The sequence below is a fragment of the Pseudomonas sp. KCJK9058 genome, from assembly GCF_046230975.1.
GTDB classification, from domain to species: Bacteria; Pseudomonadota; Gammaproteobacteria; order Pseudomonadales; family Pseudomonadaceae; genus Aquipseudomonas; species Aquipseudomonas alloputida.
The window spans coordinates 1-53098 of sequence record NZ_JBJJLR010000040.1; the positions used below are offsets into that span (position 1 = coordinate 1).

Annotated in this window: 59 protein-coding genes and 3 tRNA genes (1 of these 62 cut by a window edge); 38 read left to right on the forward strand and 24 right to left on the reverse strand. The window is 61.0% G+C overall.

Annotation, left to right across the window (positions count from 1 at the left end; translation table 11 throughout):
• The first annotated feature begins 481 nt into the window (after nucleotides 1-481).
• Nucleotides 482-670 (forward strand): hypothetical protein, encoded by a 189-nt coding sequence (locus tag ACK59Z_RS19365; protein ID WP_003250541.1) that lies wholly within the window; start codon nucleotides 482-484, stop codon nucleotides 668-670.
• 4 nt (nucleotides 671-674) lie between these two features.
• Here the strand turns inward: ACK59Z_RS19365 and ACK59Z_RS19370 are convergent, their stop codons facing one another.
• The 3 genes from ACK59Z_RS19370 to nhaR all read right to left on the reverse strand — a co-directional run bounded on the left by ACK59Z_RS19370 (nucleotide 675) and on the right by nhaR (nucleotide 3613).
• Entirely contained in the window at nucleotides 675-1322 is a 648-nt protein-coding gene (locus ACK59Z_RS19370; RefSeq protein WP_003250542.1) for a YceH family protein, read from the reverse strand.
• 88 nt (nucleotides 1323-1410) lie between these two features.
• Nucleotides 1411-2622 (reverse strand): serine/threonine transporter SstT, encoded by a 1212-nt coding sequence (gene sstT, locus ACK59Z_RS19375; RefSeq protein WP_003250545.1) that lies wholly within the window; start codon nucleotides 2620-2622, stop codon nucleotides 1411-1413.
• A 97-nt stretch (nucleotides 2623-2719) separates the two neighbouring features.
• On the reverse strand, nucleotides 2720-3613 hold the full coding sequence (gene nhaR, locus ACK59Z_RS19380) for a transcriptional activator NhaR (protein ID WP_003250547.1): 894 nt from the start codon (nucleotides 3611-3613) through the stop codon (nucleotides 2720-2722).
• Between the two features lie 132 nt (nucleotides 3614-3745).
• Here nhaR and ACK59Z_RS19385 point away from each other — a divergent pair, with 132 nt between their 5' ends.
• Nucleotides 3746-3985, forward strand: a complete 240-nt coding sequence (locus ACK59Z_RS19385; protein ID WP_409293571.1) for a hypothetical protein — start codon at nucleotides 3746-3748, stop codon at nucleotides 3983-3985.
• Nucleotides 3986-4013: 28 nt separating this feature from the next.
• A complete protein-coding gene (locus tag ACK59Z_RS19390; protein WP_003250551.1) occupies nucleotides 4014-4766 on the forward strand; it encodes a TerC family protein in 753 nt (250 codons plus the stop codon).
• 126 nt (nucleotides 4767-4892) lie between these two features.
• On the opposite strand, the gene ACK59Z_RS19395 is transcribed toward ACK59Z_RS19390, so the two are convergent.
• Nucleotides 4893-5066, reverse strand: coding sequence for a hypothetical protein (locus tag ACK59Z_RS19395; RefSeq protein WP_003250553.1), 174 nt, complete (start codon nucleotides 5064-5066; stop codon nucleotides 4893-4895).
• A 166-nt stretch (nucleotides 5067-5232) separates the two neighbouring features.
• Here ACK59Z_RS19395 and ACK59Z_RS19400 point away from each other — a divergent pair, with 166 nt between their 5' ends.
• A complete protein-coding gene (locus ACK59Z_RS19400; protein WP_003250555.1) occupies nucleotides 5233-5967 on the forward strand; it encodes a peptidase C39 family protein in 735 nt (244 codons plus the stop codon).
• Nucleotides 5968-6078: 111 nt separating this feature from the next.
• Here ACK59Z_RS19400 and ACK59Z_RS19405 read toward each other — a convergent pair whose 3' ends face one another.
• On the reverse strand, nucleotides 6079-7362 hold the full coding sequence (locus ACK59Z_RS19405) for an FAD-binding oxidoreductase (protein ID WP_003250557.1): 1284 nt from the start codon (nucleotides 7360-7362) through the stop codon (nucleotides 6079-6081).
• Between the two features lie 203 nt (nucleotides 7363-7565).
• Between ACK59Z_RS19405 and ACK59Z_RS19410 the strand changes: the two genes are divergently transcribed.
• The 4 genes from ACK59Z_RS19410 (at nucleotide 7566) to ACK59Z_RS19425 (ending at nucleotide 9362) form a co-directional block, all read left to right on the forward strand.
• A tRNA-Val gene (locus tag ACK59Z_RS19410) sits at nucleotides 7566-7642 on the forward strand.
• A 172-nt stretch (nucleotides 7643-7814) separates the two neighbouring features.
• A tRNA-Val gene (locus tag ACK59Z_RS19415) sits at nucleotides 7815-7891 on the forward strand.
• A gap of 131 nt (nucleotides 7892-8022) precedes the next feature.
• Nucleotides 8023-8592 (forward strand): SPOR domain-containing protein, encoded by a 570-nt coding sequence (locus tag ACK59Z_RS19420; RefSeq protein ID WP_003250559.1) that lies wholly within the window; start codon nucleotides 8023-8025, stop codon nucleotides 8590-8592.
• A 344-nt stretch (nucleotides 8593-8936) separates the two neighbouring features.
• Entirely contained in the window at nucleotides 8937-9362 is a 426-nt protein-coding gene (locus ACK59Z_RS19425) for a GTP pyrophosphokinase (protein WP_409293572.1), read from the forward strand.
• 3 nt (nucleotides 9363-9365) lie between these two features.
• Here the strand turns inward: ACK59Z_RS19425 and ACK59Z_RS19430 are convergent, their stop codons facing one another.
• The 4 genes from ACK59Z_RS19430 to cynS form a co-directional block, all read right to left on the reverse strand.
• A complete protein-coding gene (locus ACK59Z_RS19430) occupies nucleotides 9366-10058 on the reverse strand; it encodes an endonuclease (RefSeq protein WP_409293573.1) in 693 nt (230 codons plus the stop codon).
• A gap of 6 nt (nucleotides 10059-10064) precedes the next feature.
• A complete protein-coding gene (locus tag ACK59Z_RS19435; RefSeq protein WP_004574330.1) occupies nucleotides 10065-10307 on the reverse strand; it encodes a DUF1654 domain-containing protein in 243 nt (80 codons plus the stop codon).
• A 220-nt stretch (nucleotides 10308-10527) separates the two neighbouring features.
• Complete coding sequence (locus ACK59Z_RS19440) at nucleotides 10528-11352, reverse strand: formate/nitrite transporter family protein (RefSeq protein WP_108191401.1); 825 nt, start codon at nucleotides 11350-11352, stop codon at nucleotides 10528-10530.
• A gap of 64 nt (nucleotides 11353-11416) precedes the next feature.
• A complete protein-coding gene (cynS, locus tag ACK59Z_RS19445; protein ID WP_003250631.1) occupies nucleotides 11417-11857 on the reverse strand; it encodes a cyanase in 441 nt (146 codons plus the stop codon).
• Nucleotides 11858-12057: 200 nt separating this feature from the next.
• On the opposite strand from cynS, the gene ACK59Z_RS19450 reads away from it, so the two are divergent.
• Nucleotides 12058-13932: a sigma 54-interacting transcriptional regulator gene (locus ACK59Z_RS19450; protein WP_409293574.1), complete on the forward strand. Its 1875-nt coding sequence runs from the start codon at nucleotides 12058-12060 to the stop codon at nucleotides 13930-13932.
• A 124-nt stretch (nucleotides 13933-14056) separates the two neighbouring features.
• Here ACK59Z_RS19450 and ACK59Z_RS19455 read toward each other — a convergent pair whose 3' ends face one another.
• Entirely contained in the window at nucleotides 14057-15145 is a 1089-nt protein-coding gene (locus ACK59Z_RS19455; RefSeq protein WP_003250634.1) for an asparaginase, read from the reverse strand.
• A gap of 367 nt (nucleotides 15146-15512) precedes the next feature.
• Between ACK59Z_RS19455 and ACK59Z_RS19460 the strand changes: the two genes are divergently transcribed.
• From ACK59Z_RS19460 to ACK59Z_RS19490, 7 genes are all read left to right on the forward strand, one after another.
• The gene (locus ACK59Z_RS19460; RefSeq protein ID WP_108191403.1) at nucleotides 15513-16472 is read left to right on the forward strand and encodes a sugar ABC transporter substrate-binding protein; all 960 of its coding nucleotides are present in this window, start codon (nucleotides 15513-15515) and stop codon (nucleotides 16470-16472) included.
• Nucleotides 16473-16492: 20 nt separating this feature from the next.
• On the forward strand, nucleotides 16493-18046 hold the full coding sequence (locus ACK59Z_RS19465; RefSeq protein WP_108191466.1) for a sugar ABC transporter ATP-binding protein: 1554 nt from the start codon (nucleotides 16493-16495) through the stop codon (nucleotides 18044-18046).
• The gene (locus ACK59Z_RS19470; protein ID WP_003250639.1) at nucleotides 18043-19038 is read left to right on the forward strand and encodes an ABC transporter permease; all 996 of its coding nucleotides are present in this window, start codon (nucleotides 18043-18045) and stop codon (nucleotides 19036-19038) included. Before ACK59Z_RS19465 ends, ACK59Z_RS19470 begins: the two co-directional genes overlap by 4 nt.
• A gap of 4 nt (nucleotides 19039-19042) precedes the next feature.
• On the forward strand, nucleotides 19043-20065 hold the full coding sequence (locus ACK59Z_RS19475; RefSeq protein WP_409293575.1) for a LacI family DNA-binding transcriptional regulator: 1023 nt from the start codon (nucleotides 19043-19045) through the stop codon (nucleotides 20063-20065).
• 15 nt (nucleotides 20066-20080) lie between these two features.
• Nucleotides 20081-20989, forward strand: a complete 909-nt coding sequence (gene rbsK, locus ACK59Z_RS19480) for a ribokinase (RefSeq protein WP_409293576.1) — start codon at nucleotides 20081-20083, stop codon at nucleotides 20987-20989.
• A complete protein-coding gene (gene rbsD / locus ACK59Z_RS19485) occupies nucleotides 20986-21384 on the forward strand; it encodes a D-ribose pyranase (protein WP_003250646.1) in 399 nt (132 codons plus the stop codon). Before rbsK ends, rbsD begins: the two co-directional genes overlap by 4 nt.
• Before the next feature lie 64 nt (nucleotides 21385-21448).
• Complete coding sequence (locus ACK59Z_RS19490; protein WP_409293577.1) at nucleotides 21449-22450, forward strand: nucleoside hydrolase; 1002 nt, start codon at nucleotides 21449-21451, stop codon at nucleotides 22448-22450.
• On the opposite strand, the gene ACK59Z_RS19495 is transcribed toward ACK59Z_RS19490, so the two are convergent.
• Nucleotides 22422-22634, reverse strand: a complete 213-nt coding sequence (locus tag ACK59Z_RS19495; protein WP_003250649.1) for a hypothetical protein — start codon at nucleotides 22632-22634, stop codon at nucleotides 22422-22424. The two genes, ACK59Z_RS19490 and ACK59Z_RS19495, sit on opposite strands and share 29 nt — an antisense overlap.
• A gap of 274 nt (nucleotides 22635-22908) precedes the next feature.
• On the opposite strand from ACK59Z_RS19495, the gene ACK59Z_RS19500 reads away from it, so the two are divergent.
• Nucleotides 22909-23220 carry an I78 family peptidase inhibitor gene (locus ACK59Z_RS19500; RefSeq protein WP_003250651.1) on the forward strand — a complete coding sequence of 104 codons (312 nt, stop codon included), beginning with the start codon at nucleotides 22909-22911 and terminating at the stop codon, nucleotides 23218-23220.
• 201 nt (nucleotides 23221-23421) lie between these two features.
• Here ACK59Z_RS19500 and ACK59Z_RS19505 read toward each other — a convergent pair whose 3' ends face one another.
• Both ACK59Z_RS19505 and ACK59Z_RS19510 read right to left on the reverse strand, forming a co-directional pair.
• Nucleotides 23422-23634: a cold-shock protein gene (locus ACK59Z_RS19505; RefSeq protein ID WP_003250656.1), complete on the reverse strand. Its 213-nt coding sequence runs from the start codon at nucleotides 23632-23634 to the stop codon at nucleotides 23422-23424.
• Between the two features lie 162 nt (nucleotides 23635-23796).
• On the reverse strand, nucleotides 23797-24102 hold the full coding sequence (locus ACK59Z_RS19510) for a hypothetical protein (protein WP_003250658.1): 306 nt from the start codon (nucleotides 24100-24102) through the stop codon (nucleotides 23797-23799).
• 338 nt (nucleotides 24103-24440) lie between these two features.
• Here ACK59Z_RS19510 and thrS point away from each other — a divergent pair, with 338 nt between their 5' ends.
• From thrS to ACK59Z_RS19555, 9 genes are all read left to right on the forward strand, one after another.
• Nucleotides 24441-26363 (forward strand): threonine--tRNA ligase, encoded by a 1923-nt coding sequence (gene thrS, locus ACK59Z_RS19515; protein WP_019751949.1) that lies wholly within the window; start codon nucleotides 24441-24443, stop codon nucleotides 26361-26363.
• Nucleotides 26363-26914: a translation initiation factor IF-3 gene (gene infC / locus ACK59Z_RS19520; protein WP_012052879.1), complete on the forward strand. Its 552-nt coding sequence runs from the start codon at nucleotides 26363-26365 to the stop codon at nucleotides 26912-26914. Before thrS ends, infC begins: the two co-directional genes overlap by 1 nt.
• A gap of 60 nt (nucleotides 26915-26974) precedes the next feature.
• The gene (gene rpmI / locus ACK59Z_RS19525) at nucleotides 26975-27169 is read left to right on the forward strand and encodes a 50S ribosomal protein L35 (RefSeq protein ID WP_003250667.1); all 195 of its coding nucleotides are present in this window, start codon (nucleotides 26975-26977) and stop codon (nucleotides 27167-27169) included.
• 27 nt (nucleotides 27170-27196) lie between these two features.
• Entirely contained in the window at nucleotides 27197-27553 is a 357-nt protein-coding gene (rplT, locus tag ACK59Z_RS19530; RefSeq protein WP_003250671.1) for a 50S ribosomal protein L20, read from the forward strand.
• A gap of 109 nt (nucleotides 27554-27662) precedes the next feature.
• Nucleotides 27663-28679, forward strand: coding sequence for a phenylalanine--tRNA ligase subunit alpha (gene pheS, locus ACK59Z_RS19535; RefSeq protein ID WP_003250674.1), 1017 nt, complete (start codon nucleotides 27663-27665; stop codon nucleotides 28677-28679).
• 31 nt (nucleotides 28680-28710) lie between these two features.
• A complete protein-coding gene (pheT, locus tag ACK59Z_RS19540; RefSeq protein ID WP_004574323.1) occupies nucleotides 28711-31092 on the forward strand; it encodes a phenylalanine--tRNA ligase subunit beta in 2382 nt (793 codons plus the stop codon).
• A 4-nt stretch (nucleotides 31093-31096) separates the two neighbouring features.
• Entirely contained in the window at nucleotides 31097-31399 is a 303-nt protein-coding gene (ihfA, locus tag ACK59Z_RS19545; RefSeq protein ID WP_003250679.1) for an integration host factor subunit alpha, read from the forward strand.
• Complete coding sequence (locus ACK59Z_RS19550) at nucleotides 31380-31736, forward strand: MerR family transcriptional regulator (protein ID WP_003250681.1); 357 nt, start codon at nucleotides 31380-31382, stop codon at nucleotides 31734-31736. The genes ihfA and ACK59Z_RS19550 overlap by 20 nt, the downstream gene beginning before the upstream one ends.
• A gap of 114 nt (nucleotides 31737-31850) precedes the next feature.
• Nucleotides 31851-31927, forward strand: a tRNA-Pro gene (locus ACK59Z_RS19555).
• 382 nt (nucleotides 31928-32309) lie between these two features.
• Here ACK59Z_RS19555 and ACK59Z_RS19560 read toward each other — a convergent pair.
• Nucleotides 32310-33347: a diguanylate cyclase gene (locus tag ACK59Z_RS19560; RefSeq protein WP_409293578.1), complete on the reverse strand. Its 1038-nt coding sequence runs from the start codon at nucleotides 33345-33347 to the stop codon at nucleotides 32310-32312.
• A 367-nt stretch (nucleotides 33348-33714) separates the two neighbouring features.
• On the opposite strand from ACK59Z_RS19560, the gene ACK59Z_RS19565 reads away from it, so the two are divergent.
• Together ACK59Z_RS19565 and ACK59Z_RS19570 are read left to right on the forward strand one after the other, a co-directional pair.
• A complete protein-coding gene (locus tag ACK59Z_RS19565) occupies nucleotides 33715-34200 on the forward strand; it encodes a DUF2165 domain-containing protein (protein WP_108191457.1) in 486 nt (161 codons plus the stop codon).
• Between the two features lie 45 nt (nucleotides 34201-34245).
• On the forward strand, nucleotides 34246-34962 hold the full coding sequence (locus tag ACK59Z_RS19570) for an SDR family oxidoreductase (protein ID WP_047603971.1): 717 nt from the start codon (nucleotides 34246-34248) through the stop codon (nucleotides 34960-34962).
• Between the two features lie 171 nt (nucleotides 34963-35133).
• On the opposite strand, the gene ACK59Z_RS19575 is transcribed toward ACK59Z_RS19570, so the two are convergent.
• From ACK59Z_RS19575 to ACK59Z_RS19585, 3 genes are all read right to left on the reverse strand, one after another.
• A complete protein-coding gene (locus ACK59Z_RS19575; RefSeq protein WP_014753560.1) occupies nucleotides 35134-35397 on the reverse strand; it encodes a DUF3077 domain-containing protein in 264 nt (87 codons plus the stop codon).
• Between the two features lie 151 nt (nucleotides 35398-35548).
• Nucleotides 35549-35791, reverse strand: a complete 243-nt coding sequence (locus ACK59Z_RS19580) for a hypothetical protein (protein ID WP_409293579.1) — start codon at nucleotides 35789-35791, stop codon at nucleotides 35549-35551.
• 485 nt (nucleotides 35792-36276) lie between these two features.
• The gene (locus tag ACK59Z_RS19585) at nucleotides 36277-36495 is read right to left on the reverse strand and encodes a hypothetical protein (RefSeq protein ID WP_014591528.1); all 219 of its coding nucleotides are present in this window, start codon (nucleotides 36493-36495) and stop codon (nucleotides 36277-36279) included.
• A 176-nt stretch (nucleotides 36496-36671) separates the two neighbouring features.
• Here ACK59Z_RS19585 and ACK59Z_RS19590 point away from each other — a divergent pair, with 176 nt between their 5' ends.
• The 5 genes from ACK59Z_RS19590 to glsB all read left to right on the forward strand — a co-directional run bounded on the left by ACK59Z_RS19590 (nucleotide 36672) and on the right by glsB (nucleotide 40291).
• A complete protein-coding gene (locus tag ACK59Z_RS19590) occupies nucleotides 36672-37388 on the forward strand; it encodes a hypothetical protein (protein ID WP_409293585.1) in 717 nt (238 codons plus the stop codon).
• 148 nt (nucleotides 37389-37536) lie between these two features.
• Nucleotides 37537-37950, forward strand: a complete 414-nt coding sequence (locus ACK59Z_RS19595) for a thiol-disulfide oxidoreductase DCC family protein (RefSeq protein WP_409293586.1) — start codon at nucleotides 37537-37539, stop codon at nucleotides 37948-37950.
• Complete coding sequence (gene folE / locus ACK59Z_RS19600; protein WP_409293580.1) at nucleotides 37935-38495, forward strand: GTP cyclohydrolase I FolE; 561 nt, start codon at nucleotides 37935-37937, stop codon at nucleotides 38493-38495. Before ACK59Z_RS19595 ends, folE begins: the two co-directional genes overlap by 16 nt.
• Nucleotides 38496-38530: 35 nt before the next feature.
• Nucleotides 38531-38989 (forward strand): DUF3429 domain-containing protein, encoded by a 459-nt coding sequence (locus tag ACK59Z_RS19605; protein WP_019751940.1) that lies wholly within the window; start codon nucleotides 38531-38533, stop codon nucleotides 38987-38989.
• A 393-nt stretch (nucleotides 38990-39382) separates the two neighbouring features.
• On the forward strand, nucleotides 39383-40291 hold the full coding sequence (gene glsB / locus ACK59Z_RS19610; protein ID WP_004575383.1) for a glutaminase B: 909 nt from the start codon (nucleotides 39383-39385) through the stop codon (nucleotides 40289-40291).
• A 39-nt stretch (nucleotides 40292-40330) separates the two neighbouring features.
• On the opposite strand, the gene ACK59Z_RS19615 is transcribed toward glsB, so the two are convergent.
• Nucleotides 40331-42742 carry a TonB-dependent siderophore receptor gene (locus tag ACK59Z_RS19615; protein WP_108191459.1) on the reverse strand — a complete coding sequence of 804 codons (2412 nt, stop codon included), beginning with the start codon at nucleotides 42740-42742 and terminating at the stop codon, nucleotides 40331-40333.
• Nucleotides 42743-42994: 252 nt separating this feature from the next.
• On the opposite strand from ACK59Z_RS19615, the gene ACK59Z_RS19620 reads away from it, so the two are divergent.
• Nucleotides 42995-43651 (forward strand): HD domain-containing protein, encoded by a 657-nt coding sequence (locus tag ACK59Z_RS19620; protein WP_409293581.1) that lies wholly within the window; start codon nucleotides 42995-42997, stop codon nucleotides 43649-43651.
• Between the two features lie 28 nt (nucleotides 43652-43679).
• Here the strand turns inward: ACK59Z_RS19620 and ACK59Z_RS19625 are convergent, their stop codons facing one another.
• The gene (locus ACK59Z_RS19625; RefSeq protein WP_409293582.1) at nucleotides 43680-44843 is read right to left on the reverse strand and encodes an AAA family ATPase; all 1164 of its coding nucleotides are present in this window, start codon (nucleotides 44841-44843) and stop codon (nucleotides 43680-43682) included.
• 146 nt (nucleotides 44844-44989) lie between these two features.
• On the opposite strand from ACK59Z_RS19625, the gene ACK59Z_RS19630 reads away from it, so the two are divergent.
• The gene (locus ACK59Z_RS19630) at nucleotides 44990-45475 is read left to right on the forward strand and encodes an anti-virulence regulator CigR family protein (RefSeq protein WP_004575387.1); all 486 of its coding nucleotides are present in this window, start codon (nucleotides 44990-44992) and stop codon (nucleotides 45473-45475) included.
• An 81-nt stretch (nucleotides 45476-45556) separates the two neighbouring features.
• Here the strand turns inward: ACK59Z_RS19630 and ACK59Z_RS19635 are convergent, their stop codons facing one another.
• Both ACK59Z_RS19635 and ACK59Z_RS19640 read right to left on the reverse strand, forming a co-directional pair.
• A complete protein-coding gene (locus ACK59Z_RS19635; RefSeq protein ID WP_003250736.1) occupies nucleotides 45557-46321 on the reverse strand; it encodes a hypothetical protein in 765 nt (254 codons plus the stop codon).
• A 64-nt stretch (nucleotides 46322-46385) separates the two neighbouring features.
• A complete protein-coding gene (locus tag ACK59Z_RS19640; protein WP_004575388.1) occupies nucleotides 46386-47663 on the reverse strand; it encodes a bifunctional O-acetylhomoserine aminocarboxypropyltransferase/cysteine synthase in 1278 nt (425 codons plus the stop codon).
• A gap of 223 nt (nucleotides 47664-47886) precedes the next feature.
• Here ACK59Z_RS19640 and ACK59Z_RS19645 point away from each other — a divergent pair, with 223 nt between their 5' ends.
• Nucleotides 47887-48045, forward strand: coding sequence for a hypothetical protein (locus ACK59Z_RS19645; protein WP_004575389.1), 159 nt, complete (start codon nucleotides 47887-47889; stop codon nucleotides 48043-48045).
• A gap of 114 nt (nucleotides 48046-48159) precedes the next feature.
• On the opposite strand, the gene ACK59Z_RS19650 is transcribed toward ACK59Z_RS19645, so the two are convergent.
• Complete coding sequence (locus ACK59Z_RS19650) at nucleotides 48160-49155, reverse strand: 5'-nucleotidase (RefSeq protein WP_060537554.1); 996 nt, start codon at nucleotides 49153-49155, stop codon at nucleotides 48160-48162.
• Between the two features lie 142 nt (nucleotides 49156-49297).
• On the opposite strand from ACK59Z_RS19650, the gene ACK59Z_RS19655 reads away from it, so the two are divergent.
• On the forward strand, nucleotides 49298-49783 hold the full coding sequence (locus ACK59Z_RS19655; RefSeq protein WP_004575391.1) for a hypothetical protein: 486 nt from the start codon (nucleotides 49298-49300) through the stop codon (nucleotides 49781-49783).
• A gap of 24 nt (nucleotides 49784-49807) precedes the next feature.
• Here ACK59Z_RS19655 and ACK59Z_RS19660 read toward each other — a convergent pair whose 3' ends face one another.
• Complete coding sequence (locus ACK59Z_RS19660) at nucleotides 49808-50785, reverse strand: D-2-hydroxyacid dehydrogenase family protein (RefSeq protein ID WP_108191463.1); 978 nt, start codon at nucleotides 50783-50785, stop codon at nucleotides 49808-49810.
• 159 nt (nucleotides 50786-50944) lie between these two features.
• Complete coding sequence (locus ACK59Z_RS19665; RefSeq protein ID WP_409293583.1) at nucleotides 50945-51844, reverse strand: LysR substrate-binding domain-containing protein; 900 nt, start codon at nucleotides 51842-51844, stop codon at nucleotides 50945-50947.
• Between the two features lie 94 nt (nucleotides 51845-51938).
• On the opposite strand from ACK59Z_RS19665, the gene ACK59Z_RS19670 reads away from it, so the two are divergent.
• Nucleotides 51939-53098 carry the 5' portion of an MFS transporter gene (locus tag ACK59Z_RS19670; RefSeq protein WP_102885248.1) on the forward strand. 16 nt of this gene lie beyond the right edge of the window, so the window shows 1160 of its 1176 coding nt (coding positions 1-1160); the start codon lies at nucleotides 51939-51941; its stop codon lies off the right edge, out of view.

Genomic DNA, 53098 nt, shown 5'->3' on the forward strand with positions numbered 1-53098 from the left:
ATGTCGGTGGTCGGGTCTGCTGGCCAATCTCCACCCGCCTTTCACCGATGCTGTCGCTACCGTATTCGCGGGTAAACCCGCTCCTACATCGGATCGGTGGTGGACACATGTCGGTGGCCGGGCCTGCTGGCCAATCTCCACCCGCCTTTCACCGTTGCTGCCGCTACCGTATTCGCGGGTAAACCCGCTCCTACACAGATCGGAGGTAGACACACATCGAGGGCTGGACACAGGCCGTCGTAGGAGCGGGTTTACCCGCGAAGAGGCCGGGCCTGCTGGCCAATCTCCACCTGCCGTTCACCGTCGCCGCCGCCACCGTATTCGCGGGTAAACCCGCTCCTACGCAGATTGGTGGCGGATACACATCGAGGGTTGGACACAGGCCGCTGTAGGAGCGGGTTCACCCGCGAAAGGGCCGGTGCAAGCAAAGCAGGACCTGAAGGTGTCTATGCTTACTGCAGACCCCTCAGGAATCAAACCGATGACCCTGATCAGCCGCGAACCCTGGTGGCTAGTCCCCCCAAAGCCCGGGCAGCAAGAGCAGGACCTGCACTGGGGCTACCTGGAAATCTACGCCGACGGTCGCGCTGTGTTCGTCGACCAGCGCCCCACTGACCGGGAGCTGGCCGAGCGCAAGAGCTGCCGCAATTTCCCCGACCCCGAGCCGTGACGGCTCAGCCTTCCAGCTCGGCCAGGCGTGCTTCCAGCGCCGCAATGCGGGCTTCGAGGGCCTCGATGCGTTCTTCGGACACACTGCCGCCACTGGTGCGCGCGCCGCCTTCCTGCTGCCGTGCAGCGAGAATCGCCTCGATTTCCGCCGGATCGCCCAAGGCATGGGTGTAGCGGTCTTCACGCTGGCCGGTCTGGCGTGGCAGGTGCAAGGCCAGGCCCCGCGAGATCAGGCGCTCCAGCTGATGCTGGATCTGCTCGGTGTCGTCGAAGTCGTGCAGGCGGTTGCTACGGGTCAGCAGTTCGTTGAGGGTTTGCGGGCCCCGCAGGAACATCAGGCCCATCAGCACCAACTGCGCTGGCACCAGCTCCAGTGCCTTGTCTACCCGATGTTCCCAGCGGTCGGCACGGCTGCCCATCTGCAGGCGGGTCATGCCCTGACCTTCGAGGACGCGCAGGGCCTGGCCGACCTGGCCTTGGGTGAGGTTCATCACCGGCTCGCGGCTGGTCTTCTGGTTGCAGGCCAGAACCAGGGCATTGAGGGTCAGCGGGTAGCTTTCCGGGCTGGTGGCCTGCTTTTCGATCAGCGAGCCGAGAACGCGGACCTCGATGCTGTTGAAGCGGCCTTCACCTGCGGTTTCGTGTTCTGACATGGCCCTGTCTCGTGGCTGGGGAAAGGCCACTAGGGTAGGTAATGCGATCGCGTAAGGCAATTGGGGCCGCAAAGCGGCCCCGGCCCGCTTAGCCGTTACGCTGCTCTTCGGCCTGACACGCCGCCGCGGTGAACAGCACATCGGTTGAAGAATTCAGCGCCGTTTCGGCAGAATCCTGCAACACGCCGATGATGAAGCCCACCGCCACTACCTGCATGGCAATTTCGCTAGGGATGCCAAACAGGCTGCACGCCAGCGGAATCAGCAGCAGCGAACCCCCAGCCACGCCCGAGGCGCCGCAGGCGCACACTGCCGCCACCACGCTGAGCAGCACGGCAGTCGGCAGGTCCACCTGGATACCCAGGGTATGCACGGCGGCCAGGGTCAGCACGGTAATGGTGATCGCCGCACCGGCCATGTTGATGGTCGCGCCCAGCGGGATCGACACCGAGTAGGTGTCTTCATGCAAGCCAAGGCGTTCCGACAACGCCAGGTTCACCGGGATGTTGGCGGCCGAGCTGCGGGTGAAGAACGCGGTAATACCGCTTTCACGCAGGCACAGCAGCGTCAGCGGGTAGGGGTTGCGGCGAATCTTCCAGAACACGATCAGCGGGTTCATCACCAACGCCACGAACAGCATGCAGCCGATCAGTACCGCCAACAGGTGCAGGTAGCCGAGCAGCGCGTCCAGGCCCGACTGGGCCAGGGTGGAACTGACCAGGCCAAAGATGCCCAGCGGGGCGAAGCGGATGACCACGCGCACGATCAGGGTTACACCCGTGGACAGGTCTTCGACCACGGTACGGGTGGTTTCGCCGGCGTGGCGCAGGGCCACGCCCAAACCGATGGCCCACGTCAGCACGCCGATGAAGTTGGCATTGAGCAGGGCATTGACCGGGTTGTCTACCGCACTCAGCAGCAGGTTCTGCAGCACCTCGGTGATGCCGCCTGGCGCGCTCAGCGTGGCTTCGCTGGTGCTTAGTACCAGGTACGACGGGAACAGCATGCTGGCAACCACGGCCACCACTGCTGCGGCAAAGGTGCCCAGCAGGTACAGCCAGAGGATCGGGCGAATGTGGGTTTCCTGGCCGTGACGATGGTTGGCGACCGAAGCCATGACCAGGATGAACACCAGCACGGGCGCAACCGCCTTCAGGGCGCTGACAAACACCTTGCCAAGAAAGGCCAGGTCGCGGGCGATGGCAGGTGCCAGCAGGGCGAGGGCGATGCCGGCGAGCAGGCCGATGACGATCTGAGTCACCAGGCTGGTGCGGTTGAGGAAGCGGAGGAGAGGGGTCATGTGCAGCGGTATCTCGGAATCTGGAAAGGGCGGACTTTACCATAGAGCACCTGGTGGGCACGGCGCGCCTTGTTGCTAGTCAATCAGGCTTGGATGGCTACCAGTGAAACAACTCCCGCCGCGCCCCCTCGGTAATCGCCACGATCCCTGGGTGCTTGACCTTGCGCTCCACCGAAATGGCATAGAACGACTCGTGCACGGCCTCGGTCTGCCCGATCAGTTGCACGCCATACTGACGGCACACCTCCTCGGCGATTACGCTGGGCGCAACGAAAATGCCGCTGCCCGACTGCCCGAACGCTTGCATCAAGGCACTGTCATCGAACTCCCCCACGATCCGTGGCTGCACCTGCTGCTCGCCCAGCCATCGCAGCAAGCGGCTGCGCACCACGGTCTCCTGGCCGGGAACCAGCAGCGGAGCATCCTGCAGGCAAGCTGGAAAAGGCCCTTCAAGCCGTTGTGCCAGCGCCGGGGTGGCGAAGAAGCTCAGCCCGCACTCGCCCAGCTTTTGGCTGTAGCACTTGATGTCCAGGTGGTTAGGCATGGGGCTGTCGGAAATCACCAGGTCCAGGCGCTGAATAGCCAGGTCTGCCAGTAACCGCTCAAGTTTGTCTTCGCGGCAGTTGATGCGCAGCACCTCTTCCAGGTCCATGGTCGGTGCCAGCAGGCGGTAGACAATGGATTTGGGCACTACGTCAGCCACCCCCACACGAAACAGGATCTGCTCCTGAGGGCCGGCACGCAGCATGGCTTCGAGCTCGCTGCCGATCTGAAACATCTGCTCTGCATACACCAGGGCCTGGCGGCCGGTTTCTGTCAGTTCCAGCTGCCGGCCGGCGCGCTGGAACAGTTCCAGGCCGTAGGTTTGCTCGAACAGGGTGATCTGCCCGCTAATGGTTTGTGGTGTGAGGTTCAGCTGTTGGCTGGCGCGGGTGATGCTGCCCGTCTTGGCCACGGCCCAGAAGTAATGCAGCTGGCGATAGTTAAGCACCGTCGGTCGTCCCGATTCGTAAAAACCGAAGTATATGCCATGAAAATACGAATTTTCCTGAACTATTGCCGTCTCTAGAATGCACGGCTATCAGGCGCCATGCGCCGCCGGGTTATTTCAAGCGAGGACACCATGCTGCAACTCAAATCCATTGGCACCCCATTGGTGCTGGCTTTGGCCCTGTTCACCCTGGCAGGCTGCGACCAGGCCGAGAAATCCGCCCAGCAGATGCTCGACCAGGCCGCGCAGTCGGCCAAGCAGGCCATCGACGACACCAACAAGGCTGCCCAGCAGGCGCTGAGCGAAGCCATCGGCGGCGAAGGGCAGAAGCTCAAGGATGCCGAGAAGAAAGAAGAAACCCAGGAAATCTGACCCCAACCGCTGCTGCAGGATTTGAACAATGGAATATTTGCTGGAACTCGCCGCTAGCCCTACCGCCTGGGTTGCCCTGGCTACGCTGGTGGCCATGGAAGTTGTACTGGGCATCGACAACCTGATCTTCATCTCGATCCTGACCAACAAACTGCCGGTGGAGTACCGCTCCAAGGCGCGGCGTATCGGTATCAGCATGGCCTTGGTCATGCGGCTGGCCTTGCTCAGCACCGTGGCCTGGATCGTCCAGTTGACCGACCCGGTGTTCGAAGTGTTCGGCAACGCCTTCTCGTGGAAGGATGTGATTCTGATTGCCGGTGGTTTGTTCTTGCTGTGGAAGGCGACCAAGGAAATTCACGAAAACGTCGACCCGCATGGCGCCAAGGAGGAAGCCAAAGTCTCCTCCACGGTGACCCTGGGCTTTGCTGCGGCGATCTTCCAGATCCTGCTGCTGGACATCGTCTTCTCGGTCGACAGCATCATCACCGCCGTGGGCATGACCGAGCACCTGCCCATCATGATTATCGCCGTTATCACGGCTGTGATCGTGATGATGGTGGCCGCCGACCCGCTGGCCAACTTCATCAACGACAACCCGACCGTGGTCATGCTGGCGCTGGGCTTCCTCATCATGATCGGCATGACGCTGATCGCCGAAGGCTTTGGCGCCCATGTACCCAAGGGCTATGTGTATGCGGCCATGGCGTTCTCGACGGCTATCGAGGTCCTCAACATCCTGGCCCGCCGAGCGCGTCTGAAGCGTGAGGCGGCTGAAGGTTGATGTAAAAAGGGGCGCCTCGCGCCCCTCTTGCGGACAAGCCCGCTGCATAGGTATTCGCGTGGCACTGGCAACGCGAATACCTGTGCAGCGGGCTTGTCAGTCAGTGGGCTTCGGGAAATCCTGAGGTTAGCTCACCCCGGCATGCCGCCGCGGCCGTCTTACTGGCTGTGGCTTGGCGGGTGCCTGCGGTGGCAGGTGGTGTGCATGACGCCGCACGATACGCAGTACACCCCACAGCATGGCGGCTGCGACGCTCAGCCACATGCCTACCAGCATGAGAATTGCCATGGTCAGGCTCATCTGTGCCTCCATCTTTGCGGCAAGCGCTTGATTGGGCCGCGTTTACCTTCCAGACACTGCTTTAGTCTAGCCCTTCGTCTGTGACGTTCCATCGAACAATGGTCTATCTCTAGGGCCGATTCGCTCCAAGGCGCTGTCGGACTATACCCGCGCCGCTGTCGGACCTATGATCGGTGGCCAGAGCCGGGCGCTGCCTGCCTGGCGTTGGAACAAGCGAGTGTCCATGGAGCAACATTCCTTCAAGGCTGCCCCCCGGCGGCTACTGGCTGCCTGCCTGCTGGCTGCCACCCTGGCCGGCTGCGCCAGCGCACCGCCCGGCAACCTCAAGGGCCTGCCGCAGCGAGTCGAGATCAGCAGCGTGCCGTTCTACCGTGGCAACGCCAACCACAGCGGGGCCATGGCGCTGGCGGCAGTGCTGTCGCAGCAGGGGGCGCCTATTACGCCGGGCTTGCTGGACAAGCCGCTCAACCTGCCTCAGGGCGCCGAAACGCTGGATACCGCTATTCCCCGTGTGGCGCGGGACTACGGTAGGGTGGTGTACCCGCTGGACAAGCAACTGGACGCGCTGCTGACCCAGGTGGCAGCGGGCAACCCGGTGCTGCTGCGTTACGAGGACGGTTCGGCCTGGTGGAGCGAGCCGCGCTATGCGGTGTTGATGGGCTATGACCGTTACAAGCAGCGGGTGCTGCTGCGCTCGGGCATGCACCGGCGGCAGGTGATGGCATTCGATGAATTTGCATCGGCATGGGAGAAGCAGGGGAGTTGGGCGGTGCTGGTGCAGCCACCTCGGCAACTGCCGGCCCAGGTTGATCGCCAGCGGTGGTTGCATGCTGCGGATGAATTGGCCAAGGCCGGGCAAGAGATTGCGGCGAAGCAGGCGGTCAATAGCCTGAACGAATAGCATTGCCTGTGCCGGCTTCTTCGCCGGCAAGCCCGCGCCCACAGGATTTGTGCTTATTGCACAGTCCGTGTGGGCGCAGGTTTGCCGGCGAAGAGGCCAGGCCTGCCTGAATCAGAAGCCCAGGCGATCGCGCAGGCTGTAGTACCAGGCACCGATGGCGCTGAAGGGTACGCGCAGCATCTGGCCACCCGGGAACGGGTAGTGCGGCAGGCCGGCAAAGGCGTCGAAACGCTCTGCCTGGCCGCGCAGGGCCTCGGCCAGCACCTTGCCCGCCAGGTGGGTATAGGTCACGCCGTGGCCCGAGCAACCCTGCGAGTAGTAGATGTTGTCGCCAATCCGGCCAACCTGTGGCAGGCGCGACAAGGTCAGCAGGAAGTTACCGGTCCAGGCGTAGTCGATCTTCACGTTCTTCAGCTGCGGGAAGGCCTTGAGCATTTTCGGGCGGATGATCGCCTCGATGTTGGCCGGGTCACGCGCGCCGTACACCACGCCGCCACCGAAAATCAGGCGCTTGTCGCTGGTCAGGCGGTAGTAGTCGAGCAGGTAGTTGCAGTCCTCGACGCAGTAGTCCTGCGGCAGCAGGGTGCGTGCCAGTTCTTCGCCCAGTGGCTCGGTGGTGATCACCTGCGTGCCGCATGGCATGGACTTGGCGGCCAGCTCGGGTACCAGGTTGCCCAGGTAGGCGTTGCCGGCAACGATGATGAACTTGGCGCGGACCTTGCCCTGCGGGGTATGCACGACCGGGTTGGCACCACGTTCGATGCGCACGGCCGGGGTTTGCTCATAGATGATGCCACCCAGCGACTCGACCGCGGCAGCTTCACCCAGGGCCAGGTTCAGCGGGTGGATGTGGCCGCCGCTCATGTCGAGCATGCCGCCGATGTAGCTGTCGCAGGCAACCACTTCGCGGATGCGCTTCTGGTCCATCAGCTCCAGCTGATTATGGCCAAAGCGTTCCCACAGGCGCTTTTGCGATTCCAGGTGACCCATCTGCTTGCTGGTAAGGGCAGCGAATACGCCACCATCTTTCAGGTCGCACTGAATGTTGTACTTGGCCACGCGTTCACGAATGATGCGCCCGCCCTCGAAGGCCATGTGGCCCAGCAGTTGCGCCTGCTTGGGGCCGACGGTGCGTTCGATGACATCAATGTCGCGGCTGTAGCTGTTGACGATCTGGCCGCCGTTGCGGCCCGATGCGCCGAAGCCGACCTTGGCCGCTTCGACGATGCTCACCTTGAAGCCGTTCTCCAGAAGGAACAGGGCGCTGGACAGGCCGGTGTAGCCAGCACCGATGATGCACACATCGGTTTCCACCTCACCCTGCAGCGCCGGACGTGGCGGCACCGGGTTGGCCGAGGCGGCGTAGTAGGACTGGGGGTAGGGGGTGTTAGCCATGCTGCAGGAACCTCGTGTTTTATATTTTTAACGAATGTACCGATGCTATCAATAATAATAAACACCCGCTAGTCGTCTGGTGAAAATCCTTTACGGGGCCCCCCTCAGCCAGCCTCTCTATAAAGAGTTTAAGATTCAGTAGGTTAGCGCGAAAAAAAGTGTTGACAGGGTTTTTGTAATGCGTAGAATGCGCACCACACGACAGGCACATAGCTCAGTTGGTTAGAGCACCACCTTGACATGGTGGGGGTCGTTGGTTCGAGTCCAATTGTGCCTACCAAATCGAAAAAGGGGTGATCCGAAAGGGTCACCCCTTTTTTCATTGTCCATTGCCGCGCGAGCGGGAATACCGCGGCATGGACGCAAAGCGCTTTCATTCGAAAGTTTTTGATTTTTCTCAAAAAAAAGCTTTACAGGTGCGCATCGCACCACTAATATGCGCACCACACGACAGGCACATAGCTCAGTTGGTTAGAGCACCACCTTGACATGGTGGGGGTCGTTGGTTCGAGTCCAATTGTGCCTACCAAATCGAAAAAGGGCGATCAGAAATGATCGCCCTTTTTGCATTTGCGCCCGAAGCAGCGTGTAACGTTTGGTCGCGGTCCGGGGCATACCCGGCGTGCTAGAATCCGCCCCTTCGAATCTGGAGGTACACGCGTGCGCAAACTGGCTGTGGTAATGGCAGTGCTCGCCCTGGCGGGCTGTGAGAACGAGGTCGAGGGCGTGCACAAGCAGGTGGCCGAACACCTGCATAACCCCAAGACCGCCAAGTTCGGCAACGTGCGGATCGACACCCAGGGCACCATCTGCGGTCAGGTCCGCGGCAAGGACGATGCCGGGCAGTACGAAGCCTACCGCAGCTACGTGGCGATCAAGCGCGATGGCCAGTACGACATCATCGTTGACGATACCGGCAACAACCTGCGCATCCGTGAACTCTGCGGCGGAGCCGACCTGCAGCGCCGTGCCGAGGCGCTGGCAGACCAGCCGGCGCCCCAGGGGTGGGATGTGGAAGTGGTACAGGGCGCCAACATGGGCGCACTCAGCGATATGACGGCGCGCCTGATCGAAAAGGGCATCCCCTCTTCGGTGGAGTACCGTGACGGCAAGCCGGTGGTGCTGATGGGGCCGTTCCCCACCCGCGAAGAAGCGCAAGCGCGCAGGGATGAAGTGATGGCCAAGCTTGGTACCGATTCGGTGGTTATCCAGCACGGCGCAGCACGCTAGTGTGGTGTTTTGCAAATACGGCCAATAACTCGCGAGCGATTTTTGCGCTCAGGCAAGGCGTCGCGACGAGTCGTAGCCCAGCTACGGCGAGGAGCGACAACGCCGCATGAGCGCAAAAAGCGCCGCGAGTTATGGTCGTTATTTGTGAAACACCACACTAGAGGCTGTACGCAAAGTCTTGAGGCGCAGGTCAGGCTGTTTTCAACGCAGCATGAACAAGTATCAAGGCTTATCGTGCAGAGCCTAAGCCGGTACAGTGGCGCCGCGGCCAAGGCTTGTGTCAGGCGCTGTTCACACAAGTTTGGCTATGCTTGGGTTGGGAGATGCCAAACGGGGAGGGCCTCATGTCTACACTGGAGCGGGCCATTGCCGTGGCCGCCGGGGCGCATGAAGGGCAATACGATAAGGGTGGGGCGGCTTATATCCTCCACCCGTTACGCGTGATGATGCGGGTTTCCACACCTGAGCAGCGGATTGTGGCGGTGCTTCACGATGTGATCGAAGACACCCCGCTGACCCTGTCCGACCTGGCGCGTGAGGGCTTCGCGCTGAAAATCCTGGCTGCGTTGCTGGCGCTTAGCCGCCGCGAAGGCGAGCCTTACCAGGATTTCGTGGTGCGCCTGGGCGAAGACCCGTTGGCGCGCACCGTCAAGCTGGCCGATCTGGCCGACAACAGCGACCTCTCGCGCATCCCTTGCCCGGGCCCCGCCGACCTGGCGCGGCTGGCCCGTTATCGCCAAGCCAGTGCCTATTTACAGGCGCTGGCCTGAGGATCAACCGCACGCCTTGAGGTTGACCGGCCCCACGAACGCGTTTCCTCGCCCCATCACGCAGGCGACCTGTTGGTTGCGTTGCTGCTCCCAGGCTTGCGGCGGGTAGGTCTTGTTCCAGGCTTCGAACAGCTGGCGGTCCTGTTTGGACAGGCGCAGGTTGTACTGCTTGCTCATGTAGAAGTAGGTGCGGGCGATCATGCCGCGGATCGACGGGCGCGGCATCACCTTCTTGGCATTGAAGTCGACCTGGGTCAGGCAGCGGCCATACTGGCCGCGTTGTTCTGGTAGCCAGCCGAAGCTGAAGTTGCTGCGGTCGCCGTTGACCTCGCCGATGCTTGGCACCAGGTTGTGCAGGTCGGCTTCGGCGCGTTGGTACACTTCGTCATGCTGCGAGCACTGCTTGCGCCCGCCGCTCTGCCAGCACTGGCGCTGATGGCCGATCTGCCAGGCGGGTACGATGTGCTCCCACTCGATGCGCGACGCGCGCTGGGCGTTCTTGCGTGGGGTATAGCCGCAAGATGCCAGGTCGACCTTGTTGCCTTTGTATTTACAGCCGCAATAGAACTCGGTCGATTGCGGCGCATAGAGCTTCCAGGCGACCTTCTTGGCCTCCTGGAAGGTGCGCGGGGCGTCGGCTTGAACAAGCGGAGTGGTCAGTAACAGGCAAGCTGCTGCGAAAAGCGAAACTCTCATGCGCAGTCAATCTTCCTTCGGTACGGTCCAGAAAATCTGCACACCGCCATCGTCGCGATGGGCGAGGGTGACGTTGTCGTTTTCTGCGATCTCCTGAAGCAGGGTCTCCCAGTCATCCGGGCTTTCCTGTTCCAGGCGGAAGATCAGCGCCGCACGGCTGCGCTGGGCGGTGGGGCTGTTGATGATCTTCTGGATGCGTACACCCAGCTGTTCATAGCTGCTCGGGGTGGCGGAGGCGGTGCTGGACACAGGAGTTTCCTTGTTTTGCTGTATGTGCATACAGTATTTCACTGTAAGTAAATTCGCAACAGCTTGTCAGGGGAAATCCAGTGTTGGTCTGTAAGCCATGACACCGTTCTGAAATATAAACGATGTTCGGGTTAGAGGCAGTGCAAAGCAAAACCTCTTTTTTGTCCTGGGTATGAAGTGAGGCAGGCGGCGACTGAGGCTGCCTGCCTTCTTTGTCGCTTCAGCAGGTTGTTGCGCTGGTGGCTTTCTTCGCGGCCGTACGGATGTGGGTGCCGTACAGCGTCAGGCCAGTGAAGGCCAGGCCACCCACCAGGTTGCCCAGTACGGTGGGGATTTCGTTCCACACCAGGTAGTCCATGAGCGAGAAGTCGCCGCCCATGATCATTGCGGAAGGGAACAGGAACATGTTCACGACCGAGTGCTCGAAGCCCATGAAGAAAAACAGCATGATCGGCATCCACATGGCGATCACCTTGCCGCTCACAGAGGTGGAGATCATCGCGCCGACCACGCCCATCGACACCATCCAGTTACACAGCACGCCACGCAGGAAGATCGTCAACCAGCCTGCCAGCCCGTATTGCTCGTAACCCAGGGTGCGGGCCTCACCGATGCTGGCAATTTTCTCTCCCACGGCACCGGGGGAAGCATGGAAACCATAGGTAAAGACGAAGGCCATCATGCAGGCGACCGTAAGGGCGCCGGCGAAGTTGCCGACGAACACCAGGCCCCAGTTGCGCAGAATTCCCCTAACGGTGACCCCGGGACGTTTGTCCAGTAATGCCAGCGGGGTGAGCATGAAGACCCCAGTGAGCAGGTCGAAGCCCATAAGGTAGAGCATTGAAAAACCAACCGGAAACAGTACTGCGCCTAGCAGGGCTGAGCCTGTCTGCACTGCGATGGTTATTGCGAATACGGCCGCCAAGGCCAGAATTGCCCCGGCCATGTAGCTGCGGATCAGCGTGTCGCGAGTGGACATGTGGACCTTTGATGCGCCGGCATCGAGCATCTTGGTGACAAAATCGGTGGGTAGCAGATAAGACATGGCGGCTCCCTCAACTGCGGGTAATGGGCGGCACCTCCGGAGGGATGCCGAGGGTTGGATGGGTTTACCAGGAACGGTACGGCAAGAACTTGCCATTGAGGGTCAACAGAACCCGGTCGCCTTTGGGGTCTTCGATTCGCTCGACATGCATGGAAAAGTCGATGGCACTCATGATGCCGTCGCCAAATTTTTCCTGGATCACGTCTTTCAGGGTTGGGCCATAGACGCCCACGACTTCGTACAGTCGATAGATCAGCGGGTCTTGAGGGATGGACTTGTCCCAGCCCTTGACTGGGAAAGCGGTTAAGGTGGCGGCGACTTGATCATCCAGCTCCAATACCTCGCAAAGATGCGTTGCCACTTCCAGCGGCGCGCTGTTCATGCCGTAGCAGACCGATGCAAGCCATACCGGGGCCTTGCCCACTGCGTTGGCAAGATCATCCCAGCTCAGGCCCTTGCGTGCTTTCGCGGCCATGATCAGGTGATGCATTTCAAGTTTGTCCATTATTTCTGCTCCCGCAGTTTGGTTTAAGGTGAACACACCCATAGCGAGAGATGTGCCAATCTCCATTATTTTTTAACTATCTGATTTTATTAGTTTATTTTTTATTGATAGCGAATTGGATTGACGAAATTTCGTGAATTACGAACTCTCGTAATATTGTTTACGAAATTTCGTGAAAATCGGCTGAAGGATATGCATCTGTGACAGACGCCGTCGCCCTCGGAGTCGCTGCCGACTCCACCGTTGCCATGCTGTTAATCCACCCGGTAGATGATCGGGTACTGCAAGCCAACACCGCCGCGCTTGATTTACTGGGCTGCGCTGCAAATGAGCTGCCCGGTCATGCCTTTAGCCATTTTCTGCGAGGGGGAATCGCACTGTGGGTGAGCTTTACGGATGAGGTGCTGACTCAAGGCGAAGCGTGGTCGGACGACCTGCTGCTGGTGGATCTGCAACTGCGGCAAATAGCGGTGGAGGTTTCGGCTAGCGCGGTTGAGGGCGGGAAAATTGTACTGGCGGTGCAGCGCCGCGACCTTCTGGAGCAGCGCCGTAACCGGGCTGAGGCGCGCCGCCAACACCGTTTGGGCCACGTGGGGTGGGAGCGGATCAGCCAGGTGTTCGAGCGCATCCAGCAGCAAAACCGGCTGATTCTTGGTGCAGTTGGCGAGGGCATCTATGGGCTCGATACCCGGGGCCAGACCACGTTCATCAACCCCGCCGCCGAGCGTATTCTGGGGTGGAGTGCCGTCGACATGATTGGCCAGGATGCCCACCATTTGTTCCACCACAGCCATAGCGACGGACGTGCGTTCGAGGTCAATCAGTGCCCCATCCATGCTTCGTTCAGCGATGGACAAATTCATCGCGTGGACCACGAGGTGTTCTGGCACAAGAGCGGCGAACCAATCGCCGTCGAGTACACCAGCACTCCAATCTTCGAGATGGGAAGGCTGGTGGGGGCGGTGGTGTTGTTCCGGGACATCCGCGAACGACAGCGCACTGAAGCGCGCCTGCGCGATGCGCTAAGTGAAGTAGAGCAGTTGAAGACTCGGCTGGAGATGGAAAACCAATACCTGCAGGAGGAAATCAACGCCCACGGCAATCACCACGAGATCGTCGGCGAAAGCCCAGCGGTCAAGCATCTGTTACAGCAGATCGACCTGGTCGCAGCTACCGACGCCAACGTGTTGGTCACCGGCGAGTCAGGCACGGGTAAAGAGCTTGTGGCTCGCGCGATTCATGCCAGCAGCCCCCGGCGCGACCGCCCTCTGATTCGGGTCAATTGCGCCGCGGTACCCCGTGAGTTGTTCGAGAGCGAGTTCTTCGGCCACCTCAAAGGGGCCTTCACCGGAGCGGTCAGCAACCGAGTGGGTCGCTTTGAGTTGGCAGACGGCGGAACCTTGTTTCTCGATGAGGTGGGAGAGATTCCGCTGGAGTTACAAAGCAAGTTGCTCCGTGTTCTACAGGACCGCCAGTTTGAGCCTGTAGGCGACAATCGCACCAGGGCCGTTGATGTGCGAGTTATCGCCGCAACGAACCGTGACCTGCGCGATATGGTCGCCCGAGGGGCGTTCCGGGAAGATTTATACTTCCGCTTGAATGTGTTCCCTATACGCTCGGTGCCCCTGCGGGAGCGACTTGAGGACATTCCGTTGCTCGCCAGCCATTTTCTTGAAAGGGCTAGCCTGGCGTTTAACAAACCGGGCATTCGCATGTCGCTGACCCAAGTCGCGGTGCTTCAGCAGTACGCCTGGCCAGGCAACATTCGCGAGCTTCAAAATGTGATTGAGCGACAGACCATCGTCTCCCGAGACGGTCGCGTGAGCTTTCATGAGGTTCTGGCGCCAAACGGCCCGTCCAGTGGCCCAGTATCTTCAATTGCACAATGCCAGCCTGAGCCGACTGCCGACAAAGACTGGGAGCGGCAGATGAAGCTGAATGCGATCTCTGTGCTCAAACGAACAGCAGGGAAAGTCTCCGGCGAGGGTGGTGCTGCGCAATTGCTGGGGTTGAAGCCCACAACCTTGGCGTCTCGACTCAAGAAGTGGGGCGTTGATCCGAGAGATTACAAATAGAGCCGCTTGCGCAAGCCAGAGAAGAAACCCACTGATGCGAGCCCCAGTTGAATGGCGGCCGGGCGGGATTGATCTGGAAGGGAAGAATGGCCGGTGATGTGGGGCACCGGCCATGGGTGGTTGATCAGTACTCCCAGAAGATGCGTTGCAGCTCTTTGCTGTCCTGGGTCTTGGTCATTGCCACCATCGCCAGGATCCGCGCTTTTTGCGGGTTCAGGTCGTGAGCCACGACCCAGTCGTTCTTGTCATCCGGCTGTTCGGCGTTACGCAGTACGAAACCACCCTGGTTGACATGCGACGAGCGGATGATCTGCACGCCGTTCTTGCGCAGTTCTTGCAGCGCCGGGACTACCCGCGACGATACCGAACCGTTGCCGGTACCGGCATGGATCAGCGCCTTGGCGCCGTTCTGTGCCAGCGCCTTGTAGGCGGTGTCGGTGACGTTGCCATAGCCATAGGCAATGTCCACCTGCGGCAGGCTGCTGATCTGCTTGATATCGAACTCGGAATTGACCGTATGGCGCTTGGCCGGCAGGCGGAACCAGTACGATTTGCCTTCCACCACCATGCCCATCGGGCCCCAGGCGCTCTTGAAGGCTTCGGTCTTGATGTTGACCGCCTTGCTTACATCGCGGCCGGACTGGATCTCGTCGTTCATGGTCACCAGCACGCCCTTGCCACGCGACTGCTTGTCGCTGGCTACGGCCACGGCGTTGTACAGGTTGAGCATGCCGTCGGCGGACATGGCGGTACCCGGACGCATCGAGCCGACCACCACGATTGGCTTGTCGGTCTTCTCTACCAGGTTGAGGAAGTAGGCGGTTTCTTCGAGGGTGTCGGTGCCATGGGTGATGACGATGCCGTCCACGTCCTTGCTTTCGGCCAGCTCGGCGACGCGCTTGCCCAGCTTCAGCAGGTCGTCATTGCTGATGCTCTCGGAGGCGATCTGCATCACTTGCTCGCCGCGTACGTTGGCGATGTCGGCCAGTTCTGGCACGCCGGCGATGAGCTTGTCGACGCCCAGCTTGGCAGCCTGGTAAGTGGCGCTGTTGGCTGCGCTGGCGCCGGCGCCGGCAATGGTGCCGCCGGTGGCGAGGATGACCACGTTGGCCAGCTTCTGTTGGGTTTCGGCTTCTTTGGCCGAGGCGCTGGATGGCAGGATCAGCAGCAGGGCGAGTGCGCTGGGGGCGAAGGTTTTGAGTGCGGCATTCATCGTTATTGTTCTCGCTTCCTAGTGAGATAGTTATTGAGTCGCGCAGGGCTATAGGCATTTTTCGTACCAAGGCACCACGCGTTGCCTGGGTTGGAGTGGCCGTGCTTTGCAATGGGCTGTGTAGCAGCCCCGACAATGTGTGGTGTTGCACCGAACCGCGCCTGCCAAAGGCAGCATTGCATTCGTAATTCCGAACAAATAAAGGAAAAGGTGTTCGGGTTTTCGGAAAAGCCTGCATAATCGGCCCCAGCAGCACTTTGGCCTCCGAAAGCCAAACGGATTTGACAAACAACGGTCCTGTTACCATAGTTGGTCAACGCAAACGTTTGCGATCCGATAAAAAACACAAGATTCGGAGTCATCGTTCATGAAGCTGCCGTTCCCCGGTCGTCTGCTGGCCCTCGCTGTCATTTCCTCGCTTAGCCTCGCCTTGCCATTGTCTGCTGTCCACGCTGAAGACAAGCCCAAGGTCGCCCTTGTCATGAAGTCGCTGGCCAACGAGTTCTTCCGCACCATGGAAGATGGCGCCAAGGACTACCAGAAAACCCACGCCGACGAGTTCGACCTGATCGCCAACGGCATCAAGAACGAGACCGACACTGGCGAGCAGATCCGCATCGTCGAGCAGATGGTCAATGCCGGCGCCAAGGCGCTGGTGATTGCCCCGGCTGACTCGAAAGCACTTGTGTCGGCGGTGAAGAAGGCCATGGACCAGGGCGTGGTGGTGATCAACATCGACAACCGTCTGGACCCTGACTTGCTCAAGAGCAAAGGCATCAGCGTTCCCTTCGTCGGCCCCGACAACCGCAAGGGCGCCCGCCTGGTTGGCGATTACCTGGCCAGCCAGAAGCTCAAGGCCGGCGACCAGGTGGGCATTATCGAAGGCGTGCCGACCACCACCAATGCCCAGCAGCGTACCGCCGGCTTCAAGGACGCCATGGACGCCGCGCAGATGAACATCGTCTCGGTACAAAGCGGCAATTGGGAGATCGACAAAGGCAACGCCGTCGCCGCCTCCATGCTCAACGAATACCCCGACCTGAAGGCCTTGCTGGCCGGCAACGACAGCATGGCCCTGGGCGCTGTGTCCGCCGTGCGTGCCGCTGGCAAGGCCGGCCAGGTGCAAGTGGTGGGCTACGACAACATCAAAGCCATCAAGCCAATGCTTGCCGATGGACGCGTGCTTGCCACCCTCGACCAGGCCGCCAGCCAACAGGCGGTGTATGGCATTCAGGCGGCGCTGAAAATGGTCAAGGGCGAAAAGCCTGATGTGGATGCCGACAACGTCATCCAGACCCCGGTCGAACTCATCACCAAGAAGCCCTGATGCTGCCAGGAGAATCGGCCATGCCTGCATCGGCCAATGAAGTGGTGCTTGCCGTCAGCGGCCTGGGCAAGACCTACGCCCAGCCCGTGCTCGGCGAGGTCAGCCTGAGCCTGCGCGCTGGCGAAGTGCTGGCCCTGACCGGCGAGAACGGCGCGGGCAAGAGTACGTTGTCCAAGCTCATCAGCGGCCTGGAGGTGCCCACCACCGGGCACATGACCTACCGTGGCCAGGCCTACGCGCCCGGCAGCCGCAGCGAGGCCGAACGCCTTGGTGTGCGCATGGTCATGCAGGAACTGAACCTGCTGCCGACGCTGACCGTCGCGGAAAACCTGTTTCTCGACAACCTGCCCAGCCGTTTCGGCTGGATCAGCCACAAGCGCCTGCGCCAGCTGGCAACGGCCGCCATGGCTCGGGTCGGGCTCGACGCCATCGACCCGGACACCCCTGTCGGTGAACTGGGCATCGGCCATCAGCAAATGGTCGAAATTGCCCGCAACCTGATCGGTGACTGCCATGTGCTGATCCTGGACGAACCCACTGCCATGCTCACTGCGCGCGAGGTGGCGTTGCTGTTCACCCAGATCGAGCGCCTGCGCGCGCGCGGCGTGGCCATTGTCTATATCTCGCATCGCCTGGAAGAGTTGCAGCGGGTGGCCCAACGCATCGTTGTGCTGCGCGATGGCAAGCTGGTGTGCGACGAGCCGATCCAGCGCTACAGCAGCGCCGAGCTGGTCAACCTGATGGTCGGCCGCGAGCTGGGCGAGCATATCGACCTGGGCCGACGGCAGATGGGGGCACCGCTGCTCAAGGTCGACAAGTTGTGCCGCGGCGACAAGGTGCGCGAGGTGTCGTTCGAAGTCAGGGCAGGGGAGATTTTTGGCATTTCCGGCCTGATCGGCGCCGGCCGTACCGAGCTGTTGCGCCTGATCTACGGTGCCGATCGCGCCGACAGCGGCGGTATCGCGCTCGGCCAACCGCCGCAGGCGGTAAACATCGACTCGCCCAAGGCTGCAGTGCGGGCCGGTATCGCGCTGATAACCGAAGACCGCAAAGGCGAGGGCCTGCTGTTGACGCAGTCGATCAGCGCCAACATTGCGTTGGGCAACCTGGGCGCGGTATCGCGCGCCGGTGTGCTCGATAGCGAAGCGGAAAAGGCCTTGGCCGAACGCCAGATCCAGGCCATGCGCATTCGCAGTGCTGGCGCGCAGCAAGTGGTGGGCGAGCTGTCTGGCGGTAACCAGCAGAAGGTGGTGATCGGCCGCTGGCTGGAGCGCGATTGCCAGGTGCTGCTGTTCGACGAACCCACGCGTGGCATCGATGTGGGCGCCAAGTTCGACATTTATGGCCTGCTGGCCGAGCTGGCGCGCCAAGGCAAGGCCTTGGTGGTGGTGTCCAGTGACCTGCGCGAACTGATGCTGATTTGCGACCGCATCGCCGTGCTGTCCGCCGGCCGCCTGATCGACACCTTCGCGCGTGATCATTGGAGCCAGGACCAGTTGCTTGCCGCCGCCTTCGCCGGTTATCAGAAACGTGACGCGCTGCTGCATGATGCAGCCCCCAGGATGGATGCATGAAAACCACCCCGCTCAACAACCAGGAAGCCGCCCCCGTGCGCCGCAGCGGTACCTACTTTGGCCTGGGCACCTACCTGGGCCTGGCTGGCGCCTTGCTGGCGATGATCGTGCTGTTCTCGTTCCTCAGCAGCCACTTCTGGTCGTATGGCACCTTCAGCACACTGGCCAACCAGATCCCGGACCTGATGGTGCTGGCGGTGGGCATGACCTTCGTGCTGATCATCGGCGGCATCGACCTGTCGGTGGGCTCGGTGCTGGCGCTGGCTGCCTCGACGGTGAGCGTGGCGATACTCGGCTGGGGCTGGGGCGTGCTGCCCTCGGCGCTGCTGGGCATGGCCGTGGCTGCCCTGGCCGGCAGCATTACCGGTGGTGTCACCGTGGCCTGGCGCATCCCGTCGTTCATTGTTTCGCTTGGTGTGCTGGAGATGGCCCGTGGCCTGGCCTACCAGTTCACCGACTCGCGCACCGCCTATATCGGCGACGCCTATGCCTGGTTCTCCAACCCGGTCGCCTTTGGTGTTTCGCCAGCGTTCATCATCGCCTTGTTGGTGATCGTGCTCGCCCAGTTGGTCCTGACGCGCACGGTGTTCGGTCGTTACCTGATCGGTATCGGCACCAACGAAGAGGCCGTGCGCCTGGCCGGTATCGATCCGCGCCCTTACAAAGTGCTGGTGTTCGCCCTGATGGGCCTGCTCGCCGGTCTGGCCGCGCTGTTCCAGATCTCGCGGCTGGAAGCGGCCGACCCCAATGCCGGGTCTGGCCTGGAGCTGCAGGTCATTGCCGCCGTCGTGATCGGCGGCACCAGCCTGATGGGCGGGCGTGGCTCGGTCATCAGCACCTTCTTTGGCGTACTGATCATTTCCGTATTGGCCGCCGGGCTGGCGCAGATCGGCGCCAGCGAGCCGACCAAACGCATCATCACCGGGGCGGTGATCGTCATCGCCGTGGTGCTCGACACTTACCGTAGCCGGCGCGCAGGCCGGCGGAACTGACACCATGGCAACCATCAAAGACGTCGCGGCACTGGCGGGTATTTCGTACACCACCGTGTCCCATGTACTCAACAAGACCCGTCCGGTCAGCGAGCAGGTGCGGCTGAAAGTGGAAGCCGCCATTGTCGAACTGGATTACGTGCCCAGTGCGGTGGCGCGCTCGCTGAAGGCGCGCAGTACGGCCACCATCGGCCTGTTGGTGCCCAACAGCGTCAACCCTTACTTCGCCGAGCTGGCGCGGGGTATCGAAGACGCCTGCGAGCGCAACGGCTATTGCGTGATCCTGTGCAACTCCGACGACAACCCGCAGAAGCAGCGCAGCTACCTGCGCGTGCTGCTGGAAAAACGCATCGACGGCCTGGTAGTGGCCTCGGTGGGCCAGGACGATGACCTGCTGCAAAGCCTGGCCGGTGTGCGCACGCCAATGGTCATCGTCGACCGTGAGCTGGAAGGCGTCGATGCCGACCTGGTGCGCATTGACCACGAGCAGGGGGCGTACCTGGCCACCCAGCACCTGCTGGAGCTGGGCCATCGCGACGTCGCCTATATCGGCGGCCCCGCCGAAACCGGTGTTACCCAGCTGCGCCTGAGCGGCTTCCGCCGTGCCATGGGCGAAGCCGGTGCGCCTGTGCTGGGCAGCCGTGTACTGCACTGCGACTTCACCAGCCCGGGTGGCCATGCAGCGGCGGCGCAGGTGCTGGAAGGCAAGCGGCCCTCGGCGATTTTTGCCGGCAACGACATGATCGGCTTTGGTGTGCTGCGCGCTGCCGCCGAACGCAATATCAGCGTACCCGGCGAGCTGTCGGTGATCGGCTTCGACGACATTGAACTGAGCCGCTACGTGTACCCACCACTGACCACCGTGGGCCAGTCGATCCGCGAGCTGGGCGAGAGCGCTGCCTCGTTGCTGCTGACGCGTATCGCTACGCCCCGGCAAGGCGCGGCGGAGCAGCGTATCGTCGCCCCGCGTATCGTCTTGCGTGAATCCACCGGGCCGCGCCCGGACCTGTTCAATGAATACCGCTAACGCTAAGGAAACGTCATGAATGCCAAGGTTGTGGTGGTCGGCAGCCTCAACATGGACCTGGTGGTCCGCGCCCAGCGCCTGCCACGGGCCGGCGAGACACTCCCCGGCGATAGCTTTTTCACGGTGCCGGGCGGCAAGGGTGCCAACCAGGCGGTGGCGGTAGCGCGGCTGGGGGGCAGCGTGGCGATGATCGGCAATGTGGGGGATGATGATTACGGTCGGCAACTGCACCGGGCCTTGTATGTCGAGGGTATCGACTGTCAAGGTGTCAGCACCTGCCCGGGCACGTCCAGCGGTGTGGCGCTGATCACGGTGGATGCTGCCAGCCAGAACTGTATTGTCATCATTCCCGGCGCCAACGGCCTGCTGACGCCGCAGTCGGTGCTGCGTTTCGATGCACTGCTGCAGGCCGCCGAGGTGGTCATCTGCCAGCTGGAAGTGCCCACTGACACTGTGGCGTGCACACTGGCCAGGGCGCGTGAGCTGGGCAAGCAGGTCATCCTGAACCCAGCACCCGCTACCGGCCCCTTGCCAGCGGACTGGTTTGCGCATATCGATTACCTTACCCCTAACGAAAGCGAGGCCGAAGCCTTGACCGGTGTGGCGGTGACCGACCAGGACAGTGCCCGGCGCGCAGGTGAGCGCTTGCTGCAGCTGGGGGCAGGCAAAGTGATCATCACCTTGGGTGCGCAAGGTGCCTTGCTGGTTACTGCCCAAGGCCAACAGCACTATCCGGCGCCGCGCGTGCAACCGCTGGACACCACCGCTGCCGGCGATACCTTCATTGGTGGCTTTGCTGCCGCCCTGGTGCGTGGGCTGAAGGAGGGCGAGGCGATCGCCTTTGGCCAGCGTGCCGCGGCATTGTCGGTTACCCGTGCCGGTGCCCAGCCGTCGATTCCCTACCTGGCGGAGCTGACGCCATGAAGAAAACCCCGCTGCTGAACGTTGCCCTGTCGCGAGTCATTGCCGGCATGGGGCATGGCGATATCCTGGTGATCGGCGATGCCGGGCTGCCGGTGCCGCCGGGTGTCGAGCTGATCGACCTGGCCATTACGCCTGGCCTGCCGGACTTCGCCAGCGTGCTGCGGGTGGTGCTGAGCGAATTGCAGGTTGAGCGGCACGTGCTGGCTGAGGAAATGCAGAAAGTGGTGCCACCTGCGCTGGTCGAAATCGAGCGACTGAAGGGCAAGCTGGGCAAGCGCGAATGGCTGACCCATGAGGATTTCAAAGTGCTGTCGCGCAGTGCCCGTGCGGTGGTGCGTACAGGCGAGTGCCAGCCCTACAGCAACATCGCCCTCATCTCCGGCGTCACCTTCTAGCCGCTTCCACAAAGGACGCCGGGCTGTGTAAACGCATGATTCATAGGCAACAGGAGTGCCATCCATGCTCAAGTCCCTGCTACAAGGAGTCGTCTTCATGGCCACAGCCTCCACCCTCCAGGCCGCACCCATCGACCTGATCATCGACACCGATCCCGGCGCGGACGACGTGGTCGCGCTGTTTCTGGCCATGGCTTCGCCCAACGAACTCAATATCCGCGCCATCACCACCGTGGCCGGCAACGTGCGCCTGGACAAGACCTCGCGCAATGCCCGCCTGGCCCGCGAATGGGCGGGGCGCGAAGACATCCCGGTGTACGCCGGTGCCGGCCGCCCATTGGTGCGCACGCCGATCTACGCCGCCGACGTTCATGGCGAAGAAGGCCTCACCGGTGTACCGGTGCACGAGCCGAAAGCGCCCCTGGCCCAGGGCAATGCCGTGCAATACCTGGTCGATACCCTCAGCGCAGCCAAACCGCACAGCATCACCGTCGCCATGCTCGGCCCGCAGACCAACCTGGCCCTGGCGCTGATCCAGCGCCCGAGCATCGTCAACGGCATCAAAGAGGTGGTGGTCATGGGGGGAGCCCATTTCAACGGCGGCAACATCACCCCGGTGGCGGAGTTCAACCTCTATGCCGACCCGCACGCCGCCGAAGTGGTGCTGGCCAGCGGCGTACAGCTGACCTACCTGCCGCTGGACGTCACGCACAAGCTGCTGACCAGTAACGCCCGCCTGAAGCAACTGGCAGCCGTGAACAACCAGGCCAGCAAGCGCGTGGTGGATATCCTCAATGCCTACATCACCCACGACATGGACGTGTATGGCATACCTGGCGGCCCTGTGCACGACGCCAGCGTCATCGCCTACCTGTTAAAGCCCGAGCTGTTCAGTGGCCGGCGTATCCACATGAGCATCGACAGCCGCGAAGGGCCCACTTTCGGCCAGACAATCGCAGACTGGTACGGTGTGCTCAAGCGGCCGGCGAATGTGCTGTGGGTGGAGCAGGGTGATGCCCAGGGGCTGTTCGACCTGCTCAGTGCCCGTCTGGCGCGATTGGAATAGCCGCGTGCGGCGCGTAGCGCTCGAATACCTGGTCGATGAAGCTGCGTGCCGCCTCGGCACCGTTGTCGCGCACCAACAGGTCGATGGCGATCAACAGTAACTCTTCCGGTGTGCCAGGGCTGTACGCGCTCTGGCCCTCGGCCCATTTGACCTTGATATCGGCATCGATGCTGTGGGTGCTCATGAAAAGCTCTCGCTGGGGGCCCGGAACGAAGGGGGAACACCTGACCCTGGTGTTCGATGGAGGCGGGATGCGCTCCACTTCTTGCAGCAAATCATGGCTTTGCGCCGGTGACCGTGCGGGCTAAGCATATGGCAAATACAGCACGTTGTGCAAAATCCGGTCACGATTCCTTTTCGCCTCGCCGCTGCAGTTCAGGCAGACTTGACCGGTTTTGCAACAAATGATGAGCGGAGCTGTCGGATCAGGCAGTTCCCGGACCGATTTAGGAGGCTTCATGTTCCGTACCCGTGCTTACCTGGCAACTCTGGCTGTGGCTGCTGTCCTGGCGGGTTGCAGCACTGGTGGCAATGCTGATGGTGGTGCCGCGCCAGCGGGCAACGATGGCCGCTGCGAAGCCAGTGGTGCCGACTTTGCCCTGGGCAAGCAGGCCAGCGCCGAATTGCTGGAGCAGGCACGCAAGGCCAGCGGCTCGCAGATGGCGCGCATTCTCAAGCCGCACGACGTGGTCACCCTGGAGTACCGCTCCGAGCGCTTGAACCTGAACGTGGACGAGCAGGGTAGGGTAACCCGCGTCAACTGCGGTTGATGCACGCGGGGGCAACTGCCTTGCGCAAAATGTGAAAAGCCTGCGCGGTCGCCTTGTAGGAGCGGGTTCACCCGCGAACACGGGCAAAGCCCGTGCCATTCACCCTACAGTCGGTTTCGCAGGCAATCCCGCCCCACTCAGATGATGCATCACCCATAAAAAAACCCGCCACAAGGGCGGGTTTTTTTACAGCTATCCGAATTACTCCGGACGAACCTGTGCAGCCTGCATGCCCTTCTGGCCGCGCTCGGCGACGAAGGAAACAGTCTGGCCTTCTTTCAGGCTCTTGAAGCCGTCAGATTCGATGGCTTTGAAGTGTACGAACAGGTCGTCGCCGCCGCCTGCTGGGGTGATGAAGCCGTAGCCTTTCTCATCATTGAACCATTTGACGGTGCCTTGTTGGCGATTGGACATGGGTGAATCTCCAGAACATTTAGTTTTTTCAGTGGTGCAATGCGGCCGAGGCTACGGAGCACGGGATACATCATAGTCTAATTCTGCGCATCTAGCGCCTTTTACCTTCGCAGGATATTGATCCAGCTCAAAGAATGGCTGGTCATCACCGGCTTTAAGGTTTCAGCTCTTCGGTGCGCAGGCCTGTCTCACCACCGACTGCGCCTTCTGCATCAGCTTGGCGTCAACGCCGTCCTTGCTGTCGAGGTCGGCAATCTCGGCGTCGGTGAAGTTCTTTTTGATGGCTTGCGCGCCGCAGTCGCAGTGTTTTTTCGCGGTGGCAGCGTCAACGCCCTGGCCGCTGGCCACTTGCGTGCACTGGGTCATGTAGGCGGCCTCCTTCCCGGCTGGGAAGTTGCCGGCGTTCGCAGCCACGGGCAGCAGCAGGGCGCCAGCGGCCGCCAGGGCCAGAAGAGACGGAACTCGCATCACCAGTTACTCCTTGGGTTAAGGTCTCATCAAGAGTAGGTTGCTTCCCAAAGTCTGAGCGGTATTTTTCCGCGTTAGTTCACCGCTGCGGTGCAATTTCCAAATATTTCTGCCTGGGGTGCAACCCGCGTGCTAGCATGCTCGGCTTGCGGTCGCGCTGTTGCCGGCTGCAGCTATCTTTTTTCTTTCCAGTCACTCTGGTTCGTCCCTGACAAGCCGAAAGGCTTCTGCCACTGTGGGGCAGGCTTCCTTTTACCGGAAGGCAGGTCGGATCTTGTACTGGCTCATCCCAACCCACGTGACCTTTGGTAGGGGTCACCACTAGGAGAGGAGGCGCCATGCCCGTTATTACTCTTCCCGATGGCAGTCAACGTTCGTTCGATCACGCCGTATCCGTAGCCGAAGTAGCCGCTTCCATCGGCGCTGGCCTGGCCAAGGCCACTGTGGCCGGCAAGGTCGACGGCAAGCTGGTCGATGCGTGTGACCTGATCAGCAACGACGCCACCCTGCAGATCATCACCCCTAAAGATGAAGAGGGACTGGAGATCATCCGTCACTCGTGCGCCCACCTGGTTGGCCACGCCGTGAAGCAGCTGTACCCGACCGCCAAGATGGTGATCGGCCCGGTCATTGACGAAGGCTTCTATTACGACATCGCCTACGAGCGCCCCTTCACCCCAGAAGACATGGCCGCCATCGAAAAGCGCATGATGGAGCTGATCGAAAAAGACTACGACGTGGTCAAGAAAATGACCCCGCGCGCCGAAGTCATCGATGTGTTCACGGCCCGTGGCGAAGACTACAAGCTGCGTCTGGTCGAAGACATGCCGGATGAACAGGCCATGGGCCTGTACTACCACGAAGAATACGTCGACATGTGCCGTGGCCCGCACGTGCCGAACACCCGCTTCCTCAAGGCGTTCAAGCTGACCAAGCTGTCCGGCGCCTACTGGCGCGGCGATGCCAAGAACGAGCAGCTGCAGCGCGTGTACGGCACGGCCTGGGCTGACAAGAAGCAGCTGGCTGCGTACATCCAGCGCATCGAAGAAGCCGAAAAACGCGACCACCGCAAGATCGGCAAGCAGCTCGACCTGTTCCACCTGCAGGAAGAAGCCCCGGGCATGGTGTTCTGGCACGCCAACGGCTGGACCGTCTACCAGGTACTCGAGCAGTACATGCGTGGCGTGCAGCGCGAAAACGGCTACCAGGAAATCAAGACCCCGCAGGTTGTCGACCGCATCCTGTGGGAGCGTTCCGGCCACTGGTCCAACTATGCTGAAAACATGTTCACCACTTCGTCGGAAAGCCGTGACTACGCGGTAAAACCGATGAACTGCCCGTGCCACGTGCAGGTGTTCAACCAGGGTCTGAAAAGCTACCGCGACCTGCCGCTGCGTCTGGCCGAATTCGGTGCCTGCCACCGGAACGAGCCGTCCGGCGCCCTGCACGGCATCATGCGCGTGCGTGGCTTCGTACAGGACGATGCGCACATTTTCTGCACCGAAGATCAGGTGAAGAAAGAGGCCGCCGACTTCATCAAGCTGACCCTGGACGTGTACAAGGACTTCGGTTTCAGCGACATCGCCATGAAACTGTCCACTCGTCCGGCCAAGCGTGTCGGTTCTGAAGAGTTGTGGGACCGTGCTGAAACAGCGCTGGCCGACGCCCTGAACGAATCCGGCCTTGAGTGGGAATACCAGCCGGGCGAGGGTGCCTTCTACGGCCCGAAAATCGAGTTTACCCTGCGCGACTGCCTCGGCCGTAACTGGCAGTGCGGTACCCTGCAGTACGACCCGAACCTGCCAGAGCGTCTGGATGCCAGCTATATCGCCGAAGATAACAGCCGAGTTCGCCCGGTCATGCTGCACCGCGCCATCCTCGGTTCGTTCGAGCGCTTCATCGGCATGCTGATCGAGCACTACGCGGGCGTGTTCCCTGCGTGGCTGGCCCCAACCCAGGCGGTGATCATGAATATCACCGACAAGCAGGCCGATTTCGCCCTCGAGGTTGAGAAATCTCTGAACGGAAGCGGTTTCCGTGCCAAGTCGGACTTGAGAAATGAGAAGATCGGCTTTAAAATCCGCGAGCATACTTTGCTCAAGGTCCCGTACCTTTTGGTTATAGGGGACCGCGAAGTCGAAACGCAAACCGTCGCTGTGCGTACTCGCGAAGGCGCAGACCTGGGCTCCATGCCCGTCGCCCAATTCGTTGAGCTGCTGACACAAGCGGTTTCCCGGCGTGGTCGCCAAGAATCGGAGTAATGACTATTAAGCGTGAAATGAGAAACGATAAGCGTGCTGTACCGAAGGCCCCGATCAACGAGAATATCTCGGCCCGCGAGGTTCGGTTAATTGGCGCAGACGGCGAGCAGGTTGGCATCGTCTCGATTGATGAAGCGCTGCGTATCGCTGATGAAGCGAAGCTGGACCTGGTAGAAATCTCTGCAGACGCGGTACCACCCGTCTGCAAGGTCATGGACTACGGCAAGCACCTCTTCGAGAAGAAGAAGCAGGCTAACGAAGCCAAGAAAAACCAGAAGCAGATCCAGATCAAAGAAATCAAGTTTCGTCCAGGGACGGAGGATGGGGATTACCAGGTAAAACTACGCAACCTGGTACGTTTCCTTACCGATGGGGACAAGGCCAAGATCTCTCTGAGATTCCGTGGTCGTGAGATGGCCCACCAGGAGCTGGGTATGGAGCTGTTGAAGCGGGTCGAAGCCGACCTCGCCGAATACGGCACCGTTGAGCAGCATCCGAAGATGGAAGGACGCCAGCTTATGATGGTCATCGCCCCCAAGAAAAAGAAGTAATCTCCCGGGCACGGCAGGCCTGATGATTATGTGTAATTTTATCGAATGCGGAGTTCCAACATGCCAAAAATGAAAACCAAGAGCGGTGCTGCGAAGCGCTTCCTGAAGACAGCTTCGGGCTTCAAGCACAAGCACGCTTTCAAGAGCCACATCCTGACCAAAATGTCGACCAAGCGTAAGCGTCAACTGCGCGGTGCCAGCTTGCTGCACCCGTCCGACGTCGCAAAAGTCGAGCGCATGCTGCGCGTTCGTTAATTCTGGTTAAGATAGAGGAAGTTACTCATGGCTCGTGTTAAGCGCGGCGTTATCGCTCGTAAGCGTCACAAAAAAATTCTGAAACTGGCTAAAGGTTACTACGGTGCACGTTCGCGCGTATTCCGTGTAGCCAAGCAAGCGGTCATCAAGGCAGGCCAATACGCCTACCGCGACCGTCGCCAGAAGAAGCGTCAGTTCCGCGCACTGTGGATCGCTCGTATCAACGCCGGTGCCCGCACCAACGGTCTGTCCTACAGCCGTCTGATTGCTGGCCTGAAAAAGGCTTCGATCGAAATCGACCGTAAGGTTCTGGCTGATCTGGCAGTGAACGAAAAAGCGGCGTTTGCTGCGATTGTCGAGAAAGCTAAAGCCGTTCTGGCTTAAGTACCCGCGACAATCACCCGGCGGTGCTAGCGCTGCCGGGCATTGAACGTCATCGATAGGGGAAGAGCCTTCAAAGCTCTTCCCCTATTTTCGTATCTGGAGTCTGTACATGGAAAACCTGGATGCGCTGGTCTCCCAAGCCCTAGAGGCCGTGGAACGCGCTGAAGACATCAACGCCCTGGAACAGATCCGGGTTAATTATCTCGGCAAGAAGGGCGAACTGACCCAGGTGATGAAGACCCTGGGCAACCTGCCAGCCGAAGAGCGACCGAAAGTCGGCGCGCTGATCAACGACGCCAAAGAGCGCGTCACCGTTGTGCTCAATGCCCGCAAGGCTGCCTTTGAAGAAGCCGAGCTCAGCGCTCGCCTGGCTGCCGAATGCATTGACGTCACCCTGCCAGGCCGCGGCCAGGCCACCGGTGGCCTGCACCCGATCACCCGTACACTCGAGCGCATCGAGCAGTTCTTCACCCACATTGGCTACGGCATTGCCGAAGGCCCAGAGGTGGAAGACGACTACCACAACTTCGAAGCGCTCAACATCCCTGGCCACCACCCGGCGCGGGCGATGCACGACACCTTCTACTTCAATGCCAACATGCTGCTGCGCACCCACACCTCGCCGGTGCAGGTGCGGACCATGGAGTCCACCCAGCCGCCCATCCGCATTGTGTGCCCGGGCCGCGTATATCGCTGCGACTCGGATATCACCCACTCGCCGATGTTCCACCAGGTCGAAGGCCTGCTGATCGATCGCGATATCAACTTCGCCGACCTCAAGGGCACCATCGAAGAATTCCTGCGCGTATTCTTCGAGAAAGAGCTGGCGGTCCGTTTCCGCCCATCGTTCTTCCCCTTCACCGAGCCGTCTGCAGAAGTCGACATCCAGTGTGTGATGTGTTCCGGCAACGGCTGCCGCGTGTGCAAGCAAACCGGCTGGCTGGAAGTGATGGGCTGCGGCATGGTGCACCCGAATGTGTTGCGCATGTCCGGCATCGACCCAGAAGAGTTCCAGGGCTTTGCCTTCGGCATGGGTGCCGAGCGCCTGGCCATGCTGCGCTATGGCGTCAACGATTTGCGTCTGTTCTTCGACAACGACCTGCGGTTCCTAGCCCAATTCCGCTAGGCCCAATCGACGCAACTTTCAGGAGAACAGCATGAAATTCAGTGAACAGTGGCTGCGCGGTTGGGTCAACCCGCAAGTCTCCCGTGACGAACTGGTCGCCCGCCTGTCCATGGCCGGCCTCGAAGTTGACAGCGTTACCCCCGCTGCCGGCCAGTTCAGCGGCATCGTCGTGGGCGAAATTCTCGCCACCGAACAACACCCGGACGCCGACAAGCTGCGCGTGTGCCAGGTAAGCAGCGGTCAGGAAACCTTCCAGGTTGTGTGCGGCGCCCCTAACGCCCGCCCAGGCATCAAGATCCCGTTCGCCATGATCGGTGCCGAACTGCCAGGCGACTTCAAGATCAAGAAGGCCAAGCTGCGCGGTGTCGAGTCCTTCGGCATGCTGTGCTCGGCTGCCGAACTGCAGATCAGCGAAGAAAACGACGGCCTGCTGGAACTGGCTGCCGACGCTCCGGTTGGCGAAGACATTCGCACGTACCTGAGCCTGGATGATGCCAGCATCGAAATCGGCCTGACCCCGAACCGCGGCGACTGCCTGTCCATCGCCGGCCTGGCACGCGACGTCAGCGCCCTGTACGACACCCCGGTCACCCGCCCGGTGGTGCCAGCCGTAGCGGCCGCCCATGACGAAGTGCGCCCGGTCGAAGTCAGCGCCCCGGCTGCCTGCCCGCGCTACCTGGGCCGCGTTATCCGTAACGTCGACCTGAGCAAGCCAACCCCACTGTGGATGGTCGAGCGCCTGCGCCGCAGCGACGTTCGCAGCATCGACGCCGCCGTCGACATCACCAACTACGTGATGCTCGAACTCGGCCAGCCGATGCACGCCTTCGACCTGGCAGAAATCAACGGCGGCATCCGCGTGCGCATGGCCGAAGAGGGCGAAAAGCTCGTCCTGCTCGACGGCCAGGAAGTTGCCCTGCGTGCCGACACCCTGGTCATCGCCGACCACACCCGCGCCTTGGCCATCGCCGGCGTCATGGGTGGCGAGCACAGCGGTGTGAATACCGAAAAAACCCGCGACCTGTTCCTGGAAAGCGCCTTCTTCGAGCCGATTTCCGTCGCCGGTAAAGCCCGTTCCTACGGCCTGCACACCGATGCCTCGCACCGCTACGAGCGCGGCGTCGACTCGCAACTGGCCCGCGAAGCCATGGAGCGCGCCACCCAGTTGCTGCTGGACATCGTTGGCGGCGAAGCCGGCCCTGTGGTCGAAGCGGTCAGCGAACAGCACCTGCCACAGGTAGCCCCGGTCACCCTACGCGCCGAACGCATCACCCAGATGCTTGGCATGGAAATGGACCCAGCCCAGGTCGAGCAGTTGCTCAACGCCCTCGAGCTGACCACGACCAAGAGCGGGGAAGGGCAGTGGACCGTCAGCGTACCAAGCCACCGCTTCGACATCAGCCTGGAAGTGGACCTGATCGAAGAGCTGGCCCGCCTGTACGGCTACAACAACCTGCCGGTTCGTTACCCGCAAGCCCGCCTGGCCCCACAGGGCAAGCCGGAAACCCGCGGTGACCTGCCGACCCTGCGCCGCCTGCTGGTTGCCCGCGGCTACCAGGAAGCCATCACCTACAGCTTCATCGACCCGAAACTGTTCGAACTGTTCAGCCCGGGCGTAGAGCCGCTGCTGCTGGCCAACCCCATCTCCAGCGACATGGCCGCCATGCGCGCCTCGCTGTGGCCGGGCCTGGTCAAGGCACTGCAGCACAACCTGAACCGCCAGCAAGACCGCGTGCGCCTGTTCGAAAGCGGCCTGCGCTTTGTCGGCCAACTGGGTGACCTGCAGCAGCAGCCAATGATTGCCGGCGTCATCACCGGCAGCCGCCTGCCAGAAGGCTGGGCCAACGGCCGCGACGGCGTCGACTTCTTCGACGTCAAAGCCGACGTGGAAGCCCTGCTGGGCTACTCCGGCGCCCTGAGCGACTTCACCTTCAGCGCCGGCAAACACCCAGCCCTGCACCCAGGCCAGACCGCTGCCATCGAGCGTGACGGTAAACTGGTCGGCTACCTCGGCGCCATTCACCCAGAGCTGGCCAAGGCCCTGGGCCTGGACCGCCCGGTGTTCCTGTTCGAGCTGGTGCTGGGCGACGTGGTCGAAGGCCGCCTGCCGAAATTCAGCGAACTGTCCAAGTTCCCGGAAACCCGTCGTGACCTGGCTTTGATCGCAGGACGTGATGTGGCTTCTAGCGCGGTGCTTGAATTAATTCGTGACAATGCAGGCGAATGGCTCACAGACCTCAGGCTGTTTGATGTGTACCAAGGTAAAGGCATTGATCCTGATAGAAAAAGCCTTGCCGTCGGCTTGACCTGGCAGCATCCATCGCGCACTCTTAACGACGATGAGGTGAACACTACCCTGCAAAACATCCTCACCTCGCTCGAACAAAGGTTGAACACCACGTTAAGGAAATAACGGCATGGGTGCTCTGACGAAAGCTGAGATGGCCGAAAGGCTGTACGAGGAGCTGGGGCTTAACAAGCGTGAGGCCAAGGAGCTGGTCGAGCTGTTTTTCGAAGAAATTCGGCACGCACTTGAAGAGAACGAGCAGGTCAAGCTGTCCGGTTTCGGCAACTTCGACCTTCGCGACAAACGCCAGCGGCCGGGCCGTAACCCCAAGACAGGGGAAGAAATCCCGATCACTGCACGGCGCGTCGTCACCTTTCGTCCAGGGCAGAAGTTGAAGGCCCGGGTTGAGGCCTATGCTGGAACCAAGCCATAACGACGAACTGCCCCCCATACCGGGCAAACGCTACTTCACCATTGGTGAAGTGAGCGAGTTGTGTGCCGTAAAGCCACACGTGCTGCGGTATTGGGAGCAGGAGTTCGACCAGCTGAACCCTGTGAAGCGGCGGGGGAACCGGCGGTATTACCAGCGCCAGGATGTGCTGATGATCCGCCAGATTCGTGCGCTGCTGTATGACCAGGGGTTCACCATTGGCGGGGCGCGGTTGAGGCTCTCCAGTGATGAGGCTAAAGATGAATCCAGCCAGTACAAGCAGCTGATTCGGCAGATGATTGTTGAATTGGAGGATGTGTTGGTGGTTTTGAAGAAGTAAACCGGGTTTCTGATGAGTGGAAAATTTTTTGAGAAAAAGCTTTCATTTATCAGAGGGTTAGGGTACATTCTTCAACGTTCTCGGCAAGATTGAGAACATGCTTCAAAGCCCAGTCGGGGCGTAGCGCAGCCCGGTAGCGCACTTGCATGGGGTGCAAGGGGTCGAGTGTTCGAATCACTCCGTCCCGACCATATATTTCAATGACTTAGGCTATTTCCGAAAGGGATGGCCTTTTTCATGTGCGTGACTTTTGCGTGACTTCTCAGGATTTTACGCCTGCCTCCTCTTCAAAATTGTCAGCACCGGCCCACGCGAGTCCGTCGCTGAAACTTTGTTTGCCGCCTTTATCAACACTCCCTCACCGAAGCGGCATCAGTGAATCTCGTGGCTCTCCGGGACCCGCTGAGTTTCAGCGCCCCCTCAATGCCGAAGCTCAAGGCGCTAACTCAATTCGTTTCATGAAGCGCACGATTGCGGCTTTCGAACATCGAACGTTCGCTTAGCGAGCGCCTGTCCAGATGAGGCGCTCTCGTATAGGGGAGTATCGCTCCATGTTACCGAGTCTTAACGTCCTCAGGATAACGCTGGCACATAGACAACTTGGTCACGCCCCCCATGTTTGGCCGCATAGAGACCGCCGTCAGCGCGCTTTATTGCATCATCAATCTGCTCACCCTGGGTGAGCAGGGTGCATCCAATGCTCATGGTCATCTTCCGAGGGCCGCCGGGCATCAAAAACGGCGTGCTGCCGATTGACTGACGCAAGCGCTCCGCAATCTGCGTTAATTCTTGGCTATCTTTAACCCGTAGCAGGGCCACGAACTCCTCTCCTCCCTGGCGTACCAGCAGGTCATCTGGCCGAAGCGTAGCCCGCAGGCGGCGGGCACACTCGCAGAGCACTTTATCGCCGGCATCGTGGCCATGCTCGTCATTGACGGATTTGAAACGGTCGAGGTCTGCGTATACGGCACCTAGCCGTAAACCTCGCTCCTCAGCCAAACGAAGCTCTCGATTCTGAAATGCTGCCAACGCCCCGCGGTTCCATAGTTGTGTCAAAGGATCAAGCAAAGCCCTGCGCTGCCCGCGATCCATTTCAACACGCAGAGCGCGATTGACCTGAGCTAGGCTCCGCAGTTGCAAATAACCCTCGGTGAGCGTGGCTAAGTCCCGAAAATGAGCCTGTTGTGCCTCGCTGAGCTTCCGCGGCCGAGGATCGAACATGCACAGGGTGCCAATGGCTTTGCCATTTGAGGCACGTAACGGGTGGCCCGCATAGAACCGGATATAGGGTGGGTTCAGCACGAGGGGATTGTCCTCGAAGCGTGAATCGCACCTGGCGTCGGAAACCATCAAGGTATCTTCACCGAGAATCGCGTAGCCGCAAAAGGACACATTGCGCTTCGTCTCGCTTACCTCGATACCGATTCGAGCCTTGAACCACTGCCGATCCTGATCGATTAGGCTGATCAGAACGGTCTCCACCTGGGCTAGTGCTTGGGTGAGTCGTACCAAGGTATCAAGATAATGCTCGGCCGGCGTATCGACCAAGTACATGTCATCAAGTGTGCGCTGACGAAGTGCTTCATCAGCGGGTAGAGGACAAGCTGGCATGTCTGTTACTCCACTCCTTGGTTCGTTTTTTCACAAACGCGGATAGAAAACTCTCAAGCATCTTGGCCAATGCCGCACACGCTCGGCGCCTTCAGGCCAGCCGAAGTAGAGAGCATAGCAAACCGGTTGGCTCTATCCCGGATCCTCCAGTGGGTCATACCTGTGGCGTTGATCGGCGCGGCTCGGTCGGTCGCCCAAGACCTCGACAAACTTCTAAGGCTTACAGGTGGCTTTAACAAACGGTTGAGGTTGTCGCCCCTGGCTGCCTTATTGGTAAACCGGTATTGACCTCGAGTTAAGTCAAGGTTTTAGAGTGGCGTCCGGACGCTCTCGCTGCTTTCGGAAATGAACTCATAAAGGACCAGGAATGGACACTCCGACTTCACTGCTGATTTTCCAGATCACCTGCTGCATTGGCTTGAGCCTGTGGCTGAGTATCAGCCTGATCAACAACCTGCAGGCCTTTGCCAGCTCAGTCGGGGCGATCGGGGAGACCATGTCGATGGCGCCGCTGGCCCAACCTCCCGGAATCAGCCTCCCTTTGCTGGTGCGAGCGATGACCTCTCATGCCATCCATCGCTTGGCCTTGTCGATCATCGTGCTGACACAGGCAGCCGCCGTTCTCGCGGCTTGGGTTGGCTGCTATGAACTGCTGCTTGGCGCCGGTTTGGAGGTGGCGAGGCCCTGGTTGAACCTGGCCTTGAGTGCAACGCTCGGGTTCCTGTTCTCGATGCTGCTGGGCGGGATATGGTTCGGCTACTGGATCCGCCAGGAAGGGTTGCAACTGACCCATCTGCTGTTGATGGTCTGGATCCTGCTGCACTTCGTCGTACTGAATGTCCGCTGGAGTTGAGCGGCCTAGGGAAGCTTGGAGCATTTCAGTTAAAAGGAGCAACAGATGAAGATGATGATCGTAGGCGCCGGAAGAGGGTTGGGCCGGGCTTTGCTCGAAGGGCTCGGCAAGCCAGGGGACACGCTGATCGGCGTATCACGCAAACAGCCGTCAGACTTGGCCCTTGCCCCGGGCATCGATCTGCAGTGGGTCGATGCCGACCTTGCCAAGCCAGCGGCGGCTGTGGCACAGATCGCGGATCGGGCACCTGCCGATCTGGATGTCCTGATCTACAACGTTGGCATCTGGGAAGAACACGCCTTCAGCGAGCACTATGCCTTCCTTGACGACAGCGACGAATCGATCACCAGGCTGGTCGAGGTGAACATCACTGCCACGCTGCTTCTGCTCAAGCGCCTGGTGCCCAAGTTGCTTGGTGCGCCCCGGCCGCAGTTGATCCTCACTGGTTCGACCTCAGCTCTTCGCCAGAGTGGGCGCCCAGAGGTAGCGTTCGGCGCCTCAAAGTTCGCCCTCAACGGCATGGCTGATGCGCTGCGCGAAGGTTTCAGGGATGACAACCTGGCGGTGACCGTGCTTCAACTGGGTTATCTGAATACCGACGACTCCCTGAACACGCCACTGGCGCAAGCCGCAGCACGTGGCGAGCGGCGCCAGGTACCGGTGCATGATGTGGTCACTATGGTCGACGCGCTGTTGCGCTTGTCCGGGGCTTCGTTCGTACGGGAGCTGATCTTGCCGGCCATCGGTGATGAGCGCTTCTGACGCCAAAGCACCGGAGCCTTTGCGTGAGGGTTCGGCTTTGATGTCTCAGTCGATGGAACTGAATCTTGGACCGCGTCCAGCAAGAAAAGAGGCAAGGAGCTAGGTCGTTGGGTCGCCTTCAAAATCGGGAGTCGCATAGGTCTTGAAGGCACCCAGTCAATGATGAGTCATTCAGCGCATCATGCCCAGTTCAGCATCATCCATCAGTGCCTTGGCCAACGCGCAAAGGTAGTGCGAAGCCCAGATCAACTGAGGTTTATCTTCCATCAATCCATCCAGAGTCATGTCCCGTGCATAGCCCATCAGCTCGGACGCCTGTTCACGGGCGCTTTGGCAAGGGATGCCGGCTTCGATGCGGAAGAGGGGATGGGTCTGGTTTTTACCTTGGTAGAAGGTGGTTTTGCCGACGGTGAATTTGGTTTCTTCTGTGGACATTGTTCAGTTTCCCCAAGATTGCTTCAGCCTGTACGGGCCTATTCGCGGGTGAACCCGCTCCTACGGGAGCACGGCAGTCTTCAAGGCTGAGGGAGTGCCGGGGAGGGGAGATCCGCGAAGAGGCCGGCCCAGGCAGTGCATCAGCGAGACGTCAGTGCGTAGTGCGAGGCTCCGTGGGCATCTGCACTTGGGCTATTGCGGACTCGAGCAAAGCTCTCAAGGTCTCCAGTTCATGCATCGAGGTCATCATCAAAATCGACGCGGGGGACTTGGGCTGCAGCAGCATTGCCTGATGCACGACGGTCGCCGCGCATAACGCGTAGTCCGTAGCCTGAACCAGGGTGTCTTCCAAGGAAAGAACGTTGTGGGGTGGATCAGGTACTATTTTCAGCATAAACCCTCTCAGTGCCTTACAGGGCTGCCGCAGTACCGCTGTCAAACGGAAGGGTGGCAGCTGTTTGTGGGTTGACAGACCGGGGGCACTGAGAATCCCGGCGCACACGAAGGTGCCCCACGCACAGCTGCCATAACTGGCATTGCACATGCTCTCAGTGAACCACGGTCTGTCAAAACCGTGCCGCCAATGGGTGGCGACAGGCCGAGACTAGGGCTGACTATTTCCATGTGCAACGAAAATCAGGCGCGAGGAGTATCTTTGGGAAATGGCCTACAAGGAAGGGGTAATTTCTGATTTTTCGACCCGCTCCCGTTCCCCAAAACGTCGACAGGAAACATGCGGGCAAAAGAAAGCCCGCCGAGGCGGGCTAAGTACTATCACGTAGGGATAGCTTCATCCTGCCCAAGCCACTGTGAAAATGGGGTGAAAGAAAGGTCCCCATAACGTCATCATCCAGTGACGTTAGCGGGGCCCCGTGCCCTTTAAAGCTCGGCTTTCTGCCGCTGGTGGCGCTGAAAGCGGGTAACCGCGATCTGGACGGCAGCTGCAACGAGGCACAGCAGGCCGACTTTCCAGCTGCCCTCCAGGCCGTAATGCTCGGCGATCTTCCCTGTGATGATGACGCTAACGAAGATGGCGAAAGGCAGGATCAGTTTGTTCATCGGGTCTTCCAGCAGGCTGCAAATGGCTCGGGTGAACATGCAGTTCACCCAGCGGAAAGGCCGCGATCTTAGCAAATCCCGTTGCGGCGTGGTGGTCACATCCAGAGCGGTTGCAAGGTGTGCTGTCTGTATCGCGATAATGGCAATGGGGCAGCATGGACTTGCGCGACCCAGCCCTCGAAACTGATCCATTCGCATCTGGACCAGGGCCGGTCATGAATAACCTGCAACGCACACTCTCTCTCATGCTGCTGCTGGCAGCCGCTTCATTGACCGCCTGCGTCCCCTGGAAACGCGAACGCGCCGCCTACGCGGACCTTTGCGAATCCGAGTTCCAGTTCAAAGTGCCAGGCCCGCAGGGGGAGACCACCCTCTACCTGGAAACCTACCTCTACGACCACGCCGCCCTATGGGGCGAAAAGCGCTATGAGCAAAGCCTGTACGTGCAGTACCCGGGCGAGAAGTACTCGCGGCAGGAATTCTTTGTGCAAATGATCGCCTACAACAAAGACCGCCAACGCCCGTCGACCGATGCCAAGCGTGGCGAGCCGCCGATACCGGTGCTGTACGACAGCCGTCAGGCTTACATCACCTTCGAAGACGGCTTGCGCCTGAATGCGCGGCCCGAGGTGTACTTGGGCATCAACGAGACCTACGACTTTCCGTTGGTGAATGAGAAGACCGCCCGGCCATCGCCATATGACATCAACAGCGATGAAGTGCACCGGATGATTCCCAGGATGACCAACAACAAGCGCTATGGCTCGGCTTACGTGATCTTTCAGACGGACAAGTTCCAGGCAGATTCCAATTGGACGATTCATCTGGGGGCACTGGATGTGCAGGGCCGCAAGGTGCAGATTCCGCCGCTGAAGCTCTGCTATCACCCCGTTAAGAAATGGATCGGGATCGAGCCGCTCATGCGGCCTTGAGTGGAAGGTGTCCGCCATGGGAGGTTTGGCGGCGCTCGATCTCACCGGCAATACAAACCCACCGGCGAACACCTCCCAGCCCCCCATTGCGAATTTCCTGGTTTCAGCTAACTTATACAAAAACCTGTACAAGCATGAGAGGTTGTACATGTATTGCGAGTGGCCCTTCACCCTGTACTTTGACGGCGCCTGCCCGTTGTGCGCTCGGGAGATAGCCTTCCTGCGCAGGCAATCGACCGGGGGAAAGCTCATCCTGGTTGACATCAGTGCTGATGATTTCGATGCAGGGGCGTTGGGCTTCACGGTTGAGCAACTGAGGTCATGCCTGCATGGAAGGTTCGCGAGCGGGCACTGGGTTACAGGCTTGGACGCCACCTTGTGGAGTTGGCGTGCTGCCGATGTGGGCCTGTGGGTCGCGCCACTGGCTTTGCGTCCGCTACGTCCCCTGTTTTCGGTGCTTTACAGGCTGTTCTGTCGATTGAGGCCACACTTGGCCTGGCTACCACATCCCGATGGCGGGCACCGTTGTAACGGTGAGGAGTCCAAATGTCACATTCGTTAGCCGAGCACTACCATGAAATCCTGGTCGGTATTGGTGAAAACCCGCAGCGCGAAGGGCTTCTGGACACACCCCAGCGTGCGGCAAAAGCGATGCAGTACTTGTGCAACGGGTATGCCCAGGATCTTCAAGAGGTCGTAAACGGTGCTCTGTTCGAGAGTGAAAACGATGAAATGATTGTGGTGCGTGACATTGAGCTCTACTCATTGTGCGAACACCACATGCTGCCGTTTATTGGCAAGGCGCATGTCGCGTACCTGCCAACAGGACGCGTGTTAGGCCTTTCCAAGGTTGCACGCGTGGTGGACATGTTCGCCCGTCGTTTACAGATACAGGAAAACCTCACGCGGCAAATTGCGTATGCCGTGCAGGAAGTCACGGATGCCGCAGGGGTAGCGGTCGTGATCGAAGCCAAGCATATGTGCATGATGATGCGCGGTGTAGAGAAGCAAAACTCGGTGATGATTTCATCCGTGATGTTAGGTGCATTTCGCGACGCCCCCTCGACGCGGCACGAATTCCTTAACCTCATTGGACGACACAGTTGACGTCCGGTCCTGAACCGTCGCGAAGGGGCGCCCAGATGAGTTCCGTTGCTACCGCTTTATCTCCAAGCCGCTTCACTGTCCTGGGTTACGGCGGTCTGCTGCCGTTTATTGGTTTGACGGCGCTCATCCTCTTTTGGGCTGAATATCGAGCGTTTTTCTCGATCATGCTGGTTGGCTATGGCGCGGTGATACTGAGCTTCGTCGGTGCCCTGCACTGGGGGTTTGCCATGACGTTGCAGGGTTTGCCCGCAAAGCAGCGTCAAGAGCGACTGGTGTGGAGCGTTATACCGGCCCTGATCGGTTGGGTTGGCACGTTGCTGCCTGTGCCATTGGGGTGTCTGGTGTTGACCTTTGGTTTTGTCGGCCATCTTTGGCAGGATCGCAAACTGGCGCAAGCGATGCCTGGGTGGTATCTGCCGATGCGCGTGCATCTCACTGCTGTAGCGAGCCTCTGTTTGCTGGTCAGTGCACTCGCTGTATTCATTGATTTTTGAAACCCCAATCCACGCTTCGATCCGTTCTACCCTGCCAGGGTGAGCGCTACGAATAACCCAGTCGGGGGCTGCGCGGCTTGCTTTTCGTTCCATGAATAGACGCTCTTCCACTCAACACTATAGCAGGCATCACTCGTCGTTCTGTTCCAACAGCATCGACCCACCCAGCCGCGTGATGGCCGGATCGTTGGGGAAATTCCCACAACATCGGTGCGGCGCGTGGTTGGCCCCCGCAGCTTTTTACAGCTGCCTTCAAGGCCATAACGCACGGCGATCTTCCTGGCGATGAAGACGCTGAGGGTGATTTGTTTCTGAATGTGTGATCTCTCCCGCTCAGTCTTCGTCAAGAAGATTGCCCCTCGCCGTCGTCTGGGGATTGATACAGGGCCTTCCATGCAAACGCTGTTGAACGAGATTCTCGAAGAAGTACGTCCCTTGATCGGCAAGGGCAAAGTCGCTGACTACATTCCCGCGCTGGCTGACGTGCCGGCGAACCAGCTGGGCATCGCTGTCTATGGCAACGATGGCAGTTACCACTGCGCAGGCGACGCGCGGGTGCCGTTCTCGGTGCAGAGCATTTCCAAGGTGTTCAGCCTGGTTCAGGCCATTGGCCATTCGGGTGAAGCCATTTGGGAGCGGCTGGGGCATGAGCCTTCGGGGCAGCCGTTCAACTCGTTGGTACAGCTGGAGTTCGAGCGCGGGCGGCCGCGTAACCCGTTCATCAATGCAGGGGCATTGGTGATCTGCGATATCAATCAGTCGCGCTTCGCTGCCCCCACGTTGTCGATGCGCGATTTTGTCCGACGGCTTTCAGGCAACCCCCACATCTCGATCAATACCCGGGTCGCTGATTCGGAATATCAGTTTCGCGCGCGCAACGCTGCCATGGCGTACCTGATGCAGTCATTTGGCAACTTCCATAACGAGGTCGAGACGGTGCTGCGCAGTTACTTCAGTTACTGCGCACTGCAAATGAACTGCCTGGACCTGGCGCGGGCATTCTGCTTCCTGGCCAATGATGGGTTCTGCAAGCACAGCGGTGAGCAGATCCTGACGCGGCGCCAGACCCAACAAGTGAACTCGATCATGGCCACCAGCGGGCTGTATGACGAGGCGGGGAATTTCGCCTTCAGGGTGGGTTTGCCTGGCAAGAGTGGCGTGGGTGGCGGGATCGTGGCGATCGTACCGGGGCAATTTACCGTATGCGTGTGGTCGCCAGAGCTGAATGCGGCGGGCAACTCCCTGGCCGGGATGGCGGCGCTTGAGCTGCTCAGTTCGCGGATCGGATGGTCGGTGTTCTGATCTGCGAACTCAGGGGCCATCAGGCGTCGCCTTGGCGGGTCAGAACGCGTACACCAACGTGGCCGTGGCGCTGCGTGGGCTGCCATACCAGCCGCGCGCGCCAATCGCCGTGTAGTAGGTTTTGTCCAACACGTTGTTGAGGTTCAGTGAAACGCTGGTCTGCGGCGTGAAGGCATACTGAGCCATCAGGTCGACCACGCTGTAGGGGTCCTGGGTGAACGTTTCGTTGTTGGGCCCGGCGCTCTTGTAATATTCGGTACCCTGCCAGCGCACACCACCCCCTACCTTTAACTGTGGCAGGGTCGCCAGGCGGTAGCTGGTGAACAGTTTCAAGGTGTCTCGCGGTATTTCAGTGTTCAGGCGGTCGCCATCCGAATCCTTGCTCACCGCATAGGTGTAGCTGGCCGAGACCTGCCAATCAGGCAAAATCTCGCCCGCCATTTCCATCTCGAAACCACGTGTCTTGGTACCCGACTCGGCACGGTAGGCCTGGTTGCCGTCTGGCGCCAGGTTGCTTCCGTCGGCTACCGCCAGGTTGTCCTGGTGCACCTCGAAAACGCTGAAAGCCGCGGTCAGGCGCTGGTCCCAGAACTCACTCTTCAGACCGAGCTCGTAGTTAACGCCTTCCAACGGGTCCAAGTAGGTCCCGTTGATATCCTTGTTGCTCTGCGGTTTGAAAATGGTGGTGTAACTGGCATAGGCCGACCAGTGCTCGTTGAGGTCATACACCAGGCCAAGGTAGGGCGTGACGACCCCGGTTTCGCTACGTGAGGTGCGGCTTGTCGCGCCGGACGACAGGGTGGTAGAGGTTTCGTCGCGTTTCCAGTCGATCAGCCGCGCCCCGGTAATCAGCGACAGGTCATCGGCCAGGCTCCAGCGTACCGAAGCCACCAGGCCGTCCTGGGTTTCATCCAGCGCGTCCTCCGAGGACTTGGCATGGATGGCGTCTGGTATCGCCAGCGAACCGTCCCAGGTGTAAATGTTGTCGATGGTCTGGATCGCCCACAGGGGGTAACCGTTGTTGCGGTAGTAGGCGCGGTAGTGACTGGCCCCGAGGTAGGCCTGGTGCTCGCGTGACAACAGCTCGAACGGGCCCGACGCCGACAGGTCGAACGAGGTCTGCCGGGGCTCGCCGGCCCAACGCCCCGTCCAGGTGCTGATGCCACTGCCATCGGGCTTGACGGTGCCGCTGGCCGCGGTGGCGAAGGCGTCGTCATAGCTGCGACGGCTGTGTTCGGCATTCAGTTTCAACTGCCAGCCGTTGTCCAGTTGATGCTCCAGCGTAGTGAATACCGTCTTGGTGCGACGCTTGTGATAGCTCCAGTCCGAAGCCGAATTGAACGCGCGGGAGGGGCTGAAGTGACTGCCATCTGAATTGAACATCGGGAAGCCGTGGTTGCCTGCCCCGTCGTTGTCCATCTCCTGATATTCCGCACCTGCTGTCAGCATCGTGCTGTCGGTGATGTCCCACTCCAGCACCCCATAGGCTACCTGCCGCTCCAGCGATTGGCGGTCGACGTAGCTCTGGCTGTCGGTATTGGAGGTGACAAAGCGCCCGCGGACATTGCCGCTTTGCGTCAACTTGCCCGAAACGTCCAGCTCGGTGCGGTAGTTGTCCCACGAGCCCGCTTTCAAGGTCAGCTTGCGTTGTGTTTCCAGGGTCGGCTTCTTGCGGATCAGGTTGACGGTGGCGCCCGGGTCGCCAGTGCCGGACATCAGGCCCGTGGCACCGCGCACTACCTCTACCCGGTCATAGGACACCATGTCGGAGAGGTCGTCCCTGAAGCCAAAGGTATCGGGGCGGTTGATGCCGTCCACCTGGATGCTGCCGACCTCGAAGCCGCGCACGTAGATATGGTTGGCGTCGCTTCCGGCGGGCCCCATGCTGTCAACGACCACGCCTGGTGTCTGTTCAAGCACCTGGGCAACATCGTTCAGGTTCTGGTCTTCAATCTGCTGGCGGGTGACCACGCTGACCGATTGGGGTGTCTCGCGAGCAGACAGCCGCAGCCCGGTTGCGGTATTGACCGAGCCGGTGGTGTAGCTGCCGGTGCCTTCGGTGGTGGCACCCAGGGCCATGCTGGAGACAGTGGTTGCCGCAAGCTCCATGGCGCCATCCTGTTCAGCACTGACCAGCATGAAGTGCTTGTCGCCCGCTGCCTGCACCTGCAAGCCACTGCCTTGCAGCAGTTCTGCCAACGCCTGATGCAGCGCGTAATTGCCGTTCAGCCCTTTGCTGTGCAAGCCTGCGACTGCTTCATGGCTGAAACTGATGACTGCCCCGCTGGCGTCGGCAAACTGGTCGAGTGCGTGAGCCAATGACCCTGCCGGGATGCTGTAACCCACAGGCTCGGCCCAGGCATGTGCAGTGCCCAGCAGCGAGCCCGCGAAGCTGACCGCTAGCGCGGTTTGGCGAATACGGGTGGCGGGGGAGGAAAAGCGAGCGGACATCCATTGACTCCTTGCTGATCGAATACAAGTGCTCCCAGTAACAAACGTGTTGTTGACGGAAATACTTAGTAGCAAGGTGCCGATAGGGCTGAGGATCTACTTTGGCAGTAACATCCTCATCGCAGCACAAGGCTGCTCCTGCCAGTGCTGTACACGCTTTGAAACCGACATGCAGGCTCTCGGTACTTGCCCAGGCAGTGTCGGGCGGCGCCCGTGAACCCACGCATTCACCGGAAATGGAACCTACCGAAGATGACCTGCCAAGCGTTTGCCCCTTATCAGTGCCTTGCCACTGTCTTGCTGAAGTATCTGCCGTCCGACCAGCGTGATGGCTCCCACGACTTGGCCCATATTCAGCGCGTGTGGGTCAATGCGCACCGGATTCAGCAGGTAGAGGGTGGCGACCTTGAAATCTTGCTTGCGGCGACGGTGCTGCACGACTGTGTGGCGGTGGAAAAGCATTCGCCCTTACGTGGGCAGGCCTCGACGTTGTCGGCGAACAAGGCTGCATCAGTCCTTGCTGAGATGGGCTGGCCGAGTGGGCGTGTTGAGCAGGTAGTGCATGCGATCAAAACGCACAGTTACTCGGCGGGGTTCGAACCGCTGACACGTGAGGCCTGCATCCTTCAGGACAGTGACCGGCTTGACGCCATCGGCGCGGTGGGTATTGCCCGGTGTTTTTACGTCGCCGGGCGAATGGGGTCGGCGCTCTATGACGTCGAGAATCCTTTCGCGCAGCAGAGGGCGTACCAGGACGGGGCGTATGCCATCGAGCACTTCCAGACCAAACTGCTCAAGCTCGCTTCGGGCTTCAAGACCCAAGAAGGGGCTCGCCTTGCTGCCGAGCGTCATACCGGGCTTGAAACCTTTCTTACCCAGTTCATGGACGAGATTACCGGGGCCGGTTAGTCATGCCGGGCTTGTGCCGTCCTTGAATTCAGTCAGCCCAGCGCCACAGCGGCTCATCCAGCAACCCAACCCCCCGCAGCTGGGTTTGCCCTTGTATTTTTTCCAGCTCTAGCACATTGCACCCGTCACAGGCTGCCAGCGCGTTGATTAATGGCGCACTGTGCGATACCACCCAAACCTGGCTACGGCGTGATGCACGAATGATCAGCCGCGCCAAGGCCGGGAGCAGGTCCGCGTGCAGACTGGTTTCCGGTTCGTTCAACACCATCAGCGATGGCGGCCGTGGTGTGAGCAGGGCGGCCATCAGCAGAAGATAACGCAGGGTGCCGTCCGACAATTCAGCACCCTCGAGCGGGCGCAAAAGACCGTGCTGGTGCAGCCGTACACTGAACAGCCCGCCAGGTGGCGCATTGACCTCCAGACGGCTGCCGGGAAACGCGTCATTCAGCGCTTCCACCAGATCCTCCACATCACCAATTTCGATAATGGTCTGCAATGCTGAGGCAAGGTTGCGCCCGTCGTGATGCAGTACCGGCGAGCGAGTGCCCAGTTGGGGCTGACGGCAAGGCGCATCACGGTCAATCCGGAAGTGATCGTAAAACCGCCAGCTGTTGATGAACGCGCGCAGGTCACCGATTTCCGGTGCCTGGCGTGGCCGGCCGACGATGTTGAAAAAGCTCTCGCCGCTGTCAGCATGCTGATCGAGCACTGCCCAGCGGTTGCCCTCGCGGGCCCGCACCAGGGCATTCTTGCGCTCGACCAGCAAGGAAGAGGGGCGATAGGCGCCAGCGCCCCAGATGGCCTCGCACTTTATTTCAGGGTCGAGCATGAACGCGCTCGGATACGGCAGGGGAATTGGCAGGCCGAGGGTGATGGCAAAACCGAGGTCTTCGGTGGTAAAGCCCAGGCGCAGGCGCCTGGCTTCGCTCGGATGCTGGCCTTGGATGGGCACTTCGCCGCGCCGCATTCGTGCGCTGGTTTCTGGGCCGGCCCACCAGGTCGAATCCAGCCCGCCTTCACGGGCGAGGGCTTCGACCACACCGCCCTGTGCGGTTTCGGCCAGCAGGCGCAGCGCCTTGTACAGGTTGGATTTGCCGCTGCCGTTGGCACCGGTCACCAGGTTGAGTTGGCTCAGCGGCAGCACCAGGTGGTTGATCGAGCGGTAGTTGCCGATGGCGAGGGTAGTGAGCATGCAGTGCTTCCCAGCGTGGACCAGGCGACCGATTGTGGCCGAAGCGTGCCTGCCTTGTCAGCCACCCCTGCTGAGGCTGTTGCAAGTGAAGCAGGCGTGCGCACCGTCTATAGTGTGGGGCAACCTCTCGCGCAAAGGATGCTCACATGGCCAGATCAACAATCATGACAGCCATTGTCACCTCATTGGCGGTGGCCTTGGCCTCTGGCCCGGTGCTCGCCGACCCGGGTAATGGCAAAGGCCAGGGCCAAGGTCAGGGGCACGGCAAGGGTCAGGCGCCGCACGCCCAGGGTCAGGGTCAGGGCCAGGGCAATTCGGGCGGCCACAAGCAGAGCGCCGGCGGCAATGACTGGCACGGCGGCCCGTCCATCGACCGTGGCGATGTACTGGGCATCCTCGGTGGCCACCGCAACTACTGGAGCCCGGGTCCGGCTTTGCCTCCAGGCATTCAGAAGAACCTGGCCCGCGGCAAGCCCCTGCCACCTGGTATCGCCAAGAAACTGGATGGCCGTCTGTTGGGGCAGCTGCCTCACTACGACGGGTATGAGTGGATGCAAGCGGGCGCAGACCTGATTCTGGTCGCCGTGGCGACCGGGATCATCTATGAGGTGTTGAACGGGGCGTTCGACTAAGGCCGCAGGTGCGAGCAGTCCGCTCGGTCCCTGCAGGCGCTGGCGTGCCTGCGATGGGCTGCGCAGCAGCCCAACGGCCTATCAACGCCGCCGCAACACCGCGGCCAGCCCAAGGGTCAGCACCACAGCGCACAGCATGGCCAGCCCGATGGTCACGCCAACGCCCCACGTTTCCAGCAGCCCCGCCAATACCAGATAGAACGCAATCACCCCCACCGCGCCGATCGCATTCCCTCGCACCATCGCCGCCATCCCGGCTCGCCCGCCCTGCACATGGGCGAACACCACCAGTGGCCAGGCAATCACCGGAATCGGCGCCAGCATCCCGCTGGTCGCCGGGCCCAGCCAACTGGCCAGGCTGGTGGTGATCATCAGCAGGGAAGTGGCAGATACCATGCGCAACGGGATTTCCCAGTGCCGGTGCCGGGGGCGGGCCAAGGTATCAGGTTTGGGCTCGCGGCCGCTGGCGCGGATCAGCACGCCGATCAGCACCAACGCCACTGCAATCGACAGGTACAGGCTGCCCCAGTGGGTAAAGGCATAGGCGGCCAGGCCATAGAACAGCAACGCCAGCAGTACGGCCACGGCGATGCCGAGTGTGCGCGTGGCCAGCAGGTAGACGGTGTAGGTGGCCTGCACCGCCGCCAGGCCGCCCAGTGCGCCGGGCAATGCGCCCAGGGCGAAGGCCGTGCCCTGTTCCAGGCACAGGAAGGTCATCACCAGCGCCGAGGTGATCGGCAGGCCGGACAGCAATCCGCCTAGCAGGCCGCCCCAGCGCCGGGAGGCGAGGGAGATGGCCCACATCAGCAGGGGGGTGATGGTGAGTTTCAGGTAAAACAGGGTCATTGCGGGTGCATCCACGCTTGATGAAGGTGCGCCCGCCTTCGACATTGGGTAGGGCGCGGAGGAATCAGCCGCGGCTGGCCTCCAAGGCCTGGGCCAGGTCGGCGATGATGTCGTCACTGTGTTCGATGCCGATCGACAGGCGCACCATGTCCCGTGGCACGCCGGCCTTCTCCAGTTCCTCGTCGTTGAGCTGACGGTGAGTAGTGGAAGCGGGGTGGCAGGCCAGTGACTTGGCGTCGCCGATGTTCACCAGGCGTACCACCAACTGCAATGCGTCGATGAAGCGCGCGCCAGCCGCCTGGCCGCCCTTGATACCGAACGACAGGATCGACGCCGGCTTGCCGCCGGTGTAGCGCTGGGCCAGTTCATGTTCGGGGTGGTCGGGCAGCCCGGCGAACTTCACCCAGGCCACTTGCTCGTGGGCTTGCAGGTAATGGGCGACCTTTAGCGCGTTCTCGGTATGGCGCTCCATGCGCAGGGCCAGGGTTTCCAGGCCTTGCAGGATCAGGAAGGCGTTGAACGGCGACAGCGCGGCGCCGGTGTTGCGCAAGGGCACCACACGGCAGCGGCCGATGAAGGCGGCAGGCCCGAAAGCTTCGGTGTAGGTGACGCCGTGGTAGGACGGGTCGGGGGTGTTGAGCAGGGCGAAGCGTTCCTTGTTTTCGGCCCAGGGGAATTTGCCGGAGTCGATGACGATGCCGCCGATGCTGGTGCCGTGACCGCCGATGTACTTGGTCAGCGAGTGCACGACGATATCGGCGCCGTGCTCGAACGGCCGGCACAGCACCGGGGTGGCCACGGTATTGTCGACGATCAGCGGCACCCCGTGTCGGTGGGCGGCCTCGGCCAGCGCAGCGATATCAACGATATTGCCGGCGGGATTGCCGATGGACTCGCAGAATACCGCTTTGGTACGCGCGTCGATCAGCGCTTCGAGGGCGGCGATATCGTCATGGGCCGCGAAGCGGGTGTGGATTCCCATGCGTGGCAGGGTGTGCGCCAGCAGGTTGTAGGTGCCGCCGTACAGCTTGGCCACCGAGACGATATTGTCGCCGGCTTCGGCGACGGTCTGGATGGCGTAGGTGATAGCCGCCATGCCCGAGGCGACGGCCAGCGCGCCAACCCCGCCTTCCAGGGCGGCCATGCGCTGCTCGAGCACGTCGTTGGTGGGGTTCATGATGCGCGAATAGATGTTGCCGGCAACCTTCAGGTCAAACAGGTCGGCGCCGTGCTGGGTGTCGTCGAAGGCGAAGGAGGTGGTCTGGTAGATCGGTACGGCCACCGCCTTGGTGGTCGGGTCGGGGCTGAAGCCCGCATGGATGGCAAGCGTTTCCAGCTTCATGCAATCGTTCCTTGAGCGTGGGTGGAAGCGTTCGAGCATGCGGCGGCGGGTGGGCATGGGTCAAGGAGGATCATTCTGGTGGTCCCTGCGCGGCGTTTGCGGCCACTGGGTCGACAGTAAAGATATGCAAAGTTTCCCTGTGCCATCACACCGCAGCTCTAGAATCCTGTCGCTGCCCGATCCGCTAAGGCAGGCAGCAGATCTAGCCTTGTGGAGCGTTTCAATGAAGTCGAAAAACCTTTTGCGCGCAGCCTTGGTGGCGGCGCTGGTATCCGCCTTGTCGGGTTGCTGGATGTTCATGCCACCGGGTGGTGGCGGGGGTCATGGTGGGGGTGGCCACGGCGGTGGTTTTGGTGGCCATCAGGGTGGCGGCCCGCGCTAAGCTGACCCCGCGATGGACCGCGCCCTCTCGGCCGGGTTGCAAGCGCGTACCCGGCACGGGCGCACGCACCTTGGTCGCCCGAACCGCGCGTGGCACAGCGCCGGTGTTTGCGCTTTAGGGCATGCAGGATGATGCGCTGATCGGCAGTTGATCCTGCTTCACGTCGGGTTCCTGAGGCGAGCGCACGCTGTTCGCCACCCCAAACGGTACATGCACCATCGGCAGGTTTCCCGCTGGCGATTGCAGGTGCGTGCGCTGGTCGTCGAAAAACACATGCGGCTTCAATATCGACAACACCCTGGGTTTATCCATACCGCCTAGAAAAAAGCACTCATCCGGGGATACGCCCCAATCCTTCAAGGTCGTCACCACTCGCTCATGCGAAGGCGCGTTGCGCGCCGTGACGATGGCAATGCGCAGAATCCGTTGGTACGTCGGGTCCTCGGCCAGCTTGCGGTCCTCCAGCATGCGTATCCGCGATAGTTTGCGGTAAAGGTCTGCCAGTGGCCCCGGCGAATGCGGGGTGCCCTTGTGCATGCGCTCGTGTTCCTGAAAGTCGTCCAGGTTGTCGTTGCGCTTGTAAACACTCTCTGCCTCGTCGTCGGCAATCACGCCATCGAAGTCGAAGGCCACCCGCAGCTCAGTGTCGATTTCATCATCGTAGATGCGCGTAGGCAGTACACGCCCGGCAGGGTAGTTGGCATCGATGGCCTTTTGCACATCTTCCTCGTTGGCGCTGAGGAACAGCGAGGCATTGAACGCCGGGATGTATTCGTAGGGCGAGCGGCCCGACATGAATGCCGCGCGGGTGATGTCCAACTGATAGTGGCTGATGGAGCGGAACACCCGCAGGCCGGTTTCCGGCGAGTTGCGCGAGAGCAGCACCACTTCCACCGGCAACTGGTCGGGGAACGCCTTGTTGATGCTCAGGAAGCGGCGAATGAACGGGAGCGCCACCCCCCTGGGGAACGGCTCGTCCAGGTTTTGCTCCTGGTGCTGGCGGTAAGCCTCGACACCTTGGGTCTGGTAGATGTCATCGGAGACGGAGAGGTCGAACAGCGCACTCGAGGCAACGCCGATGACCAGTTTTTCTTCAATGGGGTAGGGCATGAAGCGGCTCCTGCGAGTGGCATGAAGGCAAGTGTACGCGCACGTTCTGACGAAAGCCGTCAATTGCGCGACTGATCAGTGGATCCGGTAATGTCATTTTGATAGCTTCTCGCCCCTTACCGCAGTATCCGGACAGTGATTGATGAACCAGCTACATGAACACGGCACCCTGACTCCGCTTGCCGAGGCGAATGGGAACACAATGCACGAGCCCCACCATGAGGCGGACGCGTCGGCCCAGCAGGCCCCCGGGCATGACGCACTGCAGGCCAGTATCGAGGCGCTGAACAAAAAGCTCGTGGCAACTACCCTGGCCCGTGTGCAGAAGGAAGGGGCGATTCGCAAGCACCTTGAGCAGTGCCAGCAGCAACTGGCCGCCAGCAATCAGGCTCGGGAGGGGCTGTCCATCACGGTGACCACGGCGCTGAAGAAGCTCGCGCTGGCAGCGAGCACCCAGGCAGACCGTGTGGACAGTGTGGAGACGCGCTTGACCGGCCTGGCTGAGCGCCAATGTCAATGCGTGGCGCAGTCAGCAGCCGGTTGGCCCGCGTACCTGGAACGTCATGGGGTGTCGTTGGTCGCCTTGGCCGTGGCTGTGTTTACGCTGGGGCTGCACCTGCTTGGGTAGTGCAACCTCAAGGCTGCACTGGGTTCAGCGTTGAAGTGCCAAAGCTTGCGGGTTGGCGACGTTCTTCGGTACCCCTTCGAAAAACGCCAGCACATTGTCGAAGGCGTCACCGAAGTACAGCTCGTAGCCGTTCTTCTCCACATACCCCAGGTGGGGCGTGCTGAGTACACGTGGGTGACGCAGCAGTGGATGGGCCGGGTCGAGTAACGGCTCCTCCTCATAAACATCCACCGCCGCGTAGCCCGGCCGCCCGACATCCAATGCCTGCAGTAATGCGCCTGGTGCAATCAGTTCCGCGCGGCTGACGTTCACCAGCAAGGCGTCGGGCTTCATGTGGGACAGGTCGTCGAAGGTCACTCCATGGCGTGTCTGATCCGAAAGGCGCAGGTTCAGGCTGACAATATCCGCCTCGGCAAAAAACGCCTCACGCGAGGCGGCAGCAGCGTGGCCATGGGCTTTGGCTGTGGCGCGGCTGCTGTCGCTGCCCCACACCAGCACGGGCATGTCGAAAGCCTGCGCATAACGCGCCAGGCGCTGGCCGATCTTGCCATAGCCCCAGATGCCCAGCGTCTGCCCAGCCAGCGCCTGGCCCAGGTTGACCTGCCATTGGCCTTGGTGAAAGGCATCAATGGCCGGCACCAGTTGCCGGCGGGCATTGAGGATCAGCGCCCAGGCCAGTTCGGCAGGCGCTACCGGCGATCCGCGTCCCTCGGTCACGGCAATGCCGCGCGCGGTGCAGGCAGCCAGGTCGAGGTGGCTGGACACCTTGCCGGTCTGGCTGATCAGCTTGAGGTTGGGCAGGCGGTCGAGCAAGGCAGCGTCGATGCGTGTGCGTTCGCGGGTGAGTACCAGGGCGTCGGCATCGGCAAAACGTGCGGCAAGTTGTTCCAGCGTGGCAGGCGGGAGCTCATGAAGGACGCTGACAGCATGCCCGCTCAGCTTGCCGAAGCAATCGAGGGTACGGATTACGTTTTGGTAGTCGTCGGGAATGACAATGCGCATGGTGGTCTGGCCCGGGCGGTACAGTGAAGCGTCGAAGATAACCTAACGGGCGGTATCGGTGTCAGGTCAGGCTGCAGTCGCTGCACATCAGCACCGGCTCTGCCGCCCAGTGATGCAACCGCCATGCGTTGGCGGCCCTGTCGCGACACGAGGCCGGCTCTACTGGCCACCAGATAGCTGCTCCACCAGAAAATCCACAAACACCCGCACCCGCGCCGGCATCGCCGGGCCGCCGACGAACACCGCATGAATCGGTTCCCGATCACCCGGGTTGTAAGCCTCCAGCAGCGGCACCAGTTGCCCGTTGGCCAGGTCATCGGCCACGGTAAAGGTGCCGATACGCGCCACGCCGGCGCCCAGCCTGGCCAGCTGCGCCAGCGCTTCGCCGCTGCTGCATTCGATATTCCCTTTAACCTTCAGTGAGAATGTATGCCCGTCGCGGTGAAACGGCCAGTCGGGCATCGCGCGGCGGAAGTTGAAGCGCAGGCAGTTGTGCCGGGCCAGGTCTTCAGGTTCAAGCGGGGTACCGTGGCGTTGCAGGTAATCGGGCGAGGCCACCACTACCTGGCCGGTCTCGCCAATGGCGCGAGCGCTCAACGAGCTGTCCGGCAGGTGACCGAAGCGCAGCGCCACGTCGGCCTGGCCGCCGAGAATGTCAGCCACCTCGTCGCTGAGGGTCAGGTCAACCAGCACTTGCGGGTAGCGTGCGCTGAAGGCCGCCAGCAGCGGCACTACGGTCAACCGGGCATGGCCCAGCGCAGCGCTGACCCGCAAGCGCCCGCGTGGCACGCCTTGGTCAGTGATGGCTTCTTCCACTTCCAGCATGTCCGCCAGCACCCGCCGTGCGCCGCGCAGGTAGGCCTCTCCCTCGGGGGTGAGGGTGAGCGCCCGGGTCGTGCGCAGCAGCAGGCGGGTACCCAGGCGCTGTTCGGTGCGGGCGAGAATGCGGCTGACCGCCGAGGGCGTCAGGCCTAGCGCTCGGGCGGCAGCAGACAGGCTGCCCGCTTGCGCCACCTTGACAAAAATCTCCATCTCGCCGGATCTGCCACTGAAGTCCATTTGTGCCTCTCAAGCAAAGGTGGTTCGCAAAAATGCAGTCTAGTGCGCATTTTAAACGGATCGTAGCATTTGCGGCATAGATAAGGAGCTTGCCATGCGTATCAATCCACCGCTTGTCGCACTCGCCATCGGTGCCTTCGGCATCGGCGTTACAGAGTTCGCCCCCATGGGTATGTTGCCCAGTATCGCTACCGACCTTGGCGTTTCCATTCCTGCTGCCGGGCTGCTGGTCAGTGCCTATGCCATCGGCGTGCTGATCGGCGCGCCGCTGATGACCCTGGCCACGGTGAAGATCCCGCGCCGTTACCTGCTGATCGGGCTGATGGCCATTTTCACCTTGGGCAACCTGATGTCGGCCCTGGCCAGCGACTACGCCAGCCTGCTGGTGGCCCGCGTGGTCACTTCACTCAACCACGGCGCCTTCTTTGGCATCGGCTCGATCGTCGCGGCCAGTGTGGTGCCGCCGGCGAAGCGCGCCGGGGCCGTGGCTGCAATGTTCATGGGTTTGACCCTGGCCACCATCGGCGGCGTGCCGTTAGCGACCTGGTTGGGTGAAATGCTGGGTTGGCGCACGGCGTTCTGGGGGATTGCCGGGCTTGGCCTGGTGGCGATGACCACACTCTGGTACGCACTGCCCAATGTTGCGTCGCCCAAGGGCGAGGGTGCCATGGCCGAGATCCGTGTGCTGGGCCGCAGGCCGGTACTGGCGGCCTTGTTGCTGACCGTGGTGGGTTCCAGCGCCATGTTCACGGTGTTCACCTACATTGCGCCGATCCTGCAGCATGAAGCGGCGGCGTCCACCCCTTTCGTGACGGCCATGCTGGTGCTGTTCGGTGTCGGCCTGACCTTGGGCAACGTGTGGGGCGGCAAGGCGGCGGACCGCTCGATCGATCGCACCCTGATCCTGTCACTGGCTGGGCTGATTGCCGTGCTGCTGGTGTTTCCGCTGGTACTGGACTGGCCGCTGCCGACGGCCCTGGCGATCCTGGTTTGGGGGGCGGCCAGCTTTGCCCTGGTGCCGCCGCTGCAAATGCGGGTCATGGAAGCGGCCAAGGATGCGCCCAACCTGGCCTCGGCGGTGAACATTGGCGCGTTCAACCTGGGCAATGCGATCGGTGCGGCGCTGGGCGGCGCGGTGATCAACGCGGGGCTGGGCTACCCGGCGATTTCCCTGGCGGGGGCTGCGATGGCGGCGCTGGGGCTGGGGCTGGTGCTGCTGCTTGCCTGGCGTGGGCGAGGGGTGGTAGCCGGGCG

What these genes read in the sequence shown, in the direction of transcription:
- ACK59Z_RS19365 (WP_003250541.1), top strand. Translation starts at nt 482, where the DNA reads ATGACCCTGATCAGCCGCGAACCCTGGTGGCTAGTCCCCCCAAAGCCC.
- ACK59Z_RS19370 (WP_003250542.1), bottom strand. Translation starts at nt 1,322, where the DNA reads ATGTCAGAACACGAAACCGCAGGTGAAGGCCGCTTCAACAGCATCGAG.
- sstT (WP_003250545.1), bottom strand. Translation starts at nt 2,622, where the DNA reads ATGACCCCTCTCCTCCGCTTCCTCAACCGCACCAGCCTGGTGACTCAG.
- ACK59Z_RS19385 (WP_409293571.1), top strand. Translation starts at nt 3,746, where the DNA reads ATGCTGCAACTCAAATCCATTGGCACCCCATTGGTGCTGGCTTTGGCC.
- ACK59Z_RS19390 (WP_003250551.1), top strand. Translation starts at nt 4,014, where the DNA reads ATGGAATATTTGCTGGAACTCGCCGCTAGCCCTACCGCCTGGGTTGCC.
- ACK59Z_RS19395 (WP_003250553.1), bottom strand. Translation starts at nt 5,066, where the DNA reads ATGAGCCTGACCATGGCAATTCTCATGCTGGTAGGCATGTGGCTGAGC.
- ACK59Z_RS19400 (WP_003250555.1), top strand. Translation starts at nt 5,233, where the DNA reads ATGATCGGTGGCCAGAGCCGGGCGCTGCCTGCCTGGCGTTGGAACAAG.
- ACK59Z_RS19405 (WP_003250557.1), bottom strand. Translation starts at nt 7,362, where the DNA reads ATGGCTAACACCCCCTACCCCCAGTCCTACTACGCCGCCTCGGCCAAC.
- ACK59Z_RS19425 (WP_409293572.1), top strand. Translation starts at nt 8,937, where the DNA reads ATGTCTACACTGGAGCGGGCCATTGCCGTGGCCGCCGGGGCGCATGAA.
- ACK59Z_RS19430 (WP_409293573.1), bottom strand. Translation starts at nt 10,058, where the DNA reads ATGAGAGTTTCGCTTTTCGCAGCAGCTTGCCTGTTACTGACCACTCCG.
- ACK59Z_RS19440 (WP_108191401.1), bottom strand. Translation starts at nt 11,352, where the DNA reads ATGTCTTATCTGCTACCCACCGATTTTGTCACCAAGATGCTCGATGCC.
- cynS (WP_003250631.1), bottom strand. Translation starts at nt 11,857, where the DNA reads ATGGACAAACTTGAAATGCATCACCTGATCATGGCCGCGAAAGCACGC.
- ACK59Z_RS19455 (WP_003250634.1), bottom strand. Translation starts at nt 15,145, where the DNA reads ATGAATGCCGCACTCAAAACCTTCGCCCCCAGCGCACTCGCCCTGCTG.
- ACK59Z_RS19460 (WP_108191403.1), top strand. Translation starts at nt 15,513, where the DNA reads ATGAAGCTGCCGTTCCCCGGTCGTCTGCTGGCCCTCGCTGTCATTTCC.
- ACK59Z_RS19465 (WP_108191466.1), top strand. Translation starts at nt 16,493, where the DNA reads ATGCCTGCATCGGCCAATGAAGTGGTGCTTGCCGTCAGCGGCCTGGGC.
- ACK59Z_RS19470 (WP_003250639.1), top strand. Translation starts at nt 18,043, where the DNA reads ATGAAAACCACCCCGCTCAACAACCAGGAAGCCGCCCCCGTGCGCCGC.
- ACK59Z_RS19475 (WP_409293575.1), top strand. Translation starts at nt 19,043, where the DNA reads ATGGCAACCATCAAAGACGTCGCGGCACTGGCGGGTATTTCGTACACC.
- rbsK (WP_409293576.1), top strand. Translation starts at nt 20,081, where the DNA reads ATGAATGCCAAGGTTGTGGTGGTCGGCAGCCTCAACATGGACCTGGTG.
- rbsD (WP_003250646.1), top strand. Translation starts at nt 20,986, where the DNA reads ATGAAGAAAACCCCGCTGCTGAACGTTGCCCTGTCGCGAGTCATTGCC.
- ACK59Z_RS19490 (WP_409293577.1), top strand. Translation starts at nt 21,449, where the DNA reads ATGCTCAAGTCCCTGCTACAAGGAGTCGTCTTCATGGCCACAGCCTCC.
- ACK59Z_RS19495 (WP_003250649.1), bottom strand. Translation starts at nt 22,634, where the DNA reads ATGAGCACCCACAGCATCGATGCCGATATCAAGGTCAAATGGGCCGAG.
- ACK59Z_RS19500 (WP_003250651.1), top strand. Translation starts at nt 22,909, where the DNA reads ATGTTCCGTACCCGTGCTTACCTGGCAACTCTGGCTGTGGCTGCTGTC.
- ACK59Z_RS19505 (WP_003250656.1), bottom strand. Translation starts at nt 23,634, where the DNA reads ATGTCCAATCGCCAACAAGGCACCGTCAAATGGTTCAATGATGAGAAA.
- ACK59Z_RS19510 (WP_003250658.1), bottom strand. Translation starts at nt 24,102, where the DNA reads ATGCGAGTTCCGTCTCTTCTGGCCCTGGCGGCCGCTGGCGCCCTGCTG.
- thrS (WP_019751949.1), top strand. Translation starts at nt 24,441, where the DNA reads ATGCCCGTTATTACTCTTCCCGATGGCAGTCAACGTTCGTTCGATCAC.
- infC (WP_012052879.1), top strand. Translation starts at nt 26,363, where the DNA reads ATGACTATTAAGCGTGAAATGAGAAACGATAAGCGTGCTGTACCGAAG.
- rpmI (WP_003250667.1), top strand. Translation starts at nt 26,975, where the DNA reads ATGCCAAAAATGAAAACCAAGAGCGGTGCTGCGAAGCGCTTCCTGAAG.
- rplT (WP_003250671.1), top strand. Translation starts at nt 27,197, where the DNA reads ATGGCTCGTGTTAAGCGCGGCGTTATCGCTCGTAAGCGTCACAAAAAA.
- pheS (WP_003250674.1), top strand. Translation starts at nt 27,663, where the DNA reads ATGGAAAACCTGGATGCGCTGGTCTCCCAAGCCCTAGAGGCCGTGGAA.
- pheT (WP_004574323.1), top strand. Translation starts at nt 28,711, where the DNA reads ATGAAATTCAGTGAACAGTGGCTGCGCGGTTGGGTCAACCCGCAAGTC.
- ihfA (WP_003250679.1), top strand. Translation starts at nt 31,097, where the DNA reads ATGGGTGCTCTGACGAAAGCTGAGATGGCCGAAAGGCTGTACGAGGAG.
- ACK59Z_RS19550 (WP_003250681.1), top strand. Translation starts at nt 31,380, where the DNA reads ATGCTGGAACCAAGCCATAACGACGAACTGCCCCCCATACCGGGCAAA.
- ACK59Z_RS19560 (WP_409293578.1), bottom strand. Translation starts at nt 33,347, where the DNA reads ATGCCAGCTTGTCCTCTACCCGCTGATGAAGCACTTCGTCAGCGCACA.
- ACK59Z_RS19565 (WP_108191457.1), top strand. Translation starts at nt 33,715, where the DNA reads ATGGACACTCCGACTTCACTGCTGATTTTCCAGATCACCTGCTGCATT.
- ACK59Z_RS19570 (WP_047603971.1), top strand. Translation starts at nt 34,246, where the DNA reads ATGAAGATGATGATCGTAGGCGCCGGAAGAGGGTTGGGCCGGGCTTTG.
- ACK59Z_RS19575 (WP_014753560.1), bottom strand. Translation starts at nt 35,397, where the DNA reads ATGTCCACAGAAGAAACCAAATTCACCGTCGGCAAAACCACCTTCTAC.
- ACK59Z_RS19580 (WP_409293579.1), bottom strand. Translation starts at nt 35,791, where the DNA reads ATGCTGAAAATAGTACCTGATCCACCCCACAACGTTCTTTCCTTGGAA.
- ACK59Z_RS19585 (WP_014591528.1), bottom strand. Translation starts at nt 36,495, where the DNA reads ATGTTCACCCGAGCCATTTGCAGCCTGCTGGAAGACCCGATGAACAAA.
- ACK59Z_RS19590 (WP_409293585.1), top strand. Translation starts at nt 36,672, where the DNA reads ATGAATAACCTGCAACGCACACTCTCTCTCATGCTGCTGCTGGCAGCC.
- ACK59Z_RS19595 (WP_409293586.1), top strand. Translation starts at nt 37,537, where the DNA reads ATGTATTGCGAGTGGCCCTTCACCCTGTACTTTGACGGCGCCTGCCCG.
- folE (WP_409293580.1), top strand. Translation starts at nt 37,935, where the DNA reads ATGTCACATTCGTTAGCCGAGCACTACCATGAAATCCTGGTCGGTATT.
- ACK59Z_RS19605 (WP_019751940.1), top strand. Translation starts at nt 38,531, where the DNA reads ATGAGTTCCGTTGCTACCGCTTTATCTCCAAGCCGCTTCACTGTCCTG.
- glsB (WP_004575383.1), top strand. Translation starts at nt 39,383, where the DNA reads ATGCAAACGCTGTTGAACGAGATTCTCGAAGAAGTACGTCCCTTGATC.
- ACK59Z_RS19615 (WP_108191459.1), bottom strand. Translation starts at nt 42,742, where the DNA reads ATGTCCGCTCGCTTTTCCTCCCCCGCCACCCGTATTCGCCAAACCGCG.
- ACK59Z_RS19620 (WP_409293581.1), top strand. Translation starts at nt 42,995, where the DNA reads ATGACCTGCCAAGCGTTTGCCCCTTATCAGTGCCTTGCCACTGTCTTG.
- ACK59Z_RS19625 (WP_409293582.1), bottom strand. Translation starts at nt 44,843, where the DNA reads ATGCTCACTACCCTCGCCATCGGCAACTACCGCTCGATCAACCACCTG.
- ACK59Z_RS19630 (WP_004575387.1), top strand. Translation starts at nt 44,990, where the DNA reads ATGGCCAGATCAACAATCATGACAGCCATTGTCACCTCATTGGCGGTG.
- ACK59Z_RS19635 (WP_003250736.1), bottom strand. Translation starts at nt 46,321, where the DNA reads ATGACCCTGTTTTACCTGAAACTCACCATCACCCCCCTGCTGATGTGG.
- ACK59Z_RS19640 (WP_004575388.1), bottom strand. Translation starts at nt 47,663, where the DNA reads ATGAAGCTGGAAACGCTTGCCATCCATGCGGGCTTCAGCCCCGACCCG.
- ACK59Z_RS19645 (WP_004575389.1), top strand. Translation starts at nt 47,887, where the DNA reads ATGAAGTCGAAAAACCTTTTGCGCGCAGCCTTGGTGGCGGCGCTGGTA.
- ACK59Z_RS19650 (WP_060537554.1), bottom strand. Translation starts at nt 49,155, where the DNA reads ATGCCCTACCCCATTGAAGAAAAACTGGTCATCGGCGTTGCCTCGAGT.
- ACK59Z_RS19655 (WP_004575391.1), top strand. Translation starts at nt 49,298, where the DNA reads ATGAACCAGCTACATGAACACGGCACCCTGACTCCGCTTGCCGAGGCG.
- ACK59Z_RS19660 (WP_108191463.1), bottom strand. Translation starts at nt 50,785, where the DNA reads ATGCGCATTGTCATTCCCGACGACTACCAAAACGTAATCCGTACCCTC.
- ACK59Z_RS19665 (WP_409293583.1), bottom strand. Translation starts at nt 51,844, where the DNA reads ATGGACTTCAGTGGCAGATCCGGCGAGATGGAGATTTTTGTCAAGGTG.